The organism is Streptosporangium canum, from assembly GCF_900113865.1.
GTDB lineage: Bacteria > Actinomycetota > Actinomycetes > Streptosporangiales > Streptosporangiaceae > Streptosporangium > Streptosporangium canum.
The window spans coordinates 138,898-194,684 of record NZ_FOQY01000010.1 but is presented as its reverse complement, the minus strand read 5'-3'; the positions used below and the strand labels follow the sequence as shown (position 1 = coordinate 194,684).

The window sequence follows — 55,787 nt, the reverse complement described above, 5'->3', positions numbered from 1 at the left end:
CATGCCCTCGGCGGCGAGGGCCACGGGGGCGATCATCAGGCCGCCCGCGGTGAGCTGCCAGCCGGTGAGGGTCAGGTCGCTCACGCCCGGCGGCTTCCCCCAGGAGCGGGTGAGGACGACCCCGGCGGCCATGCCCGCCGCGGCGACGACGCCCGCGGCGACGCCGACGGCGTCGAGGGCGGCGTTGGCCCGGAGCACGACGAGGGAGACGCCGACCGTCGCGGTGATCCCGGCGATCACGCGGTGGACCGGGACGGTCTCGCGCAGTACGGCACGGGTGAATCCGGCGACGAGGAGCGGCTGGATGGCGCCGAGCACTCCCGCCACGCCGCCGGGCAGCCGGTAGGCGGACAGGAAGAGCAGGGGAAAGAACATGCCGATGTTCAGCGCGCCCAGCACCGGCGCCCGCCACCACCAGCTCCCCCGGGGGAGCGTCCGCGTCATGGCGATCAGGAGCAGGCCGGCGGGGAGGGCGCGGAGCAGGGCGGTCAGCAGCGGGCGGTCCGGGGGCAGCAGTTCGGTGGTCACGATGTAGGTGGTGCCCCAGACCGCGGGGGCGAGGGCTGTGGTGGCGATGAGGGCGAGACGGGGGGCCGGCATGGGGACTCCTTCATTAAACTCAATACTAAGTAACTTAGCACTAAGTTATTTACCGTCAAGCTATGATGCTGTCATGACAGAGGACCCGGTCGACCGGATCGTGTTGCAGTGGAGGCGGGAGCGGCCCGATTTGGACCCCTCCCCGATGGGGGTCTTCGGACGGATCTACCGGATCGCCCGGCTCATGGGGGATCGCATGGAAGAGGTGTACGGGGCCCGCGGTCTCGGCCGGGGCGAGTTCGACGTGCTCGCCACCCTCCGCCGGGCCGGCGAGCCGTACACGCTGTCGCCCAAGGCCATGACCGCCACGCTCATGCTGACCTCCGGCGGCATGACGGGACGTCTCGACCGGCTGGAGCGGGCGGCTCTGATCGTCCGCGCCCCCGACCCGGACGACCGCCGGGCACTGCGGGTCAGCCTGACCGCCCAGGGACTCCAGTTGATCGACGAGGCCGTGGCCGCGGGACTGGGGCCTCAGCACGAGGTGCTGGCCGCGCTGCCGGAGGAGGATCGCGAGCGTCTCGGCGACCTGCTCAGGACTCTGCTGGGCGAGCTGGAGTGATCCGGACCGGTCCGGTGAATCGCCCGAGCCGGGTGACGGCTCCCGCCCGCCGGAACGGGGTCCCTGTCACGTGCGGCTGCGCTCGTCCACTGAGGCAGGGCTGCTGATACGGCCGGCGGCGCCCGCATGCCGGCGCGAGGGTCCTGCCCGCGTGTGGCGGCTTCCGTCGGAACGTCGTATCCCGGTGAAACGCCAGAACGCCGCATCCCCCGTGAGGGGGGTGCGGCGTCCGGAAGAACCTGGGTTACTTGGCGGCCGAGAGCTCGACGACGCGCTGGGCGATCGCCGACTTGCGGTTGGCGGCCTGGTTCTTGTGGATCACGCCCTTGCTGGCGGCCTTGTCCAGCTGGCGGGAAGCGGCGCGCTGGAGCACGACGGCCTGGTCGACGTTGCCCTGGTCGGCAGCCTCGCGGAACTTGCGGACCGCCGTCTTGAGGGACGACTTGACAGCCTTGTTACGCAGCCGGGCCTTCTCGTTCTGCCGGTTGCGCTTGATCTGGGACTTGATGTTCGCCACGAAGAAGCCTCGGTGAATGTCGTCGGAGTGGGGCGCGCGGGCAGAGAGGGCGCGCCACACGCAGTTGAACAGGCTACCAACTGCCTGGACGGTCGCTCAAATCGACTGCCTGGACAGAGGGATGCCTGATCAGCTTACCGTGCTGTCGTCATGGACGGGACCAGAATCGCTCGTACTCCGCCCAGTCTTCCGCCGTGGCCGCGAAATCGACGTACAGGGCCAGCCCGAACCGCTCGCGCGGCTTGCCGTAGGCGGTCAGCGCCAGCCGCGCGCCCTCGGCCGCCGTCGCGACGCTCTCGGCCGCGTCGACCCACGGCACGTTGTGGTCGTGGTAGGCCGGGGCGCCGACCAGCACGGTCTTCTCCGGCGGCACGAGCTCCAGCGCGAGGCCGCCCTGCCGTACGACATGGCCGCCGTAGAGCAGTTCGGAGGGGAGGCCGGAGTCGTAGGTCATGATCGCGACCTGGTCGGTGAGGGCCGCGACCTCCTTGAAGTACTCGGGCGACCAGTACTTGTCGTGGCCGAGGACGGCGCGGACGGCGGGGCGGGTCAGCGGGAACGGTTCGATCTGCGGCGTCGAGGTGGAGAGCAGGCCGCCGCCGACGATCGGGCGCGTCCGGGTCAGCAGATCGAGGAACTCGGTGTCGCCGCTGCCGATCGGCTCGAAGTTGTAGTGCACGCCGTCGAAGCCGAGCGTCATGGCGCCGCTCACGCTGTCGAGCACGCGCTGCCTGGTGGCCGGGTCGTCGAGGTCCAGGCCGCCGTCGACCTTCTGGCCGAGCCACGCCGACACCCGCACCTTCGGCAGCTCCGCGCGCCACCGCTTCAGGAAGTCCTCGGCGGCGGGATGCTTGGCGGCGGGCAGCGTCCCGTCGTACTCGAAGGGGCCGGAGTGGACGTACACGTCCTTGATCCCCGTCTTGCGCAGCCGGACGGCCAGCTCCTTCAGATCGGCGGCGTTCTTGCGGCCGTCCACCCACGCGTGGCCGAGCCACAGGGCGTCGTGACCGGTGGTCTTCGCCCACGGGGCGGGTGTCCCGGTAAACTGGATCGTGAGGGTGGCTGCGGCCACCCCGGGAAGCACAAGGAGCACGGCCGCCACCATCGCGAGAAACCGCAGGCCGCGCCGTGCTCTGGTCCGGGCAATCACCCGGACATGTCACCATGGAAGACGGCTGGTATGCCAGTCGTCGATCGTCATCAATCCCGTCGAAACGGACACCGGTGCGCATTCAGCCTGGCCAGACCGATCCCGCGGTGATCCGCAACTTCTGCATCATCGCGCATATCGACCATGGCAAGTCAACGCTTGCCGACCGCATGTTGCAGATCACCGGCGTGGTCGACGACCGCTCAATGCGCGCCCAGTACCTCGATCGGATGGACATCGAGCGCGAGCGCGGCATCACCATCAAGTCGCAGGCGGTCCGGCTGCCGTGGCAGGTGGGCGACACCGACTACGTCCTCAACATGATCGACACCCCCGGGCACGTCGACTTCACCTACGAGGTGTCCCGCTCGCTCCAGGCGTGCGAGGGCGCCATCCTGCTGGTCGACGCCGCGCAGGGGATCGAGGCGCAGACGCTGGCCAACCTCTACCTGGCCATGAACAACGACATGACGATCATCCCGGTGCTCAACAAGATCGACCTTCCCGCCGCGCAGCCGGAGAAGTACGCCGCGGAGATCGCCCACCTCATCGGCTGCGAGCCGGAGGACGTGCTGAAGGTCTCCGGCAAGACCGGTGTGGGCGTCCGGGAGCTGCTCGACCACGTCGTCCAGAACGTTCCGGCCCCGGTCGGCGACGCCGACGCGCCCGCCCGCGCGCTGATCTTCGACTCCGTCTACGACACCTACCGCGGCGTGATCACCTACGTCCGGGTCATGGACGGTCACCTGGGCAAGCGCGAGCGCATCCTGATGATGTCCACCGCCGCGGCCCACGAGACGCTGGAGATCGGCGTCATCTCGCCGGAGCCGAAGATCGCCGACAAGGGGCTCGGCGTCGGCGAGGTGGGCTACCTCATCACCGGTGTGAAGGACGTCCGCCAGTCGCGGGTCGGCGACACCGTGACCTCCGTCGCGCGGCCGGCCGCCAAGGCGCTCAGCGGCTACGAGCACCCCAAGCCGATGGTCTTCTCGGGGCTCTACCCGATCGACGGCGACGACTACCCCGAGCTCCGCGAGGCGCTGGACAAGCTCCAGCTCAACGACGCCGCCCTGGTCTACGAGCCGGAGACCTCCGCGGCCCTCGGCTTCGGCTTCCGCTGCGGCTTCCTCGGCCTGCTCCACATGGAGATCGTCCGTGAGCGCCTGGAGCGGGAGTTCAACCTCTCGCTCATCTCCACCGCGCCCAACGTGGTCTACCAGGTGATCATGGAGGACGGTAAGGAGGTCACCGTCACCAACCCCTCGGAGTTCCCCACGGGCAAGGTCGAAAAGGTCTTCGAGCCGATGGTGAAGTCCACGGTGCTGGTCCCCTCGGAGTTCATCGGCGCCATCATGGAGCTCTGCCAGAACCGCCGGGGCAACCTGCAGGGCATGGACTACCTGTCGGAGGACCGCGTCGAGATCCGCTACACCATGCCGCTCGGCGAGATCATCTTCGACTTCTTCGACCAGCTCAAGTCCCGCACGCGCGGTTACGCCTCGCTGGACTACGAGCCCTCCGGCGAGCAGGAGTCCGAGCTGGTCAAGGTCGACATCCTGCTCCAGGGTGAGGCCGTGGACGCCTTCAGCGCCATCGTCCACAAGGACAAGGCCTACGCCTACGGGGTGGAGATGGCCAAGAAGCTCCGCGAGCTCATCCCGAGGCAGCAGTTCGAGGTGCCGATCCAGGCCGCCATCGGCGCCCGGGTCATCGCCCGTGAGAACATCCGCGCCATCCGCAAGGACGTCCTCGCCAAGTGCTACGGCGGCGACATCTCCCGTAAGCGCAAGCTGCTGGAGAAGCAGAAGGAGGGCAAGAAGCGGATGAAGATGGTCGGCCGGGTGGAGGTCCCCCAGGAGGCCTTCGTCGCCGCGCTGTCCACCGAGTCGTCCACCGACAAGGCCAAGAAGTAGCCGCTCCCGGCCCTCGGGGGTGAGCCGGTGGATGCCGGCCCACCCCGCGATCGGGGCGGCGTCACGGTCACCGGGGCCTTCCGGGCCGCCACGGTGACAGGGCCTTTCGGGTCGTCCCGGTCACCGGGGCTTTCCGGGTCGCCAAGGTGACCGGGAGCCGATGCGCCGCCCGCTCCGCCCACGGCGACGAGATCGCCGAGCGGGTGCGGAGCGGAGGCGCAGACGTGCGGGCGGGGTCGCCGGTGACCCAGGACCTGCGGCCCCGCCCGGTCTGTGGGACGGGCGCCTCAGCGCAGGACGCTGTAGAGCGCCGAGGTCAGCGAGGCCTTGGCGTCGTCCTGGTCGATGGACCACATCATGGAGCCGCCGAGGCCCTTCAGGCGGATGTAGGCCGCCTTCTGGGTGACCGTGGTGGGGTCGTCGTATGACCAGAACTCGTTGCCGTCGTAGATCCAGGCGGCGCCGGTCCGCAGGTCGCGGTAGCGCTTGCCGGGCTTCTTGACGAGGTTCTCGTAGTCGTCGACACCGGCGGCCCAGGTGCCCGGGGCGGGGCCGGTGGCGCCCTTGAACAGGCCGTTGCCGCCGCCGGTGACGCCGGTCCAGCCCTGGCCGTAGGCCGGGACGCCGACCACGATCTTCCTGGCCGGGGCGCCACGCGACAGGTAGTCGCGGACGGTCTGGTCCACGCTGTACTTCACCGTGTTGGGGTCGCGCCGGTCGGTGAACAGGTTGCCGTTGTGGCCGGTGACGGTCTCCCACGAGCCGCGCAGGTCGTAGCCCTGGACGGTGGCGAAGGTGAAGTGCCTGAAGAGCTCGCGCACCTCGAAGCCCGAGTCGATCTTCGCCGCCGCGGCGGGCAGGTAGGCGCTCAGCTCGCTCTTGCGGTCGAAGTCGTTCATCTGGCGGCGGAGCTCGGCGGTGAACAGCGTGAAGTTGCGCTTGTCCTCGGGCCTGATGACGTTGCCGTCGGCGCCGGAGGAGCCCGGCCACTCCCAGTCCAGATCGATGCCGTCGAAGACGCCCGCTCCCGCGCCGGGCGCGGCGCCGGGCAGGTTGCCCTTGAGCCACAGGTCCACGCAGGAGGCCGCCAGCTTGGTACGGCCCTCGGCGGTGAGCACCGCGTCGGAGAAGTACTTCGAGCCGCTCCAGCCGCCGAGCGAGATCATCGCCTTGAGGCCGGGGTGCTTGGCCTTGAGCTTCTTCAGCTGGTTCAGGTTGCCGTTGAGGGCCTGGCCGTCGGCGTCGGCGGCGCCGTCCACGCTCTGGTCGGCGGGCACCGGGCGCTGCCAGTCGGCCCAGGCGTCGGAGGAGACGCAGCCGCCATCGGCGCCGACGAATCCGAACGCGTAATTGATATGGGTGAGCTTGGCCGCCGCACCGGTGGTGTCGATGTCCTTGACGTGGTAGTTACGGCCGTAGATGCCCCACTGAACGAAATAGGCGACGCGCTTGAAGCGGTCGCCGTGGTCCGGATGTGCCTGGGCCTGGGCGGGCACCGGTGCGGCCAGGGCCGTCAGACCGGCGGCGAGGGCCGCCGCGAGCGTGTTCCGGAGGAGTCTCTGCACGGGCTTCTCCACCTGCTGGGGGGGTAACTTATAGGAAACTTTCCTTTAAGTTTTCCCGGATCGTAGACCTGGGCGAACTGAGCGTCAACGGTCTTCCGTGGATTTGCCGCATAGCGGTAACCGGGGCGTACGCCCCCGTTCCGCCGCACGATTCCACGGCCGCGTCGGACGGCCGTCGTGCCGCTCCGCGATGCGTGGGGGCGCTGCCGTACGGTTCCGCGATGCGTGGGCGGACCGCCGTACGGCTCCGCGATGCGTGCGTGCTGCCGTACGGCTCCGTGATGCGTGGGCGGACCGCCGTACGGCTCCGTGGTCAGTGGGCGCGCAGCGGTCCGGTGGGGAGTCACGGTCCGGGCATCGCGGCCGGAGCGGCAGACTTGGTGTCGTGCCATCCACTCTTCCCGACGGTGATCCCGTACCGGCCTCGGGCCGGCTCCCCGACAGCGCGCTCCACGGGCTCGGCGGGCGTCCGTTCGGTTTCTACGTCCACGTGCCCTTCTGCGTGACCCGCTGCGGTTACTGCGACTTCAACACCTACACGGCGTCCGAGCTCGGCCCCGGCGCCTCGCACAAGGACTACGCCGACACCGCCGTCGACGAGGTACGGCGGGCACGGGCCAACCTGGGCGACGCGGACCTCCCGGTCGAGACCGTGTTCTTCGGCGGAGGCACCCCCACCCTGCTGCCCGCCGGGGACCTGGTCCGGATCCTGGGTGCGATCGAGGAGGAGTTCGGGCTCGCTCCCGGCGCCGAGGTGACCACCGAGGCCAACCCCGAGTCGGTGGACCCGGCCTACCTGTCCGAGCTGCGCGCCGGCGGGTTCACCCGGATGAGCTTCGGCATGCAGAGCGCCCGTGCGCACGTGCTGGAGGTGCTGGAGCGCCGGCACACTCCCGGCCGCCCGGCGCGGGCCGTACGGGAGGCCAGGGAGGCCGGGTTCGACCACGTCAACCTGGACCTGATCTACAGCACGCCGGGGGAGAGCGACGACGACTGGCGGGCCTCGCTGGCCGCGGCGATCGAGGCCGGGCCCGACCACGTGTCCGCCTACTCGCTGATCGTGGAGGACGGCACCAGGTTGGCGGCCAGGATCCGGCGCGGCGAGCTGCCGATGCCCGACGACGACGTGGCCGCCGATCGCTATCTCATCGCCGACGCCATGCTCGCCGAAGCCGGCTTCGAGTGGTACGAGGTGTCCAACTGGGCGACCTCGGAGGCCGGACGCTGCCGGCACAACCTGCTCTACTGGACCGGCGGCGACTGGTGGGGCGTCGGCCCCGGCGCGCACAGCCACGTCGGCGGCACCCGCTGGTGGAACGTCAAGCATCCGGCGGCCTACGCCCAGCGCCTGGCCTCCGGCGTCTCGCCCGCGCACGCGCGCGAGGTGCTGACTCCGCAGGACAGAGCGGTGGAGCGGCTGATGCTGGAGCTCAGGCTCGTCCGGGGCTTCCCGCTCAGGGAGATCGAAAGGCCGCCGGTCGTCGCCCGGGCGCTGGCCGACGGCCTGCTGGAGATGGAGCCGTTCAAGGCGGGCCGCGCGGTGCTGACACTGCGCGGCCGCCTGCTGGCCGACGCCCTGGTGCGTGATCTGACCTGAGAGCCGCCGACGAGGCCCGGGGGAGATGTAAGTGCCGGGCGTGCGTCGCCGGTCAGCTGATGAAGCGGATGTTCAACGGATAGCGGTACCTCTCGCCCCGGCTGGCCGCTACGGCGGCGACGATCATCAAAATGATCGACCCGATCCACACCACGAACATCAGGATGAAGCCGATCAGCACGAACGCCAGGATCCAGGAGACGAAATAGGCGATCATCAGGGTGAGCTGGAAGTTGAGCGCCTCGGCCGCCTGGTCCCGCACGTAGGGGGAGTCGTCCTTCTTCGCGAGATAGACCACCAGCGGGCCGACGAACCAGGTCAGCAGGCCCAGCAGATGGGCGAGCATGGCCATGGTGGTGTCGTCGCTCCCGGGCCGCGGGCCGTACGTCCCCGGCGGCGCCGGGTATCCGTAGCCGGGCGGCGGGCCGTAGGCGCCGGGCGGCGGATACGCCCCCTGGTAGCCGCCCTGATGACTCTGCCGGTAGTCGTGGCCGTCCGATCCGTACGGCGACGCGGCCGGTGGCGGGTAGCCCTGGCCGGGCTGAGGCTGGGTGTGGCCGGGCCGGGTGTGGTCCTGGCCGGGCTGAGGCTGGGTGTGGCCGGGCTGGGTGTAGCCGGGCGAGGTATAGCCGGGCTGGGGCGGTGGGGGGTAGCCGGGCTGGGACGGCCGGCCGGTGTGCCCGGTGGGCTCGTCGTCCGCGGACCCGGGCCGCGGTTCCTCGGGACTGTCGCTCATGACCCCTCCTGATGGGTGTGGGGTTGGCCATCCTCGCCGGGAACCGTCACGAAGTCGATCAGTTCCTCGACCGGGCCGAGAAGCTCCGGCTCCAGATCGGCGTAGGTGGCCACCGATCCGAGAATGCGGCGCCAGGCGTCACCGGGCTCCAGATCCCAGCCCAGAGCGGCGATGACCCCTTCTTTCCAGGGTACGCCGCGCGGCACCGACGGCCAGGAGGCGATCTTCAGCACCGAGGGCTTGACCGCCTGCCAGACGTCGACGAACGGGTGCCCGACGATCAGCACGTGCGGTGCGGAGACCTGGGCGGCGATCCGGCTCTCCTTCGAGCCGGGGACCAGGTGGTCGACGAGCACGCCCAGGCGGCGGCCGGGGCCGGGCTCGAACTCCTCGACGATCGAAGGCAGGTGGTCGACCCCCTCGAGATACTCCACGACCACGCCCTCCACCCGGAGGTCGTGGCCCCAGACCTTCTCCACGAGCGCGGCGTCGTGCACGCCCTCCACGTAGATCCGGCTCTCCTTGGCCACCTGGGCCCGCAGGCCCTCCACCGCGATCGAGCCCGAGGCGCTCCGCCTCGGGCCCCGCGGCGCGGCGGCGGGCCGCACCAGCGTCACCACCTTGCCCTCCAGGAGGAACGCGGCGGGCTCCAGCGGAAACAGCCGCCGTCGCCCGAACCGGTCCTCAAGCGTGACGGCCTCCTTGTCGCAGGCCACCACGGCGCCGCAGAAGCCGCCGTCGGCGTCCTCCACGACCAGGTCGAGCTCTGCGGGGACCTGGGGGATCTTCCCCCTGAGGGGGCGCCGCCAGTCCTCCGACAGCACGTCACGCTCGTACATCACCGGCCGCCCACTCTCTCTCGGGGATCAAGTGGACGGTAGCAAAAGCCGCGATCACCTGCCGTACGGTCCCGGCTGTCCCCACTGTCCCGCCGCGGCGGCCTGGCGCTTGCGGGCGCCGCTCCGCTTCACCAGCACGACGATCGTCACGATGACGGCCAGCAGGAAGCCCAGGCCCGGCACCGCGAACAGCGCGACGGCCCCGCCCACCACCGAGTCGGCGGCGATCTCCTTGCCGACGCCGAACTTGGCGCTCGCCCCCTCGGCGGTGGTGCAGGTGAGCGGGTAGTCGCCGGCCTTGTCCACCCCCACCCGCAGGGCCAGTTCCCAGATGACGCCGTCGGAGGTGACGGTCTGGTCCAGGCTCGGCTGCTGGAGTCTGACGGCCCCCGGATCGCCCTGGATCTGGCACTCGAACTTGGTGCCCGTCGCGGCGGAGACGTAGATGGCGGGCTTGTCCGCCGGGTCGAGCTTGACCGTCACGGTCTGGCCCGGCTGGAACGAGCTGGTGGGCGCGGCGTCGGTGATCGCGCTGAAGATGCCGCCGGCGAACCCGGCGATGCCGACGATCACGCTGAGCACGAAGACGAGCCAGGCGCCGACGATCCAGCCGATGCCGGGCTTGACCTTCGTCTTCGGCGACGGGCCCTGGGGTGCCCCGTAGCCGGGAGGCGCGTATCCGTAGGGAGGGGCGCCCTGGTGCTGCTGCTGGCCGTAGGGCTGCTGGGGGGCGCCGTGACCCGGGGCGCCGTAACCGGGGGCGCCGTGACCGGGGGCACCGTGACCGGGGGCGCCGGAGGGGCCGCCTCCGGAGGGGGATACGAAATCGTTCGACATGTCGTAAATTGTGGGGCTTGCCGCTTGTATACCGATAGCAGTTGACTTGCTGCCCGCTTGGCTTCATCATCCTGACGCCGTGTTATCGCACCCCGTGGGCTGGAGCCGTACACTTGGCACTCGGGAACACAGAGTGCCAGAGCTGGTGTTTTACGTTCGGGCGCAGGCAGGGAGGTGAGCGCGTTGGTCGACGACCGCAAGCTGGCGGTGCTTCGCGCCATCGTCGAGGACTACGTGTCCACCAACGAGCCGGTGGGTTCCAAGGCTCTCGTCGAACGGCACAACCTCGGCGTCTCGTCAGCGACCATCCGCAACGACATGGCGGTGCTGGAGGAGCAGGGCTACATCGCCCAGCCCCACACCAGCGCCGGCCGGGTGCCCACCGACAAGGGCTACCGGCTGTTCGTTGACCGGCTCTCGCAGGTGAAGCCGTTGTCGAGTGCCGAGAGGAAGGCCATCGAGACCTTCCTCGCCGGAGCCGTGGACATCGACGACGTCGTGATGCGCACGGTGCGGCTGCTGGCGCAGCTCACCCGGCAGGTCGCCGTCGTGCAGTACCCCACGCTGACCAACTCCACGGTCCGGCACGTCGAGCTGGTCCCGCTGAGCGAGCGCAGGCTGATGTTCGTGCTCATCACCAACACCGGGCGGGTCGAGCAGCGCGTGGTCGAGCTGCCCGACGTGGTCGACGAGACCCGCGTCGCCCACCTCCGCGCGACGCTCAACGCCTGCCTGGACGGGTGCGGGCTGGCCAGGGTCCCCGACATGGTCGCCGACCTGCCCGAACGGCTTCCGGCGGAGGACCGCCCGCTGGCGGCCACCGTCCTGTCGGTGCTGCTGGAGTCCCTCGTGGACCGGCATGATGAAAAGATCGTTTTCGCCGGGGCGGCCAACCTCGCGGGAGCCGACTTCACCGTCGGGCTCCGCGACGTGCTGGAGGCCCTGGAAGAGCAGGTGGTGCTCATGCGCCTGCTCGGTGAGACCTCCGATCTGTCGGCGCTGACGGTGCGGATCGGCTCTGAGAACCCCTACACCGGGCTCCAGGGCACGTCGCTCGTCGCCGCCGGATACGGTTCGGGGGACAAGCAACTGGCCCGGCTCGGTGTGCTGGGTCCGACGCGAATGGACTACCCGGTCACGATGGGCGCGGTGCGCGCGGTGGCACGCTACGTCAGCCAGATCCTGGCTGCATCCTAAGAGGTCAACTAAGTGGCTAAGAGCGACTACTACGGCACCCTCGGGGTGCGCCGTGACGCCAGTGCGGAAGAGATCAAGAAGGCCTACCGCCGCCTGGCGCGGGAGCTGCATCCCGACGTGAACCCCGACCCTGAGACTCAGGAGCGGTTCAAGGACATCACGCAGGCCTACGAGGTCCTGTCCGACCCCAACAAGCGCCAGATGTACGACATGGGCGCCGATCCGTTCGCCGCGGGCGCGGGTGCGGGCGCCGGAGGCTTCGGCGCGGGCTTCCCGTTCAGCGACATCATGGACGCCTTCTTCGGCGCGGCCGGCGGCGGCGGTGGCCGCGGTCCCAGGTCACGTGCCCGCCGGGGCCGCAACGCCACCATCCGGGTGGAGCTCGACCTGCGCGAGTCGGCTTTCGGCACCACCCGCGAGCTGGTCGTCGACACCGCCGTGCTCTGCGAGGTCTGCACGGGCTCCGGCGCCGCGGCCGGCACCCACCCCGACACCTGCGACATGTGCCACGGCCGGGGCGAGGTCTCCCAGGTCACCCGGTCCTTCCTCGGCCAGGTCATGACCTCCCGCCCCTGCCCCCAGTGCGGCGGGTTCGGCTCGATCATCCGCAACCCCTGCCAGGAGTGCTCCGGCGACGGCCGGGTCCGCACGCGGCGGACCATCAAGGTCCGCATCCCGGCCGGCGTGGAGGACGGCACCCACATCCAGCTCGCCGGCGAGGGGGAGATCGGCCCGGGCGGCGGCCCGCCCGGCGACCTGTTCCTGGAGATCGTCGAGCGCGCGCACGAGATCTTCGAGCGCCGTGGCGACGACCTGCACTGCACCGTGCAGATCCCGATGACCGCCGCCGCGCTCGGCACCATCCTGACCATGGAGACGCTCGACGGCGCGGAGGAGCTCGACATCCGGCCGGGGACCCAGTCCGGGCAGACCATCCCGCTCTACGGCCGCGGTGTCCAGCGCCTCAACGAGACCGGCCGCGGCGACCTGCTGATCCACGTCAACGTGGAGACCCCCGCGCGCCTCGACCCGGCCCAGGAGGAGCTCATGCGCGAGCTCGCCAAGCTCCGCGGCGAGGAGCGCCCGCCCGGCAAGTTCGCCCCCGGCCAGCAGGGGTTCTTCTCCCGGCTGCGGGACGCGTTCAATGGCCGCTGACAGGTACGCCTCCCGGCCGCGCCGGCCCGGCCGATGACGGTCCCGGTCTTCCTGGCCGATCCGGCCGACCTGGCCCGGCAGGAGTTCACGTTCGGCGGTCCCGAGGGACGCCATGCGGCCGCCGTACGGCGGCTGCGGGCCGGGGAGCGGCTCGATCTGACCGACGGCGCGGGCGCCGTGGCCGAGTGCGTGGTCCGGGAGGCGGGCCGGGACTCCCTCCGCGTCGAGGTGCTGCGCCGCTATGAGGTGCCGGCTCCGCGGCCCCGCCTGGTCGTGGTGCAGGGGCTGCCCAAGGGCGACCGGGGCGAGCTGGCCGTGGAGATGATGACCGAGGCGGGGGTCGACGTGATCGTGCCCTGGGCCGCGGCCCGGTGCGTCACCCAGTGGAAGGGCGAGCGGGCGGCCAAGTCGCTGAACCGCTGGCGTTCCACGGCGAGGGAGGCCGGCAAGCAGTCCCGCCGCTTCCACCTGCCCGAGGTGACCGAGCCCGCCACCACGGCCGGGGTCGTCGCACTGCTGTCGGCGGCGGCCCTGGGCGTCGTGCTGCACGAGGAGGCGGCCTCCCCGCTCTCCACCCTGGAGCTTCCCGGCGCCGGTGACATCGTCGTGGTGGTCGGCCCCGAGGGCGGGGTCGCCGATGCGGAGATCGGCGCGTTCCGCGAGGCGGGAGCGGTGCCGGCGCTGCTCGGGCCGACGGTGCTGCGCACCTCGACGGCCGGGGTCGCCGCGGCGGCGGTGCTTCAGACGCGCACCGGCCGCTGGTGACCCGCTAGCCGCCCGAGGAGACGGAGGTCGTCGACTCCGTCGGCAGCGGTGCCGGCTGGTCGTCCGTCGGCGGGCACTCCCCGGCCGTGCACGGGTGCTCCGAGGGCGTGGTCGCCTCCGAGGGCTTCGGGGTCGGCGCCGGTGTCTTCCTGCACTCCTCGGGGAGCTCCTCGGGCTCGACCGCCGTGCTGTCGGGGGGCGTCGTGGGGCAGGTGGGCGAGGGCGTGGCCTTCGGGGTCGGCGTGACCTTGGGCGTCGGCTTGGGCGTCGGCCTGGGGGTCGGCGCGGTGCTCCTGGAATGGGTGGGCATCGGCGCGGGCTCCGTGGTGCCGGGCCCAGGCTTGGGCACCGCCGGAAGCCGATCGCCGCCGTTCGAGGGGGCCCGCGAGGTCGCGGACAGGTCGGGTGAGGTCGACTGGGTGAAGTTGACGTCGCCCACCTGCCGGGTCACCTGCTCACGGAACTGCGGGACCACCATGACGATGGTGGCCGCCACCAGGACGGCTCCCGCGACTGAGGCTCCGGCGCGCCACCACATCAGCCCGCGGAGCCCCCGTTTCTCTACGCGGGCACGGATGATCTCCAGTCCGTCCGGGGAGGGAACGACCGAGTTCGCCTCCGCACTGAGGACACGGCGGAGCAGCTCGCCGTACTCGTCGGGGGAGTCGGTCATGACAGTTGCTCCAGTGAGGTTCGTAGGGCGGCCATACCGCGAGCCGTGTGGCTCTTGACCGCGCCCTTGCTGATACCCATCGCATGGGCGATCTGCGCTTCCGACAGGTCTCCGTAGTAGCGCAGGACCAGTGCCTCCCGCTGGCGCGCGGGCAGGCCGCGGAGGGCCTCGATGACGGCGGACCGCTCGAACTCGCCGATCGCGCCGTTCTCGGCGCTCGGCGCGTCCGGCATGCCCTTGGGGGCGTACTTCTCCACGACCGCCCGGTGCCGGAGCACCGATCGCGATCGGTTGACGACCGATTGGCGCAAGTAGGCGAGTGCCTTGTCGGTGTCGCGCAGTCGACGCCAGGCGCCATGGATGGCGACGAACGCGTCCTGCACGACTTCCTCCGCGGTTGCCATATCGCGGACGAGCAACACAGCGAGACGCACAAGCGACCGATAATGCGCGCTGTACAGCGCGGTAACGGCCATGTCGGCATCCCACCCGACGGGCACCGCCCCGAGCGACCTGTCGGCCACGAGGGTCTCGGTGGTCACATCAGTGGGACGCTCGGCCTTCCCCGAGGGTTTACGCTCTTCCGGTTCATTAGGGGGCATGACCCAGTCGTGTCCTCGCCAGGCGGCCATATCGTGCGAATCGCAATGGTCTGTAGTTGTTGAAGTTTTGCATACCCACCTTATCTGCGTGGATCTTTCTTTGCTGACGATGGACCATCACCGATTGACAACGTCCGAGGGGGATAGGGTGCCTGCATGGTGAGCGAAGCCGACTGCCTGTTCTGCAAGATCGTGGCCGGGGAGATTCCCGCGAAGATCGTTCATGAGACCGATCGCACGCTGGCCTTCCGGGACGTCAACCCCCAGGCCCCCACCCACGTGCTGGTGGTCACCAAGGAGCACTATCCGGACGCGGCCGCGCTGGCCGCCGCCGACCACGGGCTCGCCGACGACGTCATCAAGGCGGCGCACGCGGTCGCCGAGCAGGAGGGTGTCGCGGCCTCGGGATACCGCCTGGTCTTCAACACCGGAGCCGAGGCGGGCCAGACCGTCTTCCACGTGCACGGACACGTGCTCGGAGGGCGCGGGCTGACGTGGCCGCCCGGATAAAACCGGCAGGCGCGATCGCGTCGATCACGGATACGATGGCGTAGAAGTCCCACGCCGATATCTGGAGGCGAACAGGCCGAAAGGCCCGCCTATGTCCGAGACAAACGATTCCAGCAGAACCTCCCCACCGCGATCGAAGGGTCCCAGCCGGACCCAGGCGAAGGTGGTGATTCCGGACGATCACTCGATGGTCAGCCTGCTGGGCTCGCGCGACGAGCTGTTGCGTGTCATCGAGGGTGCCTTCCGCGCCGACATCCACGTCCGGGGCAACGAGATAACCATCACCGGCAGCCCGGAGGAGAGCAGCATCGTGGTGCGGCTCTTCGAGGAGCTGTCCGAGCTCGTCCAGGGAGGCGCGGAGCTCACGACGGACGCCGTGGAGCGCAGCATCGCGATGCTGCGGATGACCTCCGACCGGCCGGCCGAGGTGCTCTCCCTCGACATCATCTCCTCGCGGGGCCGGACGATCCGTCCGAAGACCGTCAACCAGAAGCGCTACGTCGACGCGATCGACAGGCACACCATCGTCTTCGGCATCGGTCCCGCCGGCACCGGCAAGACCTATCTCGCGATGGCCAAGGCCGTGAAGGCGCTTCAGGAGAAGAAGGTCAACCGGATCATCCTGACCCGCCCGGCGGTCGAGGCCGGCGAGCGGCTGGGCTTCCTGCCCGGCACCCTCTACGAGAAGATCGACCCCTACCTGCGCCCGCTCTACGACGCGCTGCACGACATGCTCGACCCCGACTCGATCCCCCGGCTGATGGCCGCGGGCACGATCGAGGTCGCTCCCCTCGCCTACATGCGCGGCCGTACGCTCAACGACGCCTACATCATCCTCGACGAGGCGCAGAACACCTCGCCCGAGCAGATGAAGATGTTCCTGACGCGGCTGGGCTTCAATTCGAAGATCGTCGTCACCGGTGACGTCACCCAGGTCGACCTGCCGGGTGGCACGCTGAGCGGCCTGAGGGTGGTGCAGGGGATCCTCGAAGGCATTCCCGACATCCACTTCAGCCGGCTGACCAGTGCCGACGTGGTGCGGCACAAGCTCGTGAGCGACATCGTGGACGCCTATGGGCGCTATGACGAGACGCAGCGGCAGAGCGCCCCACCGGCGATCAAGGGCGTGGCCAAGCGTCCTCGGGAGACAAGATGAGTACGAGCGGGCCGCGTGGCGCGCGAGGAGCGGTGAACGACCGATGAGCATCGAGGTCAACAACGAGTCCGGCGTCGAGGTCGACGAGGGACTCATCGTCTCGCTGGCCGGGCACGTGCTGGAGCGGATGGACATCAACCCGCTCGCCGAGCTGTCCATCCTGATCGTGGACGAAGAGGCCATGGCGGTGCTGCACGAGCAGTGGATGGGGGAGCCCGGTCCGACGGACGTGCTCTCCTTCCCGATGGACGAGCTGCGTCCCGGTCCGGGCTCCGGAGCCCGGCAGGAGGGCGACGCCCCCACCGACCCCGCGCTCCTCGGCGACGTGGTGCTCTGCCCGCAGGTGGCCGCCAAACAGGCGGCCGAGGCCGGGCACAGCACCGAGGCGGAGCTGGAGCTGCTGTGCACGCACGGCATCCTCCACCTGCTCGGTTACGACCACGCCGAGCCCGATGAGCACAAGGAGATGTTCGGCCTGCAGGGCGAGCTTCTGGAGTCGTGGCGGGAGGTGCGCCCCCAGCGGTGAACCTCGCCAACGGGTGGTTGTTCTCGGCCGTCCTCCTCGTCGTGGTCGGCGGCCTGATAGCCAGCGCGGAGACGGCTCTGACCCGCATCTCACGGGTGCGCGCGGAGGAGTTCGTCCGTGACGGGCGCCGGGGCGCCGGGCGCCTGCAGGCGATCGTCGCCGATCCGCCGCGCTACCTCAACCTGCTGCTCCTGCTCCGGCTGAGCTGCGAGCTGATCGCCACGGTGATCGCCACGCTGCTCTTCATCGACTGGCTCGGCGACCAGGGCTGGGCCTACGCGGCCGCGGCCGCGGTCATGATCGTGATCAGTTACGTGATCGTCGGCGTCTCCCCGCGCACGCTGGGCCGCCAGCACGCGGAGCCGATCGCGCTGGCCAGCGCCCCCCTCGTGTACGGACTGACCCGGATCTTCGGGCCGCTGCCCAAGCTGCTCATCCTGCTGGGCAACGCCGTGACGCCCGGCAAGGGCTTCAGGGAGGGGCCGTTCACCTCCGAAGCCGAGCTGCGCGACCTGGTCGACCTGGCCGAGGAGCGCAGGGTCATCGAGCCGGACGAGCGGGAGATGATCCACTCGGTCTTCGAGCTCGGCGACACCCTGGTCCGCGAGGTCATGGTGCCCCGCACCGACATGGTGTTCATCGAGCGCGGCAAGACGTTGAACCAGGCCCTGTCGCTCGCATTGCGCAGCGGGTTCTCCCGGATCCCCGTGGTCGGTGAGAACGAGGACGACGTCATCGGCATCGCCTACCTCAAGGACGTCGTGCGCCGGATGCAGGAGACCGGTGACGACGGCCGTGCCGAGCAGATCGAGACGATCATGCGTCCGGCCACCTATGTGCCGGAGAGCAAGCCCATCGACCAGCTCCTGCGCGAGATGCAGGCCCGCCAGATCCACCAGGCCATCGTCATCGACGAGTACGGCGGGACGGCCGGCCTGGTCACCATCGAGGACGTCCTCGAAGAGATCGTGGGAGAGATCACCGACGAGTACGACCAGGAGGTTCCCCGGGTGGAGCCGCTGGAGGACGGGTCGGTCAGGGTGACCGCCAGGCTCCCGGTGGGCGACCTGGCGGATCTGTTCGACATCGAGCTCGAGGTGGAGGACGTCGAGACCGTCGGCGGCCTGCTGGCCCACGCACTGGGCCGGGTGCCGATCGCCGGTTCCGAGGCCGTGGTGGAGGGGCTCAGCCTGACGGCGGAGAGCCTCGCCGGGCGCCGCAACCGGATCGGCACGGTCCTCGTCAGGCGGACCGTCCAGCCCGAGCCCGACTCGGTGGGGGCCTCCGCGGAGAATGACTGAAAGAAGAATGCGCGGCGGGTGATATCCACCCAAGTGGTCCGCAAGTAATCTGCAAGCCGCGTCCGCCATTCTCATCTCACGGCACCCGGTCGCGCGGGCGCCGGTGGAGAGGTTTCCCGCGCCGGGAGGGGTTCGCGGCGCAGGGGACGGCTCCATAGGGGGAAGAGCGCGGATACGGCTTCCAGCTGGTTCTGCGTCGCTGGCTTAAGGGTGTTCTCAGCCGCATAATGCGGTTGAGGGCACCCTTAGGCGTTTCTCGATGATTGCCGCTTTTGCCGAATGGGAAGAAAGCGGATCGGCGGGGGAAATGACTCCTCGCACGTGACATCGGGGGAACAGTCATGACGCGGGGGATTCGAACTGCCGTGGCGGCCGGCGTCTGCGCGGTCCTGGCCGGGGCCGTGGCGGCGTGCGGCGCCGGTACGGACCACACGGCGAAGGACGCCGGCTCGGAGCTGGAGCGGCTGCGCGGGGTGTTACCCAAGGCGCAGGAGTTACCCGACGGTTTCTCCGCCTGGCGGGGCGAGGGGTGGAAACCCCCTTTCCGCCCGGCCGACCGTGACTGCCGGCTCGTCCTCGACCTGGCGGGAGGCAGTTCGCCGGAGCCTGCGCCGGGAGCCCGGGTGGACGCGACCTACCCGGGCGACGAGCTGGGAGAGCTGGCCGGGATCGGTCTGGCCTCCTACACCGGTGCCGGCGCCGAGCGGCAGTTCGCCGAGCTGACCCAGGCCCTGGAGGGCTGCCCGGTCGCCAGAAGCCGCCTGGCGGGCAGGCGCACCTCCCTGAGGGTGTCCAGCCTGAAGCTGGACGCCGTCGGCGACGACGTGCAGGCCAAGCGGCTACGCGGCCGGCTGAACGGCTATCCCTACGAGATGCACGTGGTCTTCGCCCGTATCGGCGGCACGCTGATCTCGCTGGTGCACACCGGTATCGCCGACGTCGACGTCAGGCGGACCCAGCAGCTCGCCCAGTTCCTCGTCGACCGGGCGGCGGTCTGAGGGATCGCCGGCCGTACCGCCGTCGGCCGTCGGCCGTACTGTCGGCGGCCTCGCCGTCGCCGGCTATGGCCGGTACGGGAGGATCCGCAGCTCGCCCTCGGGGGCGAGGGCGGTGATCCGCCGCGAGGCCTCCTGGTCCCGGCGGACCTCGACGACGCTCCTTCCGGCGCGGGCGTCCACCCGGTAGCCGTCGCCCTCCGGCACGGTGACCTCGACGTCACCGCCCTCCCCGGCGACCGCCCTGACGTCCTCGGGGGCGCGCTGGAAGCCCAGCACGGCGTCGCCCCTGCCGACCTCGACGTCGACCACGGCGGATCGCAGGCCGGTCCCGGTCACCTTTCCCGACCCGGCCCGCGCCCGCAGCGCTCCCCCCGCATCGGCCACGGTCACCTCGCCCGAGGCGGTGGACAGCCGTAGATCGCCCTGAACGCCGCGGGCGGACACGCTCCCGAAGTCGGTCGAGGCCTCGACGTCGGTGGCGGGGGGCAGGCTCAGGGTGTACTCGGCGCGGCAGGGGGACTCGCGGGGCCGCACCTTCACCGGGCAGCCGACGGTGAGCTGCAGCGTCCTTCCGTTCCACATCTCGGACATGCTGGGCTTGCCCCCGGAGAAGCCAGGGGCGCCCTCAAACCAGATGATCTCCCGCTTTATGGAGATCTGTCCGGCCGTGCCGGGGACGATCGAGATGTTGACCCGCCCGCCGGTGCGCAGCACCAGCTCCGGCGAGGTGAGCGTGTACTCGCGGACGGAGGCCTCCGACAGCGTCGCGGGACGGAGGAGGGAGGTGTCGTAGCGGTCGCCGGCCGCCTGTGTCCGGCTCACCTCGGACCATCCGGCCAGCGCTATGCCCGACACGGTCAGCGCGGTCAGCGCTCCGCCCACTGCGATCCAGGCGATCCGGACACTGCTTCGCATCGGCATCTCTCTCTTCAGACCTTCAGGAATCGCAGTACGGCGAGCACCCGGCGGTGGTCCTTGTCCGCGCCGGACAGGCCGAGCTTGGTGAAGATGTTGTTGATGTGCTTGCCGACGGCGCCCTCGCTGACCACCAGCGCCTCGGCGATCCCGGCGTTGGACCGGCCCTCCGCGATCAGCGCCAGCACCTCGTACTCCCTGCGGGTCAGCAGGTCCAGCGGGTCGCTGTGCCTGCGGAGCAGGAGCAGCGCGGCCAACGGGACCACCACCGTCCCGACCAGCAGGACCGACAGCGCGGTCAGGCCCACGATCACCACCAGGGCCAGCAGGGAGATCGGAAGGCCCGTCACCACGTGCGAGGTCCGGAGCCAGGCCGGTGCTGACCAGTGGGCACGGATCCGGTCCCAGGGGGTGGTCGGTTCGGTCGTGGTCATGGGACCACCGTAGGGATCGCGACCACCCGGCGACATGGGCCCGGTATCCCGGAAAAAGGTAGGGCGGGCTCCACCACGGGAGCGCGGATCCAGGTCAGGGAGGGGGCGAGGGCCGGGTGGGGCGGGCGCTCGGACCGTGCTCCGTCATTTCCGAGCCCCCCCGGGTCGAGCGCGGACCGACGATCAGTGCGTCGCGTTGTGCGGAGCTCAGGCGGTCCGGCCTCGGGGTGATGGCGTACTCGCCGTGCCCGAGCCGCTCCACGGCGAGCGGGTCGGAGAGGATCGGACGGCGGCTGATCGCGTCCAGGGCGTCGGCCGCCCGCTGGACGGGCCAGTCCAGCGCCGTGGCGAGGTCGTCCACGGTGAGGGGCCGAGCGGCGTACACCAGCGCGGCCAGCACCGTCAGCGCGTCGCGCACGACGGCGTCGGTGAGGCCGCTGTCGTTCATCTGATCGCTGATCCAGGCGAAGAAGCGAGCCATCCGGCCCAGCCGGGTGCCGGCGGGCGTGCCGGCGCCGAAGATCTCGATCCCGTGCCGCGCGGCCGCCGCGACCTCGGCGTGCGCCCCGGTGTCGGCTTTGAACGCCCGGAGCCAGACGTCGTCGTCGACGACGTACCGCTCGCGGCGGCCGGCATCCTGTGTGCGCCTGACCAGCTCGATCGCTTCGAGGTAACCGATGGCCTTGGACACCGACGCCGGGCTGACCTGTAGCCGGCGTACGAGTTCGGCGGACGTCAGGCCCCCGGAGTCGGAGGTGAGCAGGCAGACGAACACGCGAGCGGGCATCCGGGGAAGGCCGGTCCCGACCAGCAGCGTCGCGAACTGCTCCACGAAACCGCGCACGGACTCGGCCGGCCGCCCGTCGGCCGGTGGTTGCGCGGCCGGAACCGGTCTGCGGCGGTGGGCGCGCTGCCCGGCGGCCTGCTGGGCGCGGTCGGCCAGGTAGCCGCCGGGCGCGCTGTTGCGTGCCACTTCGCGGCTGATCGTGGACGTGGGCCTGCCCAGCCGCCGGGCGATCTCGGCGTATCCCAGCTCTTCGACCAGCCAGATCGCGATCTGCCGGCGATCCTCGTGGGTCAGCCTGCCTCCGGGCATCGGCTCGCCCTCCTGTCGGTTCGGGTCCACGGGTGCGTTCACCAACAGTACATTGCAACGGCTGGTTGGTGTGGATTGCATTTATCGACAATGCTGTTGCAACGATCGGCGTGAAAGCCCAGTACTGAAGCGCGTCATTGAAGGTTTGTTGTTGACGATCATTGAAATGCAACGTAGCCTTTTATCATCTGGAAAGATTCGGACAGGACGAGGAACCCCTTATGGCAAGAGCGTTGGATGTGACCCGGATGCGAGCTCGTGTCTCCGAGCTGCTCGCGGAGTACCGGATTCCGAGTGCCGCGATCGGCGTCCTCAGCGACGGGGAGATCACCGACTTCGCGGTCGGCGTCAAGGACATCTCCACGCGGGAGCCCGCGACGGTCGACACCGTCTACCAGTGCGGCTCCGTATCCAAGACATGGACCGCCCTCGCCTTCATGCAGCTCGTCGACGAGGGGAAAGTCGCCCTGGACGAGCCGGTGCGGACCTACCTTCCTGATTTCCGGGTCGCCGACCTCGACGTCAGCGCCAGGGTGACACCCCGCCATCTCCTCAACCACACCAACGGCATCGAGGAGGACTACGGAGATCCGGGCGAGGGCGACGACGTGTACGAGCGCATGGTGGAGAACATCGCCGGCGCGTGCCAGGTCCACCCCCCGGGCCACACGCACGGCTACAGCGCGGCCCTGGGCTACGCGATCCTCGCCCGCATCATGGAGGTGAGCGACGGCAAGCGGTGGGACGACATCATGAAGGACCGCCTGTTCGACCCCTTGGGACTGACCTCGACGAGCAGCCGGCGTGAGCACGTGGACCGGAACCGGGCCGCGACCGGATACCTGATCCGATCCCTCCAGGAGGGGCCCGTCCTCTCACCGCTGGGTCACCTGCCGCGCTCCTTCGGCCCCGGAGGCAACGTCAACACGACAGCCCGGGAATTGCTCATGATGGCGTACGTCTTCCTCAACGAAGGAAAGGCGCCGAACGAGACCAGAATCGTCTCACCCGGCGCCATCCGTGAGATGACGGAGTCGCGGGTCCCCATACCTGACCCGTACATGTTCGGGCCGGAATGGGCACTCGGCCTCATCGTGTGCGATTGGCACGGCCAAACCGTCTACGCCCACGACGGCAGTGCGGTCAGCCAGAGCGCCCGCCTGCGGATCCTGCCGGAATCGAACATCGCCGTCTCGATGCTGGTGAACGCCGGGCCGCGCGACAGCTTCTACCGGAAGGTGTTCAACGAGATCCTGGCCGACCTCGGCGCGGTCACGATCCCCGACCTGCCGGAGCCCGACCCGGCCCTGGCCCTCGACCTGTCCGGGTACGAAGGCTCCTACGGGCGCCCCGGCACCCGCTACGAAGTGGCGGCCGAGCGCGGAAAGCTCCACCTCAGATTCACCCTGAACCCCATGGAGGCGCAACTCCTCAACAAACCAGAACAGCTCGACTACGAGCTGTTCCCGATCAGCGAGAACCATTTCCTGATGCCTTCGGACGATCCGCTCGAGGACCCTCAGACCGTCGCGATCTACGACTTCAAGGATGGTGCCGCACAGTATCTTCACCTCAATTGCCGAGTGAGTCCGAGAGTCGATGAGGAGGGTGCCACGGTGCACGTCATGGCTGTTTCCGCGATTTCCGACAACGACGGTTTCTGGGATTCCCTGAAAAAGGCGTATGGCCGGCTTCCCAAGGGCGCCAAGTGGACGCTGGCGGTGGCGAGCACCGACGGGACCAAGGCGGTGAACGTCATCGTCCATGACTCGATCGACGGCGTCAGGAGCTTCTTCGAGGATCACGTCGGCCCCTTCGCCGCGACGGAATACTTCGAGGCCGACGCGTCCAACGCGGTCGGCCTCCCCGCGACGTAACCGCTCCTCGCGCTGTTCGTCCGTCCAAGCCGCGACGGCGGCGCACCGTTCGGATCCATGCGACCGTCGTCCCGTTCGGGAGTGCGTGCGGTCATCGACCACCACGTTCAGGCCGCCCGCGAGCCGGGCCGCGAGGCGCCGCGGGGGAGACGCCGCCGCATGGTTCATGGGCGCGACACGGCGGACGGCGGGCAGGCCGGGTGGGGCCGGACGCCGCGCGCTGACTACCCTGGCGCTGTGAGTGACGCGACCCTCGACCCCGAGGACAACAAGATCATCGTTCTGGCCCGCTCCGCGCGGGCCCGCAACGGCGCCGCCGAGGGGGCCGCCGTGCGCGACGAGACCGGCCGGACCTACTCGGCGACCAATGTGGCCCTGCCGTCGCTGACGCTCTCGGCGCTGCAGGTCGCCGTGGCGATGGCCGTCTCCAGCGGCGCCGAGTCCCTGGAGGCGGCCGCACTGGTCACCGCGGGCGACGGCCCGGCCGACGCGGACGCGCGGGCGGTCCGTGAAATGGGCGGCAGGACGCTGCTCGTGGCCACTCCTGACGGTGCCGTGCGTCAGAGCTGAGGCCGACATCGGCGACAATGGTTGACGTGAGTTCCTCAGCTGCTGATTTCCACGCCGGTTTCGCCTGCTTCGTCGGCCGGCCCAACGTCGGTAAATCCACGCTGATGAACGCGTTGGTCGGCACGAAGGTGGCGATCACCTCCTCCAAGCCCCAGACCACTCGCCGGGTCATCCGTGGCATCGTGCACCGCCCGGACGCCCAGCTCATCATCGTGGACACGCCGGGGCTGCACCGGCCCCGCACCCTGCTGGGCGAGCGGCTGGACAGCCTGGTGCTGTCCACGCTCACCGAGGTCGACGTGATCGGGTTCTGCGTGCCCGCCAACGAGCCCATCGGCAAGGGCGACCGGTTCATCGCCGAGAAGCTGGCCGCGGTCAAGAAGACGCCGGTCGTCGCCGTCGTGACCAAGTGCGACCTGGCGACCCGGGAGCAGATCGCCGCGCAGCTGCTCGCGCTCTCCCAGCTCGCGGAGTTCGCCGAGATCGTCCCGGTCTCGGCGAAGTCGGGGGAGCAGCTCGACGTGCTGGCCGGCGTGCTGATCGACCGGCTCCCCGCGAGCCCGCCGCTGTACGAGGGCGGCCAGCTCACCGACGAGCCCGAGCAGGTGCTGGTGGGCGAGCTGATCCGCGAGGCGGCGCTGGAGGGCGTCCGGGACGAGCTGCCGCACTCGATCGCGGTCGTCGTCGACGAGATGCTGCCCCGGGAGGGCCGCGACGACCTGCTCGACATCTACGCGCACATGTTCGTCGAGCGTCCGTCCCAGAAGGCCATCGTGATCGGGCACAAGGGCAGCCGGCTCAAGGATGTCGGCAGCCGGGCTCGCCAGCAGATCGAAGCGCTGCTCGGCACCCGCGTCTACCTCGACCTGCGGATCAGCGTCGCCAAGGACTGGCAGCGCGACCCCAAGCAGCTACGCCGCCTGGGCTTCTACGACTGATCCCGGCCCCGTTTCACGGCGGTGTCGAGGTGGTCTCCGCCCTCCGCGTCTTTCGCATTTTTCTGGATATACGACATTTAGTTCGTATGTGTACGGGGCATTGGCGAGGGGGGCTGTCGTCGTGTCCGGGGTATGGAGCTCACGGGAACGACTACAGCGCGGGGGCCGCAATGACCGACTACACCACCTACACCCTGTGGATCGTCGAAGGAGACATCGGGCAGGACTCCGCCGGAAAGGACCTCTTCTCGCCCGACAGCCCGATCGACTACAGCGATCTGAACCCCGCGGCCCTGTTGTGGCTGACGGAGCACGGCTACGAGGATCCGGGCAGGCGGGTCGTGGTGACCCCGGCGGGCGAGGTCCCGAAGGGAACCGTCGTCGCCTCCTACGACGTGGCGCTCTGAGCCCTCCGTGACGGGCGCTCCGGTATTGAACGGTGCTGAATATGCATGATCGCCGGTCAAATCTCTCATCACGTCCGAAGTGATGTCCAGGTGATCAGAGGGGCCGGGAGGCCCAGCGTTCAGGGGCGGGCTTCGAAGGAGTTGAAGCTGACCTCCACACCGGAGCCGCCGTGCCGGGCGTGGGCGAACATGCCGATGGAGCCGGAGGCGAACGGCCGCTTCCTGTCGAGCCGGGAGAGGACCTTCCTGCCGTTGACGCTCAGGCTCAGACTGGTCCCCGCCGCACCGCTGCGGCAGGTCGCCTGCAAGACGATGAGCCGGGCGGGGCGCAGACCGGGGACCGGGACGTGTCTCACCGAGGCGGGCGCTTCCCCGCTCTTGCCGATGGAGGCGTCACCGCTGCTGGTGATCGAGAACTCGTAGCGCCTGGCTCCCTCGTCCAGCCCCCGGCAGAAGACGCCGAAGTCGCCCTTGCCGCGCAGCATCCGGACCTTCGCGGTGATGGTCGTGTTCTTCACCGGAGCGGTCAGGGGAGCGATGACCGGAAGGTAGGCGTCGGCTTTGGCGGTGATCCGGTAGGCGCCCTGGGACGCCTGGTGCCTGCCCTTGCCCGAGGCAGCCGTGGTCCAGCCGCGATCCGCGCCGCTGAAGTCGTCCCGGAACGGCAGGGTCCGCGCCGTCGCGGGCTCGGCGGTGGGCTCCGCGGAGGACGGCGGCGCGGTCGGACTCGGGGACGGGGACGGGGAGAGCGCGGCCGTGGGCCCCGTCGCCGGGTCCGGCGCGGGCTGGGCGGTGTCGCCCGCCGCGGCGGCCGGCTGGGTCGCGGGCGGGTGACCGGCGGGGTCCTCCCCGGCGGGCGTGAAGAAGGCGATGCCGGCGATGACCAGCGAGATCGCCACCCCCGCGAGGATGGGAGTGGCGATCGACCGGCCCCACCGGGCCGAGGGGACGGGGTCGTCCGCGGGGGCCGGGCGTGGAGGCGGGGGCCAGAGCGCGCCGGGTTGGTCCGCCGGCCGTACGTGATCCGGGTCCGCCCCGCCGGGAGCCGAGGAGGGCCGGTCGAGGGGGGCGGCGGGGAGGTCGAGCGGTCGCGGGGCGGGCGGGCCCGGTGTGGTGAGGGCTGAGGGGGGCCGGTCGAGGGGGGCGGCGGGGAGGTCGAGCGGTCGCGGGCCCGGCGCGGGGGCCGGCTGGGCGAGGGAGGTGGCCGGGTCGGTGGCGCCCGTCAGGATCCTGAGGATGTCCTGCACGCTGGGGCGGCTGCCCGGATCCTCGGCGAGAGCGCGGCCGGCGAGGTCGCGGAGCGCGCCGTGCAGGCCGGTCAGGTCGGGGCCGGCGGGGCGGTCCGTGCGGCCGGCGGACGGGCCGCGCCCGGTCGCCGCGTAGAGGACGACCCCACCCCAGGCGAACACGTCCGACGCCGCGCCGGCGTCCTCACCCCGTGCCTGCTCCGGCGCCATGAAGGAGGGCGCGCCCTCCTCGGCGCGGGCGGAGGGGCCGGAGGGACGGGTCACGCCGAAGCCGGTCACCCGGGGCCCGAGCGGGCCGAGCAGGACGGCGGACGGCTTCAGATCCCGGTGCACGACGCCGGCGGCGTGGATGGCCTGCAGGGCGACGGCGGTGGACACGGCCAGCGCGTCCAGGCTCGATCCGGTGAGGGGGCCGTGCTCCGCCACCCGCCGGTGCAGGTCCTGCCCCTCGACGTACTCGGTGACCAGGTAGGCCCGGTCGCCGTCGAGCCCGGCCTCCAGCACCGGGACGGTGCAGGACCGGGCGACCCGGGACGCGGCCTGCGCCTCCTGCCGGAACCGTTGCCGGAGAGCGGGATCGGCGGCCAGACGGGGGTGGACGACCTTGACGGCGACCTGGCGGCCCTCGGGGTCGCGGGCGAGGAAGACCTCACCGGTCCCGCCCTGCCCAAGCCTTCTCACCAGGCGGTACGGCCCAATGACGGTGTTCATCGTCCCCCGCTTCCCGAGATCTGATAGAGGATCTTAAGGGGTGTTTCGGGCATCCCATCGGTAAGTCGTTTGATCTCGTCTTGGTGAAGGAACGCCCGGCCCCGGAGGTCACGGCATAGCCTGCCGGACATACGGGGAATCCGGAGGCGTCATGACCGAAGAACCCGCGGACTCGGGCGCGCGGGCAGAGAACCCGCCGGCCCCTTCCGGGGAGCACGAGCCGTGGTCCGGCCCGGAGCAGGAGCCCGGATCTCCGCCCGCGCCCGGCCGGTCGCGGCGGGTGAGACGGTTCCGGCTCGCGGCGTGGGTCGCGCTGGTCCTGGCCGCGATCGTGGTCGGGGCGTCCGTCATGTGGGTGAACGGCCCGCCCACCGAGGCCGAACTGCGGGAGAAGGCCGGACTGTTCAACAAGGACAGGCTCCGGATCGGGGTGAAGAGCGACACCCCCGGCATCGCGTTCCAGGAGCAGAGCGGCAGGCGGGCCTTCAAGGGGTTCGACATCCAGATCGCCTACCTGATCGCCGCGGACCTGGGCTACCGGCCGGACAAGGTGGACTTCCTGGCCATCGAGACCGAGGACAGGGCGCGCATGCAGGCCCTGGACGCCAACGGCCGGTTCGTCGGGGTGGACCTCGTGGTCGCCACCTTCAGCGTGACACGTGACCGGCAGGAGAACCCCTCGGTGGGCTTCTCCACGCCCTACCTCTACACCGAGCAGTCCGTGGTGACCCGGTCCGACTACCCCGGAAAGATCACCTCCCTGGGGCAGCTCGAAAACAAGAAGGTGTGCACGCTCGGCACCTCGACCTCCGAGACGGAGCTGGCCAGGGCGACGAGGGCCACCGTCACCGCCAAGAACCTGATCAGCGACTGCGCGGCGGGCCTGGAGGCCGGCGATTTCGACGCGATGACCACCGACGCGGCCATCCTGGCCGGGTTCGTCGCGGAGTCCGGCGGGGCGTTCCGCCATCACGACATCGCGCTGGAGAAGACCGAGATGTGGGCGGTCAACGCCGGTTCCAACAAGGCGCTGCGGACCCTGGTCGACCTCGCCCTCTACCGTTCCTACGCCGATCCCCAGGACCAGAGGTGGGAGCAGGCCTACCAGGCGTACATCGACCCGCTGCTGCCGGCCAGCCCCAACGTGAACGTGGCCCAGGCGGAGCAGCCCTGCGCGCTCCCTCCGCCGGTGCGCAGATGGCCGTGGGAGCGGACCCTCCCCGTCCAGGACTGCCCGTCCCGTTGAAAGGCGCCGGGCGGGTCAAGGACGCGCCGAGGGACCAGGAGTGGCTGCTCGCGCTGCTTCCGGTGTTCCCCCTCGTCCTGCTGGTCATGCGGCTGTGGTACGCCAGCCGGCAGGACACCCAGACGCTGCTCCTGCTGCTGCAGAACATCAGCCCGCTGGGCCTGCTGAGCTCCGTGCTGCTGACGACCGTCTGGGTCCTGCCCGCCCTCATCCTGGGCGGCCGGGTGCTCGGCACCCTGTACTGGATCAGCACGGGCCGCTCCTCCTGGCTGGTGCGCACCGCCGAACGGCTGCCCGGCTGGGTGGTCGGCCTGGCCGTGGTGGTGGGCATGTGCGCCTGGCAGCTACGGTTCCTGCCGACGCTGGCGATGCTGTCACTGGCCGTGGCGGGACTGGCGGTGCGGGACCGGTTCCCCCATCACGAGGGGCTGCGGGGCACCGTCTGCTACGCGCTGCCCGTGATGGTCGCGGTGATCTCCTACATCGTGTTCTGGCCGGCCATCGGGGCGGCGTTCGCCGCGCGCGACCTGGCGACCTCGCTTCTGCTCACGCTTCCGCCGGGGCTGGCGGTCCTGCTGACCGGCCCGGTCCCCCGGGCGCCGGCTCGGGCGCTCACCCACGGCATCGCGATCGCGATGGCGGTGTTCACGCCGTTCCTCGTGGGCGTGGTCGTGATGAAGGCGCCGATCCTCCCGCTGATGGCGCTGCAGATGAGCGAGAAGGAGACACCGCGGGTGCTCGTGGGCCATCTGGTCGCCAGCGACGACGAGATGTCCACCGTCCTGGGGCGTGAAGGTGTCGTGAGCTTCGTCCAGAACGACCGGATCCAGTCCAGGGTGCTCTGCCCGGATCCCGGTGAGGTGCCCAGAACCTGGGTGAACCTGCACGGCTGGAACGTCGAGCAGAGCGTGGTCTCCTGGCTCGCCCCGGCCCCGCCGGCGGCCCCGGTCGACCCGCGCTGCCAGGGCCGCCCCAAGGACTGAGGGCCCGGGGGCGGCCGGAGTGCGAGGACGGCCCCGCCCGGTCACGCGCCGTCGACCGCCGCGAGGATCTTGTCGAAGGCCGGGGTGAGCTTGGCGGCGGTGGCCCTGCCGGCGTTGACCAGGTAGATGTTCACCAGCCGGTCCGTGCCGCCGACCAGGCCCTCCACGATCGTGCCGTTGCGCTTGCAGACGACCGAGCCGTCGCCGGCTGCCGAGTCGAGGAGCTTGCCGCCGAACTCGCCGCAGTTGCCCTCGAACTCCTCGCGCACCTTCGCGATGCCGTCACCCGTCACCACGTCGACGCGTAGCGCCAGCGGGTCCGAGGCCTCCTGAGGCTCGTCGGCGGCGGTGTAGATGCACGCCGTCGCCCTGACCGACTCCATGGTCTCCAGCGGGTGGTCCTCGCGCTTCTCCCGCAGCTCCCAGGTCAGTGACGTGGCCTCGGACAGGCCCGCGACGGTGAGCGGGCAGCCGCCGGTGTCCTTGGCCTGCGCGCCGGTGTCCTTGGCCCGCGCGCCGCCGTCCGCCCCGCCCTCCCCGGCGGCGGGCCCGGCCTGCGAGCCGCAACCGGTCAGGAGCGCGCCGGCGACGGCGATGGCGAGAATGTGGGTGCGTTTCATGATGGGGCCTCCCGTTGACTGCCCCATTGGTATGGCGGAGCGCTTGCAGCCCGCTCGATCATCGCTTGCCACCGGCCTGCCCGGAGCCGCCCATACCCGTGACGGCCCGGCTCGGGGGAGCCGATTGGACAGCGTGGTGCCGGTGACCACCTTGCCCGTGACGGCCCGGCTCGGGGGGAGCCGAGCGATCTACCGGCGGCGGGCGCCGTTACTGGCGGTAGTCCTCGACCTCGCCGATCGGGCGCGGCGCCGCCGAGTCGGGGTCCTCCCCGAACTCACGACGCGCCCGGCGCTGCCTGAGCAGGTCCCAGGCCTGGTCGAGGGCCTCCTCAAGCTGCGTGATCCGGTTGTTCTCCTCGTGCGAGGAGATCGAACCGGAGGCCAGCCGTTGCCGGAGACCGTGCTCCTCGGCGATGAGCTCGTGGATGTGGGTGAGGATGTCGTCGTCCTTCATTTCATTCCCCCTGTCTGGACTCCTTTCGGGACTGTATCCGATGCGGAGATCTCATAATGTGGGCGCGTGTCCCAGGTATTTGCAGTCGTCTGCTAGCGTGCTATGCATGCTGCGCGGTCTGCTTCTTAGCTGCCGCGACGAGGGCCTGTAGAAGGCCGGCTCCCTCGTCGCGGAGCGAGCCATGCGCGTCGGCCACGATTGTCTTTCCAGTCGAGGAGCCCTTGCATGTATCCGCAGCAGCAGCCCAGCCCCATGCCGTTCAAGCGCTACGAGTCCTATGCCCCGGTCCGGCTCGACGACCGCACCTGGCCCGGCAAGGTCATCGACAGGGCCCCCCGGTGGTGCGCGGTGGACCTGCGTGACGGCAACCAGGCGCTGATCGACCCGATGGACTCCCACCGCAAGCTCAAGATGTTCGAGCTGCTGGTGAAGATGGGCTACAAGGAGATCGAGGTAGGTTTCCCGGCCGCGTCGCAGACCGACTTCGACTTCGTCCGGCAGATCATCGAAGAGGGTCTGATCCCCGACGACGTGGTGATTCAGGTCCTGACCCAGGCCCGGCCCGAGCTGATCGAGCGGACCTTCGAGTCCATCCAGGGCGCGGCGACGGCCATCGTCCACCTGTACAACTCCACCTCCACGCTGCAGCGCCGGGTCGTCTTCGGCCAGGACCGCGAGGGCATCACCGCCATCGCCGTCGAGGGCGCCAAGCTCTGCAGGAAGCTGGCCGACGCCTCCGACGTGGACGTCTACTTCCAGTATTCTCCGGAGTCCTTCACCGGGACCGAGCTGGAGTACGCCGTGGAGGTCTGCGACGCCGTCAACGAGGTCTGGCAGCCCACCCCGGACCGCAAGGTCATCGTCAACCTGCCCGCCACCGTCGAGATGGCCACGCCGAACATCTACGCCGACCAGATCGAGTGGATGCACCGCAACCTGGCCTACCGCGACTCGATCATCCTCTCCCTGCATCCGCACAACGACCGGGGCACCGCCGTGGCCGCCGCCGAGCTGGGCTACATGGCCGGGGCCGACCGCATCGAGGGCTGCCTGTTCGGCAACGGCGAGCGCACCGGCAACGTGTGCCTGGTCACGCTGGGCATGAACCTGTTCTCGCAGGGCGTCGACCCGGAGATCGACCTGTCCGACATCGACGAGGTCCGCAGGGTCACCGAATACTGCAACCAGCTGCCCGTCCACCCGCGTCACCCGTGGGGCGGCGAGCTGGTCTACACCGCCTTCTCCGGCTCCCACCAGGACGCGATCAAGAAGGGCTTCGAGCACCTGGAGCGCGACGCCGCCGCCGCGGGCGTCCCGGTGGAGGAGTTCACCTGGGCGGTGCCGTACCTGCCGATCGACCCCAAGGACATCGGCCGCACCTACGAGGCGGTCATCCGGGTCAACAGCCAGTCCGGCAAGGGCGGGGTCGCCTACATCATGAAGGCCGACCACCAGCTCGACCTGCCGCGCCGCCTGCAGATCGAGTTCTCCCGCGTCGTCCAGGCCCGTACCGACGCCCTCGGCGGCGAGGTGAACCCGGCCCAGATGTTCGAGGTCTTCACCGACGAATACCTGCCGAACCCGACCAGCCCGTGGGGCCGCCTGGGCCTGCTGGCCCACCGGACCGTCTCCAGGGGCGACGAGAAGGACGCCATCAGCGTCGACCTGCGTGTCGACGGTGAGATCCGCGAGATCGAAGGCGTCGGCAACGGTCCCATCTCCGCCTTCTGCGACGCGCTTGCCGGGATCGGCATCCGGGTCCGCGTCCTGGACTACGCCGAGCACGCGATGAGCGCGGGCACCGACGCCAAGGCCGCCTCCTACATCGAGTGCGAGATCGGCGGCGAGGCCCTGTGGGGCGTCGGCGTCGACGCCAACACCACCACCGCCTCCCTGAAGGCGATCATCTCCGCCGTCAACCGCGCCACCCGCTAAGTACGGCCCGCGCGGTTCCCGGCACGACCTGCCGGGGCGACGCGCCCGACAAGCGCCCACAAGGCCTCACGTCGTCCATTCGACCGCGCCCTCCGCGTGACCCGCGGACGCGCGGTCGAGTCATGTCCGCATCCGGGCATCCGGGTCCCCGAGCGGCGGAAGGACCCGGCCGGCTGCCGGTGGGCTTGACCTTCAAGTCGGATGAACCTCGACAATCAGCCCCATGGACGGCAACGCACCACAATTGCTGAGCATCAGCGCCTTCGCCCGTCGCGTGGGCCTCGCACCGAGCGCTCTGCGTTTCTACGACGACTGCGGTGTCCTGCCGCCGGCGCACGTCGACGGCGCGAGCGGCTACCGCTTCTACCAGCCAGAACAGGAGAAGCGCGCCGTTCTCCTGCGCGAACTGAGGGAGGCCGATGTGCCGCTGCCCGACGTCGCGGTGGTCCTCGACGGCCCGCGGGAACAGGCGCAGCGGGTGCTGCACGCGCACCTGCGCAGGATGCTCGACAGGACCGAGAGAGGACGCTCGGCGATCGAGGAGATCCTGCGGTCCCTCCCGGTGACCGGTAGCCATGCCGAGGCCAGGGTCGGGGGCGCGGAGCTGGCGAGCGCCATCCGCCAGGTCGTGCCGGCCACGGCCTCGGACGAGGGATTCCCCGTGCTCGGCTGTGTCCTGATCGAGCTCGGCGACGGCGAGGTCCGGCTGGTGGCCACCGACCGCTATCGCCTGTCGATCCGTGTCCTGCACCCGGCGGCCATGCACGGGGACCCCCGCCAGATCCTGGTGCGGGCGGCGGACCTGGTGGAGATCGGGCCGTGGGCGGCGCGGAACGCCGAGGTCACCGTCGAGTTCGACGGGGGAGCGGCCCGGCTGCGGGGTGCCGGGGAGTGCCGCGTCCTGCCGCTCTTCGAGGGCCGCTTCCCGTCCTACCGCGAGGCCCTGTCTGTCCTCGGCCCGCCCGAGCACCGGATGATCGTCGACCGCCTCGCGTTCCGGGACGCCCTCCTCAGCCGGGGGGACACCTCGTACGTCACCGTCGCCACGGCCGGGGACGGACTCGCCGTCACGATCGCCACGGCCGGAGACGGCCCCGCCGCCCGTGCCGGTACGGGCGGCCCCGACCCCGCCACTTCCGGCGGCGCGGCTACGGACGGGCCTGCTGTCTGTGCCGATACGGGCGAACCCGGACCCACCACCCCCGGTGCGGCGGCAGACGGAACGGGCTCCACCGTCGCCGACACGAACGGAACCGTCTCCACCGTCGCCGACACGATCCGTCTGGCGGCGATCTGCTCGGGACCTCCGCTGCGGATCGCCTTCGATCCCGCCACGTTGATCCCCGCCCTGGAGGCCGGCGTCGGGCCGGACGTCCTGCTGGAGGTCTCCACCACGACCCACCCCGTCATCGTCCGCTCCGCCGACCAGGGCAGCTTCACCACGCTTGTGATGCCCGTGGCCCCTCTCTCCCTAGGATGATCATGGATCCCAATAACCCCGTCGTACGGCTGTGCACGCAGGGCATGCAGGCCGAGAGCCAAGGCCGGGCCGACGAAGCGCGTGATCTGTTCCTGCAGGCGTGGAAAGCCGCGCAGGACGACTACGAGGCGTGTATCGCCGCGCACTACCTGGCCCGGCACCAGCCCACCCCGGAGGAGACCCTGCACTGGAACCAGGAATGCCTGGACCGCGCCGACCGGGTCGGCGACGAGCGGGTCCGTGGCTTCTACGCCTCGCTCCACGGCAACATGGGCAGATCCCACCTGGAGCTCGGCCAGGTCGATCAGGCCCGCGAGCACTTTCTGCAGGCCGCCCGGCGCGTCGACGACCTCCCCGCCGGCCAGTACGGTGACTGGCTCCGTTACTGCGTCGCCGAGGGACTCCGATCCACCCGCGCCGCCACGGCCGGCGGCACCGCCGACCCGGTCCTGGAGATCCTCGGAAAGCTGTGCGCCCGCGCCGACCTCAAGGCGCTCAGCCTGCTCCTGCCCGCCTACATGGGAGACCTCGGCACGGCCGATGACGGCGAGCGGATCACCACCGCCCTGCGGATGCTGCACGCCGAACGCCGCCTCCCCGCCGACGAGCAGGCCGCCGTCAGCCAGGCCATCACGGCGAGGACCGCCGGCGTGTGAGCGAGCGGGCGCACGCGCACTGCCCGTACTCCAAGGCGCTGCTGGGCAACGTCGACGTCGGCCTGCACCTCGCCTGATCATCCCGGCTCCGGTGGGTCGCGGCCGTGAACCATATATTTTACAGATAAAACACCAGGTAAGCTTATATGTATGGGGACCACGGACGAGCGACAGGGCACGCGTGCGCCCATGCGAGGAGGGCTGCCACTGAAAGGGGTGTTCCGGCTCCGGCGGTTCGGCGACATCTGGCACAAGAACGCGCTCAGCGCGGTCATCGCCCTGGCGATCCCCGATCTGGTCCTCCTCGCGCTGGGCCGTCTGGACCTGGCGGTCTACACCTCCGCCGGGGCGATGTGCGCCCTGTACGCGCACGGCCTGCCGTACGCGGCTCGGGCGCGCACCCTGCTCCGGGTGGCGCTGGGAATGATCGCGAGCGTGGGGGTGGCGCTGACCGCGGCCGGCCTCACCCGATCCACCGTCGTCCTGATCATCGTGGCCGCGGTGCTGGCCGCCCTGCACAAGGTGGCGTGCGACGCCGCCCGGATCGGCCCGCCGGGAAATGTGATCTTCACTTTCATGGCCGCGACGTGCGCCTTCATGCCCCAGCGGCTCAGCGAGGTGCCCTTCCACCTGGTGCTCGCGACGGCGGGCGCGGCCCTGGCCTGGCTGGTCTGCATGGCCCCCGGGATCGTCCGCCCCGACGGCCCCCAGCGCATCGCCGTCGCCCGCGCCCTGGAGGCGGCCGCCCGTGCCCTGGAGACAGCCGCGAGGGTCCCGGCGGCGACCGCGGGGAGCCCGGCGGCTGTTGCGGGGGTTCCGGCGGCGGGGGAGAGCCTGGTGGAGGCCGTGGGGAGCTCGGCGGCGATCGCGGGGGTTCCGGCGACGGCGGGGGGCCCGGCCGCAGGAAGCCCGGCGGCGGACGCCGCCGTGTCGCGGGCACGCCACGACGCCGCCGCCGCGGTGAACGCCGCCTGGCACACCCTCCTTCTCGCCCCCGCGGGGCCGGGTCGCGGCGCGCTGGAGCGCCTCCTGGCGCACGCCGAGGAGTCCCTCGCCACGGGATCCGCCGCCGGCGATCGGCCCGCCGCCTGGGCCGCCGACGCCGACCGTCTCGCCGCCTGGGCCGGGGACCTGCGCCGGAACCGGCCGCTGCCCCAGACGGGTCTCACCGAGGCCGAAGCCGCCGAGCTGACGGGCATAGCGGTGGAACGGGCCGCGCGCCGCGGCCGACCGCGCGTGCTGCGGGCGTTTCACCCGGCCTCCCCGCTGTTCCCGATCGGGATCCGTGTCGCCGTCGGGTCCGCTCTCGCCGGCGTGATATCGATGGCGACCGGGGTCGGTCACCCCTACTGGGCGATCGTGACAGCCGCCTCCGTCTTCCAGGCCAACGCCGTACTGTCCTGGCACCGGGGGCTGCAACGCGCGCTCGGCAGCTTCGCCGGCCTCCTGCTGTTCACGGCGCTGCTGCCGGTCAGCCGGACCGGGCAGCTCGCGCTGGTGCTGCTCGTGCTGCTCCTGCAGTTCGTCACCGAGGCGCTGATCACCCGCAACTACTGGCTCGGCACTGTCTGTGTGACCCCGATGGCGCTGCTGCTGACCGAGTTCCCCGGCTACCAGCCCGCCGGGTCGCTGATCGCCGACCGCTGGCTGGACACCTGCGTGGGCGTCGCCGCAGGGCTGCTCGGCTGCCTGCTGGTGACCAACCGCCGCACCGTGAGCCGGATCGACGGCGCGCTCCGGCGGGTGGCCGTCACGCGGGCCGCCGCGGAACGCCTGCTGGAGGCCGGTTCTCCCGGAGCGGGTGACCGGTCCCGGGCCCGCGGCCTGCTCGTCACCGCCCTGGTGGAACTGCGCGAGGTCACCGAGGTCGCCGCCGGAGAGTGGTGGCAGCGCGCGCTGCCGGAGGAGCGGATAGCCCGGGCCGAGCAGCAGGGGCACCGGACGCTCGCCCGGCTGGCCGGGCCCGTCCGGGATCCGGCCGGGATAGAGTCGGCTCCGGGATCATGATCAGTTAGGGGAAGCGGGGGCGTGGAGGACATCGTCGCGCAGGTGATGCGCCAGTGGGAGCGAATTCATCCGGAGCTGGACGTCACGCCGATCGCCGTGATCGGCCGCCTCAACCGCTGTGTCCTCCTGCTCCAGCAGGCCACCGACGCGCCGCTGCGCGAGCATGGCCTGACCCGGCCCGAGTTCGACATCCTCGGCACGCTGAGACGGCTGGACCGGGAGCTGACCCCCAGCCAGATCGCGAGGGAGACCTTCGCCTCCGGGGCCGCCGTAACCAAGCGGGTCCGGTTCCTGGAGGAGCGCGAGCTGGTGAGCCGCCGCCCCGACGACCGGGACCGGCGGGTCTCCCACCTGGCGCTCACCGAGCAGGGCCGCCTGCTCATCGACCGGCTGCTCCCGGAACAGCTCGGCTACGAGGGGGCGCTGCTGGAGGCCATGGCCCCGGAGCGGCAGGGAGAGCTGGCGGACCTGCTCGGAGAGCTGCTGCTCCTGCTCGAAGGCCGGCTGGGCGTCCGCCAGCCCTGACCGCAGCTGGACAGGCTGGGAGAGCACATCTACGACGCCGCGTAGCTATAAGTCACTTTTAGTTTCGCGTCTGATCGACACCTGAAACTAAAAGTAACTTGTAGTTGGTAGTGGTTAGTCGAACTCTCCGTCCTTCACGCCTCCGATGAATGCGTCCCATTCGCCGGGAGTGAAGATCAGTGCGGGGCCGGTCGGATTCTTGCTGTCTCGGACGCCTCTACGGCCGCCGGACAGTTCGGCGACCTCGACGCAGTTGCCGCCGTCAGGTCCCGACCGGGTGGACTTGCGCCATGCGACAGTGTTGAGTTCCTGGGTCAGCTCGTCCATCGCTGTAGCGTCTCCTTGATCAGCCCTAGGGATTCGCGCTGGGACAGTGCTTCGGAGCGAATCCCGTCATATCTATATGCTAGAACGCTGACGTCTTCTGGTCGCTCCGTTACTCGGCTCATGACTCCAGCGGACTCGACGTATGCGGTATCAAAGACTCCCTGCGTCTGTGCGATGGCGAATCCGCCAGCAAGGCCCGTCGTGGAGTACGCCTTGAGAGGAAGAACCTGGATGGTGATTCGGGGAGCCTGACCGGCTTCAAGGAGATGGGCGATCTGCGCCGCCATCACAGCAGGGCTGCCGATCGGCCGGTGGAGAACCGCCTCATCGATAACCACCCAGAGCAGAGGCGGCTGAAGGCGCTTGAGAATGTTCTGGCGCTCCATACGAGCGGTCACCTGTTCCTCGACCTGCTCAGGCGTAACGCCGATATCGCCGCTCAGGACGGCCCTGGCATAGTCCTCTGTCTGGAGGAGGCCAGGTACCACCAGCGGTTCCCAGGAGCGGAGAGCCTCCGCCGTGGCCTCCACGTCGAGCCATGGCCGGAACCATGCGGGGGCCGCCGTGTGGCTGACCATCGGCCACAGTCGTATCAACGCCCCGTCCGCCTCCAAGGCCTCGTCGCAGTATCGGGCGAACTCCTCCGACGGTGGCCGGCTCGCGGTCTCGATCATGCTGATCGTTCCGACCGAGTATGGGATTTTCTTCGACAACTGGATCTGGGACCAGCCTTTGACCTTGCGGTGTCGCCGCAGCTCGAAGCCGAAGAGCGCGGTCGGCGACTCCGAGGGATAGAGATCACTTTCTTTCGGCATCCGATCTCCCGGGGGCTTTCATCAACATTTCAATGATCATGTCGTCGAAGCTGTTGATAACCGTTTGAAGTCGATTGACTACCGAATGTATCCGAGGTTTGGGACGGTGGGAAGGGCGATCGGGATCGACTTCTTCGGATGGGTGAGTTCATGAAAGCGGTGAGCGCGGAGCCGAAGCTCCACGGCGAGGTCAGTCTTCCCGGTGTCCGTGAGTCCGTTTCGCGAGCGCGCTCCGAAGTGCGTGAATGGTTCGGGGAGGCGCATCCTGCGATCGACGACGTCGTGCTGGCCACGTCGGAACTGGTGACGAACGCGATCGTGCACTCCAACGCGGATGCGGGTGATCTCATCCGCCTCACCGTCACCGAGGCGGAGGGTTTCATCGGTATAGAAGTCAACGATCCGGGCTCAACGTTTTCGGGACCTCATGTCCGGAAGGAAGCAAACGCGGAGGACGGCCGGGGCCTGTTGATCGTTCGCGAGATCTCGCTGGCATGGGGGGTCCGCGAACACGGCTGTGGCCTGGGCCGTACGGTCTGGTGTGCCATCCGAGCCGCCCCGCTCCCCGATGACCCGTCCGCTCCCGAACCGGTGTCCGGGTAATCCGGTCAGGGAGACGGACGCGGCTCCCTGGCCGATCGCGCGCCGACGACCAGGGAGCCGGGTGGCCCTGCCTTCTCCTTGGAGGGGTGAGAGGCAGGGTCACCCACCACCAATGTCCGGCCGGAGCCTTCCCCCGTAGCCCGGCCGGATCGATCCCCCGATGGAGAACCATCCCACCCCCATCGGGGGATCACCTCTGTCCGAACGTTCTGGTTGCGCCGTACGGCCGCCGGGTCGCTCTCCATCGAGGCCATGCGGTCCGGCAGGTCAGGGTGCGGAGTTCAGCTCGGCGAGTTCCAGGGCACGACGGTGCAGAGTCTCCGAGCGGATCCGTAGAAACTCCCCGTAAACGCTGCACTGATTCTCCGGGAAGCCGATGTGAAGGGTCCGGGAAGCCGATGTCAGGGAGACGAGACTGTGCCAAAAAGAGAGTGACGTGTCCAGGCGTTGGTGATCGCGCTGCCAGGATTACGCTTCCCTCGTCGGTCATTTGAACATCACGATCCGGCGTTCGACAGGCCGCGGTTGATGACCTCGTCGCGGAGCCGCTTCAGCGCGACCGCGACACCGTCGCGTTCGATCCGCCAGACGTCCCAGCCCGCACATGCCTTCGTCCCGGCGACTGCGGCTCCGGCGGCGGACAGGGAGTGGAAGGCCTGGCCCGTCTCCAGCCTGATCGCTCCGTCCGCCTCGACGGTGGCGAAGTGGACCACGCCTCTGACCGTCCGGAAGATCTTGGTATCCGGTTTCATCAGGCCGTTCTTGATCAGGTCGAGAAGCTCGACGCCGTAGTGCGAACGGCGCCGGGGTGCGGCCGGCTCGGGGACGACGACAGTGATCTGCGGCAGCCGGAAGCCGAGCCTGGCCGGGCTCCAGACCTCCTCGCAGAGGAGGCGGTAGAGGCCCTGCCGCTGCTCGATCTCCTGGACGCCGAACTCCGGGCAGGGCCGGAACGCCAGGTCGAGGCCGGCGGCTCTGAGGTAGTGGGTGAACGGGGTGTTGCGCAGGCGGCTCTTGGGGTGCAGGGAGGCCGCGAGCCGGTTCTCGGCGTAGTAGTGCTCAAGCTTCTGCCCGTAGGGGTCGTCCCGGAAGCTCGCGTTGACGGACTTGGGCAGGAGCAGCAGGGCACCGAGGCGGTTGCGCCAGAGGTCGAACTCCGCAGGGGTTCTGACGGCATCGGTGTGCCGCTCGAAACGGTTGGCCCAGATGTGCTCGATCTCGTAGTCGCGGGAGCCCCGGAGAAACTCGTACTCATGCTCTCCCCCCTCGCACGCGCGCTGGACGTGAGCGGTCATGCGCGAGAGTAGGTAGCGGACCAGGCGGCGGTTGTTCGCCCGGAGGCCGAAGGAGGCGATCTCGCGGAAGTCGTGCTCCAGTAGGGAGGCCTCCCGGCCGAGGACGGTGGCGACCTCCTCGGCCGTCCGGCAGATCCGCAGGACCGGGATCAGCCGGTGGATGATCTCGTCAAGGTCGCGGCGCTGCACGGGCAGGTTGTTGACGCACCGCCGTACGTAGACGAGGTCGAGGAACGCCGCGGCCATCGAGCACTTCTCGGCGAAGGTCTGGTCGGTGTCCTCGGGGGAGACGACGGAGAGCAGAAGAGTGAACTGGTTGTCGAGGCCGTTGTAGCCGTTGAAGAAGACGGCAGCGAGCTCGGGCCTGAACTCCCCGCAGGCCCGGAGTAGGACGCGGTAGCGCTCGGACACGTCCGTGAGCTTCCTGATGAATTCCCACGCGCCGGCCGGCCGGTCGATCCCCAGCTGGATCTCGTTGCGCAGGATCCACTCGTGAACGGCCCGCCCGATCTCGGCGGCGTCGGTTGACGTCTCGTCGAAGTGCGCGTATTGCGCCAGGAGGAAGGAGCGGACGTAGGCACTGGGCGTGCCGGCCTCGGGAGAGTCCGTCTCCGCGGAGGTGAGACGGGCCAGCATGTCGGCCCACGACCTGCTCAGTTCCTCTCGTGTCTGCGGGTTGACCCGCCGGAACAGGTGGCCTTTCAGCAGGTCGACGTGGCTCAGCCGGAGTCCCCGGTCGTTCATGGACACGAAGATCTCGCGTCCGTTCTCCTGGTCGAGGGCCTGGATGCCGACCAGGCACACGCGGTCGAGCAGCCACCGGACGAAGGGCACCAGGGCCTCGCCGCGCAACACATCGGGGAAGTCGCCGTCGATCTCCCTGCTCCGATCGTGGAGATTTCGCACCGAGACATGGGCGTCGTCGAGCAGCGTGAAATCCTTGAGATCGTTCCAGTCGGTGACCAGGGAGTTGAGAAGCTGGGCGCGGGCCAGTTCCTCGGAGCTGCCGACCTTGAAGCTCCGCCTGCCGTGCCGGGCTGTGTAGGTGAGCCCCTCCAGCTCATCGGCGTAGATCCACTTCTCCTGATCGATCAGCAGCTGCCGGAGGTAGATCAGCAGGAGGTGGAGCGTGGTGACGCGCTGCTGGCCGTCGACGAGGAAGGTGCGGCCGTCGCTCTCGTGGTAGACGTAGGGGCCGAGGAAGTAGGGGGCATAGCCGTTGACCTCGTCGCGTTCGTGCAGGGGGTTCCACTGGCTCAGGAACCGGTTGCTCAGATCGTCGATCAGCGTGCGGACCTCGTCACGGGTCCAGGTGTACTCCCGCTGGTAGTAGTCCAGTGCGAAGGAGTTCTTCTTGAAGAGGTTGTGGACCGTTACACCTTCGCCGTGAATGGGACTGTCCGCCATGAACTCGGGAGCGCCTCTCGCCTGCGGGGGTGTGGCTCGTCGAGAGCCCGCTAACTCTCATTTATCACGCCGAAAGCGGCATCGTTACCGATCCTGTCGAAGTCGTGACCCTGACTCCGGCCCTACCTGATCTTGAGGCGACCTTCCCGTCTCCGGCGGACCCGGGGTGCGGGGCTCAGCCGTGGTTGAGGTCGATGACGCAGAAGCGGTTGCCCTCGGTGTCGGCGAGGACGACGAAGTCCGGGTCGTCCGGATAGAGGTTCCAGTCGACCCGTTCGGCGCCGAGGGACACCAGCCGCTCGACCTCACCGGCCTGGTCTTCGGCGTAGAGGTCGAGGTGGACGCGCGGATGCTCCTGCACGGGCGTCTGGCTGAGGCCCAGCGCCAGCGCCAGCGCGAGGCCTGGGCCGCCGGCCGGCTCCAGCACGATCCAGCCGTCCTTCGTCTCGCTCTCGCGGGGGACGTAGCGCAGTGCCTGACTCCAGAAGTCGGCCGCCCGCCGTACGTCGGCGGCACCCAGCACGACCGTCCCGATGTTCAGCATGGGGCGATTGTGGCATATGTCGCCCTTCGCGCTGGAGATCGCTCCCGGAAGGTCAGGCCGGCAGGCCGAGGAAGGCGGCCTGGCAGCGCATGGAGTGGTCGAAGGCCGTGCCGGTGTCGAGGACCGTGTTGTTGAACTGGCCGAACAGCTCGAAGCTGAGCCAGCCGAACAGGCCCGTCCAGGCGATCAGGCTGCGGACGATCACGTCGTCGGGCACATCGGGGATGATCGCGCGCACGCGTGCGGCGTCCTCGCTGAACGGGGCCGGCACGGGCGGGCAGACGTCCGGGGGGTTCAGGGCTCCGGCCCGGTAGGCGTCGGAGATGATCCGGCCGTAGACGATGGTGTCGCGGACCGCCGCGGCGACGGTGTCCTGCGGCGCCTGGTAACCGGGCACGGGCGAGCCGTACAGCAGGGCGTACTCATGCGGATGGGCCAGCGCCCAGTCCCGTACGGCGTGGCAGACGGCCAGCCACCGGCCGGTGTGGTCCTCGGGCGGGCAGGCGGCGTCGGCGTGCTCCACGGCCTCGCCGACGGCGTTGTAGCCGTCGATGATCAGAGCGGTGAGCAGGTCGTCCCGGGAGGGGAAGTAGCGGTAGATCGCCGAGGAGACCATTCCCATCTCGCGGGCGACCGCGCGCAGGGAGAGGCCGCCCGCCCCCTCGGTGGCCAGGTGCCTGCGGGCGATGTCGGTGATCTCACGGGTCAGCTCGGCTCGGACCCGTTCCCGTGCTGTGCGGCTTGAACTCATGCCCGGAACCATATCAGAGCACTGAAAATAAAAAAGAGCACTGCTCTTGACGAGCTGCGCTCTTTCAAGAGAGCATTGCTCTCAGAACGGAACGCCACTCTGCAAGGAGCCCTCGATGCTGTCCCTCGCCAAGAACACCAACCTCCTCGTCATGTTCCTGCTGGAGCTGGGCGTTCTTGCCTCGGTCGGCTACTGGGGTTTCGTCGTCGGCCAGAACCTGCCGGTGAAGCTGCTCCTCGGGCTCGGCGGACCCGCCCTGTTCATCGCCGTGTGGGCGGTCTTCGGCGCGGCCAACGACGCCACGATCCCGCTCACCGGGGCAGCACGGGTCCTGCTGGAGGTCCTCTGGTTCGGTGGCGGCGCCATGGCGCTGGTCATGGCCGGCCGGCTCGCCCCGGGTCTCGTCTTCGCCGCCGTCTACGTCGTCAACGCCGCGCTGCGGCTGTTCTGGAACCAGTGAGAGCGCGGTTCCGGGGCCAGTGAGAGAAACCACGAGAGAAGGAGAACGGCCATGGGCAAGCACGTCATCGTCGGAGCCGGTCAGGTCGGCTCGCAGGTCGCCACGCTCCTCGCCGGGCAGGGCCACGAGGTCGTCCTCGTCAGCCGGTCCGGCTCCGGCCCCGGCGGCGTCGAGAAGGCGGCGGCGGACGCCTCCGACAGCGCGGCGCTGATCCGCCTCGCCAGGGGCGCCGACGCGCTCTACAACTGCGTCAACCCGCTCTACCACCGTTGGATGCGGGACTGGCCGCCGATCGCGGACTCGCTGCTGGCGTCCGCCGAAGCCACCGGCGCCGGATACGTCATCCTCGGCAACCTCTACGTCTACGGTCCCCCCGGCGGGCCGATGCGGGAGAGCGACCCGCTCCGGCCGACCAGCGAGAAGGCGGGGGTGCGGGTCCGGATGTGGCAGGACGCGCTGGCCGCGCACGAGGCCGGGCGGATCCGGGTGACCGAGGTGCGGGGGTCGGACTACTTCGGCCCCGGCTGCCTCGACCAGTCACATCTGGGGGAGCGGTTCGTCCCCCGCCTCCTGGCGGGCAAGCCCGTCCGTTTCGCCGGAGACCCGGCCCAGCCGCACAGCTGGACCTACGTGCCCGACGTGGCCCGCGCCCTGGTGACGGCCGCCACCGACGACCGGTCCTGGGGCCGGGCCTGGCACGTCCCGACCGCCCCCGCCATGTCGGCCCGCGAGGTCGCCGAGCGGCTGTGCGCGCTCGCCGGCGTCCCCGACCCCGGGGTCAAGGTCATGCCGCACTGGCTCATCCGCGCGGCGGGCACCGTCTCGCCCATGCTCGGCGAGCTGGAGCACGTCCGCTACCAGTTCGTCAGCCCCTTCGTCATCGACTCCACCGACTTCCGGTCCACCTTCGGCATGGCCCCGACCTCGATGGACGAGGCGCTGGCCGCGACGCTCGCGTGGTGGCGTGTCCGCCTGGCCGCGGCCGCGTAAGCCGTACGCTCTGAACATGAAGACCGCCATGATCGGCCTCGGGGACATCGCGGAGAAGGCATACCTGCCCGTCCTCTCCGCGCTGCCCGGCCTCGACCTCCACCTGTGCACCCGCGACCGCGCCACGCTCGACCGCCTGGGCGACGCCCACCGGATCGAGCGCCGCTTCACCTCGGTGGACGAGGTGCTCGACGCCGGGATCGAGGCGGCCTTCGTGCACGCCGCGACGAGCGCCCACGTGAAGATCGTCGAGCCGCTGCTCCGGGCGGGCGTCCACGTCTACCTGGACAAGCCGATCGCCTACACCCTGGCCGAATCCGAGCGTCTGGTACGGCTGGCACGCGAGATGGAGCGGTCGCTGCTCGTCGGCTTCAACCGCCGCCGGGCGCCCTCCTACGCGGCCCTGCTGGATCTGCCGCGCCACCTGGTGGTGATGCAGAAGAACCGCAGGGGGCTGCCGGAGGATCCGCGGACCGCGGTCTTCGACGACTTCGTCCACGTCGTCGACACGCTCAGGTTCCTGGTGCCCGGGGAGGTCGAGCACACCGGGATCCGGACCAGGGTCAGGGACGGCCTGCTGGAGCACGTGACGCTGGAGCTGTCCGGCGACGGCTTCACCGCATTCGGGATCATGAACCGGGTGGGCGGGGCGGCCGAGGAGACCGTGGAGGTCATGGGGGAGGACGTCAAGCGCCGGGTGGTCAACCTCGCCGAGGTGATCGACTACGCCGGGGCGGAGACGCTGACCCGGCGCGGCGACTGGACGCCGGTCTCCCGCCAGCGCGGCATCGAGCAGGTCTGCCTGGAGTTCCTGGACGCGGTCCGCTCCGGCGTCCCGGTCGGCGCGGAGGACGCCCTGGCCACCCACGCGATCTGCGAGGACATCGTCGCCGCCGCCACGCCGGCCCCTGATCCCCGGCATGCCGACGGCGACCTCCCCGTCTGAGGTGACCTCCGCCTGAGAGGCGACCGCGCCGTCCGGGCGGGGGCGCCCGCCCGGACGGCGCGGTCGCCGCCCGAGGGCGGCCTTCCCGTCCGGGCGGAGGTCTCTCCGCCGGAGCGGTGCCCTCACCGCCGCCGGACAGGGGAGTCCCGCGCCGTCGCACCCCGGCGGTACGGCGACGCGGGACGGTTCTCCGCCGTGGGAGCGCCGGCGTCAGCGCTGGTCCAGATACCGCCGGCCCAGGGCGCGCAGCCGCTCGTGGGCCGACTCGTAGACGCCGGACACGCCCAGGTAGGACTTGGGAACCTTGGCGAGCATCGTGTAGTTGGTGTCGCAGACGTTGCCGACCGGCGCCTCGCCGATCTGGCTGACCAGCTGGTAGGCGTCCAGGACGTCCAGGCCGGTGAGGTCGGCGGCCCAGGTGACCAGGTCGTGCTGGCTGATCCGGAAGGCGTCCTCCAGCGGGCGGGCCGAGCCGGTCGACATCAGATGGCCGTCGTCCTCCAGGCGCGGCCACGGGGTGCTCACCCCCTTGATCAGCTCCACCGCGACCACGGTGTTCATCGCCGCCTCGACGGCCGTGCCGCACACCTCGCCGTGTCCCTGGCGGGCGTGCCCGTCCCCCACCGCGAACAGCCCGCCCTCGACGTTGACCCCGAGGTAGACGGTCACCCCGGCGCGCAGCTCGGGGGTGTCCATGTTGCCGCCGTGGGCGTCCGGGGTGATGGTCATCCGGGCCTCGGAGGCGCCCGGCGCGACGCCGACCGTGCCGTGCATCGGGTCCAGCGGGAGCTCCACCGTGAAGTCGCCCTTGCGGGCGTGGTAGCGGGCCACGCCTTTCTCCACGTCGATGTCGTAGCGCCACACGACCTCCTCCAGCGGAGGGGTGAGCATGGCGGTGGCGTGCGTGCCGGTCAACGCGCCGAAGTGCGGGAACGTGGCGGACACCGCCCAGTCCCTGGCGGGCTCGATGGAGACGAAGTGCAGCGCGAGCGTGTCGCCGGGCTCGGCCCCCTCGACGTGGAAGGGACCGGTGACCGGGTTCAGGTAGGGGAAGTCGCAGACGCTCGACGGCAGGTCCTCGACCGAGCGCACCCGGCCGCCGAAGCAGTCCTCGGTGTACATCTCGACGATCGTGCCGGGCCTGATCCTGCCGATGGCGGGGCGCCCGCCGAAGGTGTAGCTCAGCTCCTCGGGAGCCGGCCTGTAGGAGACGACGTTCACCGCACACCCGCCCGGCTGAGGCCCGTCACCGAGTTGAGGAGGGCCGAGGTGAAGCCCTCCTCCACCTCAAGGAAGATTTCGAACATGTGCTCTGTCCTCGCGTGATCGAATGGATGGGGCGGGGGTGTGCGGCATGTCCCCGGCGTCGCCGGGACGCGGTCGCTACCGGGAACGGGGGGACTTCTCCGAGGTCTCGCCGCCCAGGGCGGCCAGCAGGGGGCGGCGGCCGTAGGCGTAGAAGGTGGCGAGCACGAGCACGCCGATGCCGAGCCAGATGAGCCCCAGGACCTGGGCCGCGATGTTGGCGTTGATCACCACGTAGATCAGGATCGCGAAGCCGATCACGGGGGCGATCAGGTGCCGCCACCAGTCGCGGCTGCCGTTCCGTATGACGTAGTGGACGACCACCGAGATGTGCAGCGCGAGGAAGGCGCTCATCGCACCGAAGTTGACCAGGCTGCTGATCAGCGGGATGCCGTCCTCGCGGGTGGTCAGGTAGAGCCCGACGGCCAGGGAGACGGCGGCCACCAGCAGGGTGGCGTTGACCGGCACCTTGTGCCTGGGGTGGACCTTGGCCAGGAAGGAGGGGAGCTGGCGGTCGCGGGCCATGGCGTACAGCAGGCGCGAGGTGGCGGCCTGGGCGACCAGGGAGTTGGCGAAACCCCAGGCGATGGCGGTGGCGACGGCGGTCAGCACGCTGAGCCAGTGGCCTCCGGCGAACTCGGCCATGTCGTAGAACGCGGTGCCCGCGGGGTCGCCCTTGGTCAGCAGCTCGGCCCGGTTGGGGGTGAGCAGCGCGCCCACCCAGGTCTGCACGATGAACAGCGCGCCCGCCAGGCCCAGCGCCGCGACCATCGACTTGCCGATCTTGCGGCTGTCGGCCTTGCTCTCCTCGGCCAGCATGGAGATGCCGTCGAAGCCGAGGAAGGACAGCACCGCCACGGAGACCGCGCCGAAGACCAGCGGCCAGGAGAACGTCTGGGAGTCGAACAGCGGGGTCAGCGCGCCGGCCTGCGCCTTGCCCATGGCCAGCGCGCCCAGGCCGATGACGAGGAAGATCGCCAGCACGATGAGCTCGCCGATCAGCATGATCTTGGTGATCCGCGCGGTCATCTGGATGCCCGCGTAGTTGACGACCGTGTTGAGGATCACGAACACGATCAGCCATCCCCAGATCGGGATGACGGGCAGGAACGAGGCCATCGCCGCGCTCGCGATGAGGTAGAGCAGCGCCGGCACCAGCACGTAGTCGAGCAGGATCACCCATCCGGCCAGGAAGCCGACGGTGCCGGTGATGCCCCGGCCCGCGTAGGTGTAGACCGAGCCGGCCATCGGGAAGGCCTTGGCCATCTGCGCGTAGGACAGCGCGGTGAAGGCCATGGCGACCATGCCGATGACGTAGGCGAGCGCGACCATGCCGCCGGAGGCCTGGAAGACCCCGCCGAAGATGCCGAACGGCGCGATCGGGACCATGAAGATCAGACCGTAGACGAGCAGGTCGGTGAAGCTCAGGGACCTTCGGAGTTCCTGCTGGTAGCCGAATTGCTCCAGGGAGGGCTCAGTGGTCATGGACGGCTCCTAGAAGATGGGGGCAGTCGCAACGATAGGACTTTTCCTTGAAAATGAAAAGATTTCAGACGGAAGCTTCTAGTGGACGATGTCGAAGTCGAGGCCGTCTGCCCGGCCGATGTGCGCGCGCCTCCGTACTCCCCGGTCCTGAAGCGTCAGCCGTCCCCGCGCGGTGACGATGGAGGTGCCGTCGGCGATCGCGTCCACCGCGGGCACGGCGAGCGTCCCGGCGCGCGAGCCGAGCGCGGCGAGCATCAGCACCGCCTCGTAGCACCCCTGCCCGTGCCCGTTGAGCAGCGGCGCACCGGCGCCGAACCGGCGGATGTAGCGCTCGCCGAGGCTCAGGCTGTCGTCGGTGACCAGGCTCGCGAAATAGCCCATCGCCCCGTAGAGCTCACCGGTCGCGTCGCCGCCGATGCCGAGCAGGCCGTGCTCCTCCAGTGCCCCGCACAGGCGCGCCCACGACAGTCCCGCAGCGGTGAAGGCCCGGTTGAAGGTGACCAGGTCGCTGCCGATCAGGCTGAGCAGCACGGCGTCGGGCCGGCTGGCGGCCAGCCGCTCCAGGAGCGGGGCGAAGTCGCGCACGCCGTACGGCACGAACCGCTCGCCGACGATCGTGACGTTGCGGGCGGTGAGGTGGCGGCGGGCCGCGTCGTGGACCAGGTGCGGCCAGACGTAGTCGTTGCCGAGCAGAAACCACCTGCGGGCACGGCGCCGGTCGATCAGCCAGTCGAGTCCGGGCCTGAGCTGGCGGCCGGGGGTCTCACCCAGGAAGTAGACCCCGGGCGAGTGGCCGCCCCCCTCGTACGGCGGGGCGTAGACGAACGGCACCCGCCCGGCCAGGGCGCGGACCACCGCGATCCGCACGTCGCTGCCGTGGGTGCCGACCACCGCGTCGATCGCACCGCTGCCCGCCAGGTCGCCGACCTCGGCGGCCACCTGCGCCGCGGGTCTCCCGCCGTCGATCAGAACCAGTTCGACCGGCCTGCCGAGCACCCCGCCCGCGAGGTTGACCTCGTCGGCCGCGAGAATGGCACAGTTGATCGCGCACGGCCCCACCAGGCCGAGGACTCCGGAAACCGGCACCACAAGCCCGACGCGCAGGGCGCCGCTCCGGATGAGCTCGGCTTCCAGAGGTTCTATAACCGGTGTGATGGCTTCTGCCACGTTGACGAGTATCCTCCTAAAAGGAGGGTCTTGGCAGGCCCGTTACTTAGCCGGGATACAGACGGGAGCTTCACATGGTGACGACCGGACTGGGATCCTCGCTCGCCTACCTGCTCAGCCGAGCCGAGCGCAGTGTCAACCGCGGCCTCGCCGCGGCGGTGACCGCCGAGGACGTCACGGTCGAGCAGTGGCGTATCCTGCGCGCCCTGGCCGACGGCCGGGGCCACTCGATGGGTGACCTGGCCGAGGCCGTGCTGATGCCGCACCCGACGCTGACCAAGGCGATCGACCGGCTCATCGACCGCTCGCTCGTCTACCGGGGACACGATCCGGCCGACCGCCGCAAGGTCGCCGTCTTCCTCGCCGACCGTGGCGCCGAACTGCTCGCCCGGGTGGAGGGCGGGGTGGCCGGTCACCACCGGGTGATCGAGGCCGCCTACGGCACCGAGCGCACCGAGCAGCTCATGCGCGACCTGGAAGGGCTGGTCAGAGCCCTGGACGAGCCCTCCCGGCCCCTTGAGCGGAACCTGAACGGCCCCGTCCGTTCGTAACTGTCCCGCTCAGTCGAGCGGGACATACGATGGCGGCCCGGTCTCCGGACGGAGGCCGGGCCTTCTCCGTCAGGGGTAGAGGCCCCGCATCCGGTGGGCCTCGGCGACCCTGCCCACGCCGATGACGTGGGCGGCCTGGCGCAGGCTGAGCCCGCGTTCGGCGGACATCGCCGCGACCGCGTCGAAGGACTCCTCCATGAGGTCGCGGAGCCTGGTGTCGACCTCCTGCGCGCTCCAGGAGCAGGCCTGCAGGTTCTGCACCCATTCGAGGTAGGAGACGATCACGCCGCCCGCGTTGGCCAGGATGTCCGGCACCACGGTGATCCCGGCGTCGGCCAGGATCCGGTCCGCCTCCGGGGTGGTGGGGCCGTTGGCGCCCTCCACGATCAGGCGGGCCTTGATCCTGGACGCGTTCTCCGCGGTGATCGCGCCCTCCAGCGCGGCGGGGACGAGCACGTCCACGTCGAGTTCCAGCAGGTCCTCGTGGGACAGGGCGTCGGCGTGGCGGTAGCCGTACACGCCGCCCGTCTCCTCCACCCACGCCCGCAGGTCCTCCACGTCCAGGCCGGAGTGGTTGACCACCGCCCCGGTGGCGTCGGAGACCCCGACCACGCGGCAGCCGGCGTCGGCGAGGTAGCGCGCGGCCGGCGCGCCGACCTTGCCGAAGCCCTGGACCGCGACGGTGCGGCCCTCGGGAGAGCCGGACATGGCCTTGAGCGTGGCGATCTGCACGCCGCGGGAGGTGGCTCCGGCCCGGCCCAGGGAGCCGCCGAGGGTCATCGGCTTGCCGGTCACCACGCCGGGCACGGGGTAGCCCGCGTTCACCGAGTAGGTGTCCATGATCCAGGCCATGGTCTGCTCGTCGGTGCCGACGTCCGGGGCGGGGATGTCCTTGTCCGGGCCGATGATCGGCAGGATCTCGTTGACGTAGCGGCGGGTGACCCGTTCGAGCTCCCGCGTGGTCAGCGTGGCCGGATCCACCGACACGCCGCCCTTGGCGCCGCCGTACGGGATGCCGACCAGCGCGCACTTCCAGGTCATCCACATGGCCAGCGCGGTGACCTCGTGGATGTCGGTGGAGGGATGGAAGCGGATGCCGCCCTTGGCGGGGCCGCGGGTGGTGTTGTGCTGGACCCGGAAGCCCTGCACGACGTCCATCCGGCCGTCCTCGCGGCGGACGGGCACCGAGACGGTGAGCGAGCGGCGGGGGGTGGCCAGCATCGTGCGCAGGCCGTCGTCCAGATGGAGCCGGTCGGCTGCCTGGTCGAGCTGGAGCAGCGCGGAGTCGAGGGCCTGACGGCCGGGGCTGACGAGGGTGGCGGTTGCCGGCGTCATTGACGGCACCATAACGGTCATGAAGGAGAGCCTCCATACGGTGAGCGGAGCGCCGTTGCTCTGCTCAGGGCTGTTTGTGATGATCACACTAGTTGTGCGGTTTTTACCTGCCAACCTAGGCATATTGTGTTCTTATGACCGAATTTTGTGCGTTTCCTCACTTGCGGCTGAACTGTTGTTATTGATCAGACCGGTTGGGCACGGTGAGGGCAACGCGCCAATATGGCAGGCTCCTGCCTGGACGCCTGCCGTTCTGTAGTGCTGAGGGGATGAACGTGCCGGAACTTGTGGTCGGGCCGCTGCTGCGTTATGTGAATGAGACCGGCGCGTCGGTGTGGGTGGAGACCAGCGAGCCGTGCGAGGTGACGGTGGAGGTCGGGCAGGCGCGTTCGCGGGCGCTGACGTTCACCGTGCACGGCCACCACTACGCGATCGTGGACGTCGGCGCCGAGGGAGCCTACGAGGTCCGGCTCTCGGGGGAGACCGTGTGGCCGCTGCCGGACCAGCCGCCCAGCCGCATCCGCTTCCTCGGCCCCGACGGGCCCAGGCGGGTGATGTTCGGCTCCTGCCGGACCAGCGTGCCGCACGACACGATGCACGTCATCTCGCACGGGGTGGACGTCCTGCGCGCCTACGGCTGCAGCCTGATGGAGACCCCCGAGGAGGAGTGGCCCGACCTGCTGCTCCTGCTCGGCGACCAGGTCTACGCCGACGAGCCGTCCGTCGAGATGCTGGAGTTCATCAAGAACCGCAGGGACGGCGAGCCGGTGGGTGAGATCGCCGACTTCGAGGAGTACGCCGAGCTGTACCGGCAGGCCTGGACCGACCCGGAGATCCGCTGGGTCCTCTCGACGGTGCCCAGTGCGATGATCTTCGACGACCACGACCTGCGCGACGACTTCAACACCTCCGCCTCATGGCGCGAGCAGATGGCCAAGGTCTCGTGGTGGCCGCGCCGGGTGGTCTCCGGTCTCGGGGCCTACTGGATCTACCAGCACCTGGGCAACATGTCGCCGCGGGAGCGCGAGTCGGACGAGCTGCTCAGCAAGCTGTGCGCGGCGGAGGGCGACGGGGCCGAACTGCTCGACGCGTTCGCCGAGCACGCCTACGACGTCCCCGCCGACAACCGGTGGAGCTACTCCCGCGACCTCGGCGGCACCCGCCTGATCATGCTCGACTCCCGCTGCGCCCGGCAGCTCACCCCGGGGGACCGGCGCATGATCGACCCGGTGGAGTGGGAGTGGCTCACCGAGGAGCTCCGCAGGGGCGGCGTCGAGCGCTTCGTCATCGGCACGTCGGTGCCGTTCCTGCTCCCGGCCGGCATCCACCACATCCAGAACTGGAACGAGGCCCTGGCCCAGGGGGCCTGGGGCAAGAGGGTGGCCCGCTGGTCGGAGGCCCTCCGCCAGGCCGTCGACCTGGAGCACTGGGCGGCCTTCCGCCGCTCCTTCGAGGACCTGTCCACGCTGCTGGCCGAGACCGGCAAGCCCGTGGTCGTGCTCTCCGGCGACGTGCACTACTCCTACGTGGCCAAGGCCGAGGGGCTGCCCATCTACCAGCTCGTCTGCTCCCCGATCCGCAACCCGCTGAGCCGTACGCTCCGCCTGGCCAACATCGTCGCCCAGTTCGGTCTCGCCACCCTGATCGGCGGGTGGCTGTCCCGTCTGGCCAGGATCCCCAAGCCCCCGTTCACGTGGCGGATCGTCCACGGCCCCTGGTTCTCCAATGCGGTGGCCACGCTCTCCCTGGGCGCCGACCCCCTGTCCGTCCGCTGGGACACCGCCACCGGCACCGAGCTGTCGGAGGTCACCACGGTGGAGCTGGCCGGTCACGGATGACCGGGGCGGACCGGTCCGGTACGGCCCGCGCCGGAGGGCGCGAGCCGTACGGGAGGGGTCACTTCGCGAACTCCGCGAGGGTGTCGGCGAGCTGGTCGACGGCCCACAGGAGGTCTTCCTCGGAGACCACGATCGGCGGGGCGAGCCGGATGGTCGAGCCGTGGGTGTCCTTGGCCAGGACACCGCGGCGCATCAGTGCCTTGGAGATCTCGCGTCCGGTGGCAAGGGAGGGGTCGATGTCGACGCCCGCCCACAGGCCGCGGCCGCGCACGGTCACCACACCCCGGCCGATCAGGCCGCGCAGCCGCTCGTGCAGCACCGCCCCGAGCTCCTTGGCCCGCGCCTGGTACTCGCCGGTGTTGAGGATCTCGATGACCGCGTTGGCCACCGCGCAGGCGAGCGGGTTGCCGCCGAAGGTGGAGCCGTGCTGGCCCGGCTTGATCACGCCGAGTACGTCCTCGTTGGCGGTGATCGCCGAGACCGGTACGACGCCGCCGCCCAGGGCCTTGCCCAGCACGTAGATGTCGGGGACGACCCCCTCGTGGTCGCAGGCGAAGGTGTCACCGGTACGGCCGAGGCCGGACTGGATCTCGTCGGCGATCATCAGGATGTTCTCGGCGGTGCAGAGCTCGCGGACCTGCGTGAGGTAGCCGTCCGGCGGGACCAGCACGCCGGCCTCGCCCTGGATGGGCTCCAGCAGCACCGCGACGGTGTTGGCGTCGACGGCCTCGCGGATCGCCTCGACCGAGCCGTACTTCACGACTGTGAAGCCCGGGGTGTAGGGGCCGAAGCCGTCGTGGGCGTCCGGGTCGGTGGAGAAGCTGATGATCGTGGTGGTGCGGCCGTGGAAGTTGTCCTCCATCACGATGATGTTGGCCTGCTCCGGCGCCACGCCCTTGACCTCGTAGCCCCACTTGCGGGCCACCTTGATCGCGGTCTCCACGGCCTCGGCGCCGGTGTTCATCGGCAGGACCATGTCCTTGCCGGTGAGGTCGCCCAGCCCGGCGGCGAAGGCGGCGAACTGGTCGTGGAAGAAGGCGCGGCTGGTCAGAGTGAGCTTGGCGAGCTGCTCCTGCGCCGCTCCGACGATCTTCGGGTTACCGTGACCGAAGTTCAGCGAGGAGTATCCGGACAGGCAGTCCAGGAACCGCTTGCCCTCCACGTCGGTGACCCAGGCGCCCTGCGCCTCGTGGATCACGATGGGGAGCGGGTGGTAGTTGTGCGCGCTCCGGCGCTCGCTGAGCTCGATGAACGTCTCTGTGCTGGTCATCCGATATTCGCCGTTCCCTGTTCTTGGCCGTTCTACCTGTGTTTATCCCCGGATTTCGAGCGTGCAGCACTTGGGACCGCCGCCCGCTTTGCGCAGCTCCGACAGTTCGACCGGGATGACCTCGAAGCCGTGGCGCTTGAGCTCCAGCTGAAGGTTGGCCGCCTCGGCGTTGATCACCACACGGGTGCCGTCGCTGACCGCGTTGAGGCCCAGTACGGTCGCATCGTCCTCGTCCGCGATGACGGCGTCGGGGAACAGGCTCTCCAGCACTTCCTGGCTCCCCGCCGAGAAGGCCCCTGGGAAGTATGCCACGTTATGTCCGTTTAGTGGGAACAGTGCGGTGTCCAGGTGGTAGAAGCGCGGGTCCACCAGCTGCAGCGTCACCACCGGGCGGCCGAGGAACTCCTGGGCCTCCTTGTGCGCGGTGATGTCGGTGCGGAACCCCGTCCCGGCCAGCACCACGTGGTCGAGCGTCAGGAAGTCACCCTCGCCCTCGTTGGTGAACGCCGCCTCGTGCACCCGGTCGTAGCCGTTGTCGGTGAACCACTTCAGGTAGGCGGGCCCCTCGGCGGCCCGCTCCCGGTGCGTGAACCGCGCGCCGTACACCCGGCCGCCGACCACCAGCGCGCCGTTGGCGGCGAAGACCATGTCCGGCAGGCCCTCCACCGGGTCGATCAGGCTGACCCGGTGACCGAGCTCCTCGTAGGCGCTCTTGAGTCCCTCCCACTGCCGGATCGCCACCTCGCGGTCCGCGCCGGCCTCGGGATCCATCCACGGGTTGATCGCGTACTCGACCGCGAAATAGTCAGGCCGACACATGAGGTAGTGCCTCGTCATGGAGAACCCCGTAAAGGACGTTGTGGTGGGAACGGCAACAGCCTAGGAACGGGGTTCGCGCGGGCCAAGAGTCCGATCATGCGTGTTGGCGCAGGTCCCTTGCGTGCTTCAGGCGACGAACGTCGATCCGTTGCGTGAGGTGATCAGCGGGGTCTCGATCAGCCGGGAGAGCACGATGGAGCTCTTGGTGCGCACCACGAACGGCTCGGCGGCGATGCGCTCGATCACCTGCTCCACGTGGCGGACGTCGGTGGCCCTGATGTGCAGCAACGCGTCGGCCTCCCCGGTGATGGTGCACGCCGATATCACCTCGGGAAGCCGGGCGACGGCCACCCCGATCGCCGACGGTGAGGTCTTGCCGACGCAGAACAGCTCCACATACGCCTCGGTGGTCCAGCCGAGCGCCGTGGGATCCACCCGCGCGGTGAACCCGGTGATCGCCCCCGTCTCGCGCAGGCGGTCCACCCGGCGTTTCACCGCCGACGCCGACAGGCCCACCCTCTGCCCGATCTCCGCGTAGGTGCTGCGGGCGTCCTCGACGAGCGCCCCGATGATGTCACG

Annotated in this window: 54 protein-coding genes and 1 pseudogene (2 of these 55 only partly in view); 28 read left to right on the top strand and 27 right to left on the bottom strand. The window is 69.9% G+C overall.

Translation table 11 applies throughout. The annotated features are described in order from the left end of the window. Positions 1-600: the 5' portion of an EamA family transporter gene (locus BM085_RS17435; protein WP_093888012.1), read on the bottom strand. The gene continues 306 nt to the left of window position 1, outside the view; only the first 600 of its 906 coding nucleotides appear in the window; its start codon is at positions 598-600; the stop codon falls past the left edge of the window. 73 nt (positions 601-673) lie between these two features. Between BM085_RS17435 and BM085_RS17430 the strand changes: the two genes are divergently transcribed. After that, positions 674-1,162 carry a MarR family winged helix-turn-helix transcriptional regulator gene (locus BM085_RS17430; RefSeq protein ID WP_093888011.1) on the top strand — a complete coding sequence of 163 codons (489 nt, stop codon included), beginning with the start codon at positions 674-676 and terminating at the stop codon, positions 1,160-1,162. Between the two features lie 244 nt (positions 1,163-1,406). Here BM085_RS17430 and rpsT read toward each other — a convergent pair whose 3' ends face one another. Continuing rightward, positions 1,407-1,679 (bottom strand): 30S ribosomal protein S20, encoded by a 273-nt coding sequence (gene rpsT, locus BM085_RS17425; protein ID WP_031163994.1) that lies wholly within the window; start codon positions 1,677-1,679, stop codon positions 1,407-1,409. Between the two features lie 148 nt (positions 1,680-1,827). After that, on the bottom strand, positions 1,828-2,772 hold the full coding sequence (locus BM085_RS17420) for a glycoside hydrolase family 18 protein (RefSeq protein WP_245789369.1): 945 nt from the start codon (positions 2,770-2,772) through the stop codon (positions 1,828-1,830). A 131-nt stretch (positions 2,773-2,903) separates the two neighbouring features. Here BM085_RS17420 and lepA point away from each other — a divergent pair, with 131 nt between their 5' ends. After that, entirely contained in the window at positions 2,904-4,742 is a 1,839-nt protein-coding gene (lepA, locus tag BM085_RS17415; protein WP_093888009.1) for a translation elongation factor 4, read from the top strand. Between the two features lie 287 nt (positions 4,743-5,029). Here the strand turns inward: lepA and BM085_RS17410 are convergent, their stop codons facing one another. After that, positions 5,030-6,307, bottom strand: a complete 1,278-nt coding sequence (locus tag BM085_RS17410; RefSeq protein ID WP_093888085.1) for a glycoside hydrolase family 18 protein — start codon at positions 6,305-6,307, stop codon at positions 5,030-5,032. Positions 6,308-6,692: 385 nt separating this feature from the next. Between BM085_RS17410 and hemW the strand changes: the two genes are divergently transcribed. Then, positions 6,693-7,904 (top strand): radical SAM family heme chaperone HemW, encoded by a 1,212-nt coding sequence (gene hemW, locus BM085_RS17405; protein WP_093888008.1) that lies wholly within the window; start codon positions 6,693-6,695, stop codon positions 7,902-7,904. Positions 7,905-7,956: 52 nt separating this feature from the next. On the opposite strand, the gene BM085_RS17400 is transcribed toward hemW, so the two are convergent. Genes BM085_RS17400 through BM085_RS17390 form a run of 3 tightly spaced genes read right to left on the bottom strand, consistent with a single transcriptional unit; the run spans position 7,957 to position 10,316 of the window. Then, on the bottom strand, positions 7,957-8,640 hold the full coding sequence (locus BM085_RS17400; protein ID WP_093888007.1) for a DUF4870 domain-containing protein: 684 nt from the start codon (positions 8,638-8,640) through the stop codon (positions 7,957-7,959). After that, the gene (locus BM085_RS17395) at positions 8,637-9,479 is read right to left on the bottom strand and encodes a DUF3097 domain-containing protein (RefSeq protein ID WP_093888006.1); all 843 of its coding nucleotides are present in this window, start codon (positions 9,477-9,479) and stop codon (positions 8,637-8,639) included. Before BM085_RS17395 ends, BM085_RS17400 begins: the two co-directional genes overlap by 4 nt. A gap of 54 nt (positions 9,480-9,533) precedes the next feature. After that, positions 9,534-10,316 (bottom strand): hypothetical protein, encoded by a 783-nt coding sequence (locus BM085_RS17390; protein WP_093888005.1) that lies wholly within the window; start codon positions 10,314-10,316, stop codon positions 9,534-9,536. A gap of 183 nt (positions 10,317-10,499) precedes the next feature. On the opposite strand from BM085_RS17390, the gene hrcA reads away from it, so the two are divergent. Genes hrcA through BM085_RS17375 form a run of 3 tightly spaced genes read left to right on the top strand, consistent with a single transcriptional unit; the run spans position 10,500 to position 13,433 of the window. Beyond that, entirely contained in the window at positions 10,500-11,513 is a 1,014-nt protein-coding gene (gene hrcA, locus BM085_RS17385; RefSeq protein WP_031163981.1) for a heat-inducible transcriptional repressor HrcA, read from the top strand. Between the two features lie 12 nt (positions 11,514-11,525). Continuing rightward, positions 11,526-12,668, top strand: a complete 1,143-nt coding sequence (gene dnaJ / locus BM085_RS17380; protein WP_093888004.1) for a molecular chaperone DnaJ — start codon at positions 11,526-11,528, stop codon at positions 12,666-12,668. A 33-nt stretch (positions 12,669-12,701) separates the two neighbouring features. After that, on the top strand, positions 12,702-13,433 hold the full coding sequence (locus BM085_RS17375; protein ID WP_093888003.1) for a 16S rRNA (uracil(1498)-N(3))-methyltransferase: 732 nt from the start codon (positions 12,702-12,704) through the stop codon (positions 13,431-13,433). A gap of 4 nt (positions 13,434-13,437) precedes the next feature. Here the strand turns inward: BM085_RS17375 and BM085_RS17370 are convergent, their stop codons facing one another. Both BM085_RS17370 and BM085_RS17365 read right to left on the bottom strand, forming a co-directional pair. Further along, on the bottom strand, positions 13,438-14,106 hold the full coding sequence (locus BM085_RS17370; protein WP_093888002.1) for a hypothetical protein: 669 nt from the start codon (positions 14,104-14,106) through the stop codon (positions 13,438-13,440). Continuing rightward, a complete protein-coding gene (locus BM085_RS17365) occupies positions 14,103-14,582 on the bottom strand; it encodes a SigE family RNA polymerase sigma factor (protein WP_043655278.1) in 480 nt (159 codons plus the stop codon). The genes BM085_RS17370 and BM085_RS17365 overlap by 4 nt, the downstream gene beginning before the upstream one ends. Positions 14,583-14,867: 285 nt before the next feature. Here BM085_RS17365 and BM085_RS17360 point away from each other — a divergent pair, with 285 nt between their 5' ends. From BM085_RS17360 to BM085_RS17340, 5 genes are all read left to right on the top strand, one after another. Beyond that, a complete protein-coding gene (locus tag BM085_RS17360) occupies positions 14,868-15,218 on the top strand; it encodes a histidine triad nucleotide-binding protein (protein WP_093888084.1) in 351 nt (116 codons plus the stop codon). Between the two features lie 91 nt (positions 15,219-15,309). Continuing rightward, positions 15,310-16,374, top strand: a complete 1,065-nt coding sequence (locus BM085_RS17355) for a PhoH family protein (RefSeq protein WP_093888001.1) — start codon at positions 15,310-15,312, stop codon at positions 16,372-16,374. Between the two features lie 43 nt (positions 16,375-16,417). Then, entirely contained in the window at positions 16,418-16,900 is a 483-nt protein-coding gene (gene ybeY / locus BM085_RS17350; protein ID WP_031163967.1) for an rRNA maturation RNase YbeY, read from the top strand. Continuing rightward, positions 16,897-18,201, top strand: coding sequence for a hemolysin family protein (locus tag BM085_RS17345; protein WP_093888000.1), 1,305 nt, complete (start codon positions 16,897-16,899; stop codon positions 18,199-18,201). Before ybeY ends, BM085_RS17345 begins: the two co-directional genes overlap by 4 nt. 341 nt (positions 18,202-18,542) lie before the next feature. After that, positions 18,543-19,199 carry a hypothetical protein gene (locus BM085_RS17340; protein ID WP_143120972.1) on the top strand — a complete coding sequence of 219 codons (657 nt, stop codon included), beginning with the start codon at positions 18,543-18,545 and terminating at the stop codon, positions 19,197-19,199. A gap of 63 nt (positions 19,200-19,262) precedes the next feature. Here the strand turns inward: BM085_RS17340 and BM085_RS17335 are convergent, their stop codons facing one another. The 3 genes and pseudogenes from BM085_RS17335 to BM085_RS17325 all read right to left on the bottom strand — a co-directional run bounded on the left by BM085_RS17335 (position 19,263) and on the right by BM085_RS17325 (position 21,644). Continuing rightward, positions 19,263-20,114 (bottom strand): DUF4097 family beta strand repeat-containing protein, encoded by an 852-nt coding sequence (locus BM085_RS17335; RefSeq protein WP_143120971.1) that lies wholly within the window; start codon positions 20,112-20,114, stop codon positions 19,263-19,265. A 14-nt stretch (positions 20,115-20,128) separates the two neighbouring features. Beyond that, a pseudogene (locus BM085_RS45950) lies at positions 20,129-20,389 on the bottom strand (response regulator transcription factor); the annotation flags it as partial. Between the two features lie 253 nt (positions 20,390-20,642). Continuing rightward, a complete protein-coding gene (locus BM085_RS17325; RefSeq protein WP_093887997.1) occupies positions 20,643-21,644 on the bottom strand; it encodes a GbsR/MarR family transcriptional regulator in 1,002 nt (333 codons plus the stop codon). Positions 21,645-21,892: 248 nt separating this feature from the next. Here BM085_RS17325 and BM085_RS17320 point away from each other — a divergent pair, with 248 nt between their 5' ends. The 4 genes from BM085_RS17320 (at position 21,893) to BM085_RS17305 (ending at position 25,436) form a co-directional block, all read left to right on the top strand. Continuing rightward, positions 21,893-23,521 carry a serine hydrolase domain-containing protein gene (locus BM085_RS17320; RefSeq protein WP_245789368.1) on the top strand — a complete coding sequence of 543 codons (1,629 nt, stop codon included), beginning with the start codon at positions 21,893-21,895 and terminating at the stop codon, positions 23,519-23,521. 237 nt (positions 23,522-23,758) lie between these two features. After that, positions 23,759-24,091 (top strand): cytidine/deoxycytidylate deaminase family protein, encoded by a 333-nt coding sequence (locus BM085_RS17315; RefSeq protein ID WP_093887995.1) that lies wholly within the window; start codon positions 23,759-23,761, stop codon positions 24,089-24,091. 17 nt (positions 24,092-24,108) lie between these two features. After that, a complete protein-coding gene (gene era / locus BM085_RS17310) occupies positions 24,109-25,029 on the top strand; it encodes a GTPase Era (protein WP_086578231.1) in 921 nt (306 codons plus the stop codon). A gap of 170 nt (positions 25,030-25,199) precedes the next feature. Continuing rightward, entirely contained in the window at positions 25,200-25,436 is a 237-nt protein-coding gene (locus BM085_RS17305; protein ID WP_093887994.1) for a hypothetical protein, read from the top strand. 119 nt (positions 25,437-25,555) lie between these two features. Here the strand turns inward: BM085_RS17305 and BM085_RS17300 are convergent, their stop codons facing one another. Next, positions 25,556-27,394, bottom strand: coding sequence for a protein kinase domain-containing protein (locus tag BM085_RS17300; RefSeq protein WP_093887993.1), 1,839 nt, complete (start codon positions 27,392-27,394; stop codon positions 25,556-25,558). Between the two features lie 151 nt (positions 27,395-27,545). Here BM085_RS17300 and BM085_RS17295 point away from each other — a divergent pair, with 151 nt between their 5' ends. Next, positions 27,546-28,640: a transporter substrate-binding domain-containing protein gene (locus BM085_RS17295; RefSeq protein WP_093887992.1), complete on the top strand. Its 1,095-nt coding sequence runs from the start codon at positions 27,546-27,548 to the stop codon at positions 28,638-28,640. Continuing rightward, a complete protein-coding gene (locus BM085_RS17290; protein WP_093887991.1) occupies positions 28,637-29,623 on the top strand; it encodes a hypothetical protein in 987 nt (328 codons plus the stop codon). The genes BM085_RS17295 and BM085_RS17290 overlap by 4 nt, the downstream gene beginning before the upstream one ends. Positions 29,624-29,664: 41 nt before the next feature. Here BM085_RS17290 and BM085_RS17285 read toward each other — a convergent pair whose 3' ends face one another. Together BM085_RS17285 and BM085_RS17280 are read right to left on the bottom strand one after the other, a co-directional pair. Further along, entirely contained in the window at positions 29,665-30,243 is a 579-nt protein-coding gene (locus tag BM085_RS17285; protein ID WP_093887990.1) for a hypothetical protein, read from the bottom strand. A 208-nt stretch (positions 30,244-30,451) separates the two neighbouring features. Continuing rightward, a complete protein-coding gene (locus BM085_RS17280; protein ID WP_093887989.1) occupies positions 30,452-30,697 on the bottom strand; it encodes a DUF2630 family protein in 246 nt (81 codons plus the stop codon). Between the two features lie 225 nt (positions 30,698-30,922). On the opposite strand from BM085_RS17280, the gene leuA reads away from it, so the two are divergent. From leuA to BM085_RS17255, 5 genes are all read left to right on the top strand, one after another. Further along, the gene (leuA, locus tag BM085_RS17275; protein WP_093887988.1) at positions 30,923-32,632 is read left to right on the top strand and encodes a 2-isopropylmalate synthase; all 1,710 of its coding nucleotides are present in this window, start codon (positions 30,923-30,925) and stop codon (positions 32,630-32,632) included. A gap of 223 nt (positions 32,633-32,855) precedes the next feature. Beyond that, a complete protein-coding gene (locus BM085_RS17270) occupies positions 32,856-34,112 on the top strand; it encodes a DNA polymerase III subunit beta family protein (protein ID WP_093887987.1) in 1,257 nt (418 codons plus the stop codon). A gap of 2 nt (positions 34,113-34,114) precedes the next feature. Beyond that, positions 34,115-34,768 carry a hypothetical protein gene (locus BM085_RS17265; protein WP_093887986.1) on the top strand — a complete coding sequence of 218 codons (654 nt, stop codon included), beginning with the start codon at positions 34,115-34,117 and terminating at the stop codon, positions 34,766-34,768. 150 nt (positions 34,769-34,918) lie between these two features. Then, a complete protein-coding gene (locus BM085_RS17260) occupies positions 34,919-36,775 on the top strand; it encodes an FUSC family protein (RefSeq protein WP_093887985.1) in 1,857 nt (618 codons plus the stop codon). Between the two features lie 21 nt (positions 36,776-36,796). Further along, positions 36,797-37,300 (top strand): MarR family winged helix-turn-helix transcriptional regulator, encoded by a 504-nt coding sequence (locus BM085_RS17255; RefSeq protein WP_218158738.1) that lies wholly within the window; start codon positions 36,797-36,799, stop codon positions 37,298-37,300. Positions 37,301-37,414: 114 nt separating this feature from the next. Here BM085_RS17255 and BM085_RS17250 read toward each other — a convergent pair whose 3' ends face one another. Further along, positions 37,415-37,627, bottom strand: a complete 213-nt coding sequence (locus BM085_RS17250) for a DUF397 domain-containing protein (RefSeq protein WP_093887984.1) — start codon at positions 37,625-37,627, stop codon at positions 37,415-37,417. Beyond that, the gene (locus BM085_RS17245) at positions 37,615-38,442 is read right to left on the bottom strand and encodes a helix-turn-helix domain-containing protein (protein ID WP_093887983.1); all 828 of its coding nucleotides are present in this window, start codon (positions 38,440-38,442) and stop codon (positions 37,615-37,617) included. The genes BM085_RS17250 and BM085_RS17245 overlap by 13 nt, the downstream gene beginning before the upstream one ends. A gap of 138 nt (positions 38,443-38,580) precedes the next feature. Here BM085_RS17245 and BM085_RS17240 point away from each other — a divergent pair, with 138 nt between their 5' ends. Beyond that, the gene (locus BM085_RS17240; protein ID WP_093887982.1) at positions 38,581-39,045 is read left to right on the top strand and encodes an ATP-binding protein; all 465 of its coding nucleotides are present in this window, start codon (positions 38,581-38,583) and stop codon (positions 39,043-39,045) included. A 497-nt stretch (positions 39,046-39,542) separates the two neighbouring features. Here BM085_RS17240 and BM085_RS17235 read toward each other — a convergent pair whose 3' ends face one another. The 3 genes from BM085_RS17235 to BM085_RS17225 form a co-directional block, all read right to left on the bottom strand. Further along, the gene (locus tag BM085_RS17235) at positions 39,543-41,747 is read right to left on the bottom strand and encodes a GmrSD restriction endonuclease domain-containing protein (RefSeq protein ID WP_093887981.1); all 2,205 of its coding nucleotides are present in this window, start codon (positions 41,745-41,747) and stop codon (positions 39,543-39,545) included. A gap of 175 nt (positions 41,748-41,922) precedes the next feature. Then, on the bottom strand, positions 41,923-42,291 hold the full coding sequence (locus BM085_RS17230) for a VOC family protein (protein WP_093887980.1): 369 nt from the start codon (positions 42,289-42,291) through the stop codon (positions 41,923-41,925). Positions 42,292-42,343: 52 nt separating this feature from the next. Further along, positions 42,344-43,042: a TetR/AcrR family transcriptional regulator gene (locus BM085_RS17225; protein ID WP_177245141.1), complete on the bottom strand. Its 699-nt coding sequence runs from the start codon at positions 43,040-43,042 to the stop codon at positions 42,344-42,346. A gap of 115 nt (positions 43,043-43,157) precedes the next feature. Between BM085_RS17225 and BM085_RS17220 the strand changes: the two genes are divergently transcribed. From BM085_RS17220 to BM085_RS17210, 3 genes are read left to right on the top strand one after another with little or no spacing between them, the layout of a single operon-like run. Continuing rightward, on the top strand, positions 43,158-43,502 hold the full coding sequence (locus BM085_RS17220; protein ID WP_093887978.1) for a YrdB family protein: 345 nt from the start codon (positions 43,158-43,160) through the stop codon (positions 43,500-43,502). A gap of 51 nt (positions 43,503-43,553) precedes the next feature. Next, complete coding sequence (locus BM085_RS17215; protein ID WP_093887977.1) at positions 43,554-44,492, top strand: NAD-dependent epimerase/dehydratase family protein; 939 nt, start codon at positions 43,554-43,556, stop codon at positions 44,490-44,492. 16 nt (positions 44,493-44,508) lie between these two features. Next, positions 44,509-45,438, top strand: a complete 930-nt coding sequence (locus BM085_RS17210) for a Gfo/Idh/MocA family protein (protein WP_093888082.1) — start codon at positions 44,509-44,511, stop codon at positions 45,436-45,438. Between the two features lie 210 nt (positions 45,439-45,648). Here BM085_RS17210 and BM085_RS17205 read toward each other — a convergent pair whose 3' ends face one another. The 3 genes from BM085_RS17205 to BM085_RS17195 all read right to left on the bottom strand — a co-directional run bounded on the left by BM085_RS17205 (position 45,649) and on the right by BM085_RS17195 (position 49,395). After that, positions 45,649-46,659: an acetamidase/formamidase family protein gene (locus tag BM085_RS17205; protein WP_093887976.1), complete on the bottom strand. Its 1,011-nt coding sequence runs from the start codon at positions 46,657-46,659 to the stop codon at positions 45,649-45,651. A gap of 162 nt (positions 46,660-46,821) precedes the next feature. Then, positions 46,822-48,228 carry an APC family permease gene (locus tag BM085_RS17200; RefSeq protein WP_093887975.1) on the bottom strand — a complete coding sequence of 469 codons (1,407 nt, stop codon included), beginning with the start codon at positions 48,226-48,228 and terminating at the stop codon, positions 46,822-46,824. 78 nt (positions 48,229-48,306) lie between these two features. Continuing rightward, complete coding sequence (locus BM085_RS17195) at positions 48,307-49,395, bottom strand: substrate-binding domain-containing protein (RefSeq protein WP_093887974.1); 1,089 nt, start codon at positions 49,393-49,395, stop codon at positions 48,307-48,309. Between the two features lie 74 nt (positions 49,396-49,469). Here BM085_RS17195 and BM085_RS17190 point away from each other — a divergent pair, with 74 nt between their 5' ends. Continuing rightward, positions 49,470-49,946, top strand: a complete 477-nt coding sequence (locus tag BM085_RS17190) for a MarR family winged helix-turn-helix transcriptional regulator (protein WP_031163913.1) — start codon at positions 49,470-49,472, stop codon at positions 49,944-49,946. 69 nt (positions 49,947-50,015) lie between these two features. Here the strand turns inward: BM085_RS17190 and BM085_RS17185 are convergent, their stop codons facing one another. Next, positions 50,016-51,281 carry a Glu/Leu/Phe/Val family dehydrogenase gene (locus BM085_RS17185; protein WP_093887973.1) on the bottom strand — a complete coding sequence of 422 codons (1,266 nt, stop codon included), beginning with the start codon at positions 51,279-51,281 and terminating at the stop codon, positions 50,016-50,018. 275 nt (positions 51,282-51,556) lie between these two features. On the opposite strand from BM085_RS17185, the gene BM085_RS17180 reads away from it, so the two are divergent. Next, positions 51,557-53,119, top strand: a complete 1,563-nt coding sequence (locus tag BM085_RS17180) for an alkaline phosphatase D family protein (RefSeq protein ID WP_093888081.1) — start codon at positions 51,557-51,559, stop codon at positions 53,117-53,119. 58 nt (positions 53,120-53,177) lie between these two features. On the opposite strand, the gene rocD is transcribed toward BM085_RS17180, so the two are convergent. The 3 genes from rocD to BM085_RS17165 all read right to left on the bottom strand — a co-directional run. Continuing rightward, positions 53,178-54,389 carry an ornithine--oxo-acid transaminase gene (rocD, locus tag BM085_RS17175; RefSeq protein WP_093887972.1) on the bottom strand — a complete coding sequence of 404 codons (1,212 nt, stop codon included), beginning with the start codon at positions 54,387-54,389 and terminating at the stop codon, positions 53,178-53,180. Between the two features lie 42 nt (positions 54,390-54,431). Further along, complete coding sequence (ddaH, locus tag BM085_RS17170) at positions 54,432-55,226, bottom strand: dimethylargininase (RefSeq protein ID WP_093887971.1); 795 nt, start codon at positions 55,224-55,226, stop codon at positions 54,432-54,434. A gap of 108 nt (positions 55,227-55,334) precedes the next feature. Then, positions 55,335-55,787, bottom strand: the 3' portion of a protein-coding gene (locus tag BM085_RS17165; protein WP_093887970.1) for an Lrp/AsnC family transcriptional regulator. 21 nt of this gene lie beyond the right edge of the window; only the last 453 of its 474 coding nucleotides appear in the window; the start codon falls outside the window, past its right edge; it ends in the stop codon at positions 55,335-55,337.

Coding starts and splice junctions, on each gene's coding strand:
- BM085_RS17430 (WP_093888011.1), top strand. CDS start 674: ATGACAGAGGACCCGGTCGACCGGATCGTGTTGCAGTGGAGGCGGGAG.
- BM085_RS17400 (WP_093888007.1), bottom strand. CDS start 8,640: ATGAGCGACAGTCCCGAGGAACCGCGGCCCGGGTCCGCGGACGACGAG.
- BM085_RS17395 (WP_093888006.1), bottom strand. CDS start 9,479: ATGTACGAGCGTGACGTGCTGTCGGAGGACTGGCGGCGCCCCCTCAGG.
- BM085_RS17390 (WP_093888005.1), bottom strand. CDS start 10,316: ATGTCGAACGATTTCGTATCCCCCTCCGGAGGCGGCCCCTCCGGCGCC.
- BM085_RS17375 (WP_093888003.1), top strand. CDS start 12,702: ATGACGGTCCCGGTCTTCCTGGCCGATCCGGCCGACCTGGCCCGGCAG.
- BM085_RS17370 (WP_093888002.1), bottom strand. CDS start 14,106: ATGACCGACTCCCCCGACGAGTACGGCGAGCTGCTCCGCCGTGTCCTC.
- BM085_RS17365 (WP_043655278.1), bottom strand. CDS start 14,582: ATGGCCGTTACCGCGCTGTACAGCGCGCATTATCGGTCGCTTGTGCGT.
- BM085_RS17355 (WP_093888001.1), top strand. CDS start 15,310: ATGTCCGAGACAAACGATTCCAGCAGAACCTCCCCACCGCGATCGAAG.
- ybeY (WP_031163967.1), top strand. CDS start 16,418: ATGAGCATCGAGGTCAACAACGAGTCCGGCGTCGAGGTCGACGAGGGA.
- BM085_RS17340 (WP_143120972.1), top strand. CDS start 18,543: ATGACGCGGGGGATTCGAACTGCCGTGGCGGCCGGCGTCTGCGCGGTC.
- BM085_RS17335 (WP_143120971.1), bottom strand. CDS start 20,114: ATGCGAAGCAGTGTCCGGATCGCCTGGATCGCAGTGGGCGGAGCGCTG.
- BM085_RS17325 (WP_093887997.1), bottom strand. CDS start 21,644: ATGCCCGGAGGCAGGCTGACCCACGAGGATCGCCGGCAGATCGCGATC.
- BM085_RS17320 (WP_245789368.1), top strand. CDS start 21,893: ATGCGAGCTCGTGTCTCCGAGCTGCTCGCGGAGTACCGGATTCCGAGT.
- era (WP_086578231.1), top strand. CDS start 24,109: ATGGTTGACGTGAGTTCCTCAGCTGCTGATTTCCACGCCGGTTTCGCC.
- BM085_RS17305 (WP_093887994.1), top strand. CDS start 25,200: ATGACCGACTACACCACCTACACCCTGTGGATCGTCGAAGGAGACATC.
- BM085_RS17300 (WP_093887993.1), bottom strand. CDS start 27,394: ATGAACACCGTCATTGGGCCGTACCGCCTGGTGAGAAGGCTTGGGCAG.
- BM085_RS17295 (WP_093887992.1), top strand. CDS start 27,546: ATGACCGAAGAACCCGCGGACTCGGGCGCGCGGGCAGAGAACCCGCCG.
- BM085_RS17285 (WP_093887990.1), bottom strand. CDS start 30,243: ATGAAACGCACCCACATTCTCGCCATCGCCGTCGCCGGCGCGCTCCTG.
- BM085_RS17280 (WP_093887989.1), bottom strand. CDS start 30,697: ATGAAGGACGACGACATCCTCACCCACATCCACGAGCTCATCGCCGAG.
- leuA (WP_093887988.1), top strand. CDS start 30,923: ATGTATCCGCAGCAGCAGCCCAGCCCCATGCCGTTCAAGCGCTACGAG.
- BM085_RS17270 (WP_093887987.1), top strand. CDS start 32,856: ATGGACGGCAACGCACCACAATTGCTGAGCATCAGCGCCTTCGCCCGT.
- BM085_RS17265 (WP_093887986.1), top strand. CDS start 34,115: ATGGATCCCAATAACCCCGTCGTACGGCTGTGCACGCAGGGCATGCAG.
- BM085_RS17260 (WP_093887985.1), top strand. CDS start 34,919: ATGGGGACCACGGACGAGCGACAGGGCACGCGTGCGCCCATGCGAGGA.
- BM085_RS17250 (WP_093887984.1), bottom strand. CDS start 37,627: ATGGACGAGCTGACCCAGGAACTCAACACTGTCGCATGGCGCAAGTCC.
- BM085_RS17245 (WP_093887983.1), bottom strand. CDS start 38,442: ATGCCGAAAGAAAGTGATCTCTATCCCTCGGAGTCGCCGACCGCGCTC.
- BM085_RS17240 (WP_093887982.1), top strand. CDS start 38,581: ATGGGTGAGTTCATGAAAGCGGTGAGCGCGGAGCCGAAGCTCCACGGC.
- BM085_RS17235 (WP_093887981.1), bottom strand. CDS start 41,747: ATGGCGGACAGTCCCATTCACGGCGAAGGTGTAACGGTCCACAACCTC.
- BM085_RS17230 (WP_093887980.1), bottom strand. CDS start 42,291: ATGCTGAACATCGGGACGGTCGTGCTGGGTGCCGCCGACGTACGGCGG.
- BM085_RS17225 (WP_177245141.1), bottom strand. CDS start 43,042: ATGAGTTCAAGCCGCACAGCACGGGAACGGGTCCGAGCCGAGCTGACC.
- BM085_RS17220 (WP_093887978.1), top strand. CDS start 43,158: ATGCTGTCCCTCGCCAAGAACACCAACCTCCTCGTCATGTTCCTGCTG.
- BM085_RS17215 (WP_093887977.1), top strand. CDS start 43,554: ATGGGCAAGCACGTCATCGTCGGAGCCGGTCAGGTCGGCTCGCAGGTC.
- BM085_RS17210 (WP_093888082.1), top strand. CDS start 44,509: ATGAAGACCGCCATGATCGGCCTCGGGGACATCGCGGAGAAGGCATAC.
- BM085_RS17200 (WP_093887975.1), bottom strand. CDS start 48,228: ATGACCACTGAGCCCTCCCTGGAGCAATTCGGCTACCAGCAGGAACTC.
- BM085_RS17190 (WP_031163913.1), top strand. CDS start 49,470: ATGGTGACGACCGGACTGGGATCCTCGCTCGCCTACCTGCTCAGCCGA.
- BM085_RS17185 (WP_093887973.1), bottom strand. CDS start 51,281: ATGACGCCGGCAACCGCCACCCTCGTCAGCCCCGGCCGTCAGGCCCTC.
- rocD (WP_093887972.1), bottom strand. CDS start 54,389: ATGACCAGCACAGAGACGTTCATCGAGCTCAGCGAGCGCCGGAGCGCG.
- ddaH (WP_093887971.1), bottom strand. CDS start 55,226: ATGACGAGGCACTACCTCATGTGTCGGCCTGACTATTTCGCGGTCGAG.